The 43,150-nt window shown below is 64.4% G+C and carries 43 protein-coding genes and 1 tRNA gene (1 of these 44 running past the window's edge); 29 read left to right on the top strand and 15 right to left on the bottom strand.

All coding sequences use genetic code 11. The features are described from left to right. Window positions 1-774, top strand: a 774-nt coding sequence (locus tag A3AU_RS0118295) for a 2-oxo acid dehydrogenase subunit E2 (RefSeq protein WP_027054156.1), incomplete at its 5' end; no start/stop codon positions are given. Window positions 775-950: 176 nt separating this feature from the next. Next, the gene (locus A3AU_RS0118290; protein ID WP_027054155.1) at window positions 951-1,319 is read left to right on the top strand and encodes a hypothetical protein; all 369 of its coding nucleotides are present in this window, start codon (window positions 951-953) and stop codon (window positions 1,317-1,319) included. A gap of 20 nt (window positions 1,320-1,339) precedes the next feature. Here the strand turns inward: A3AU_RS0118290 and A3AU_RS0118285 are convergent, their stop codons facing one another. Next, window positions 1,340-2,311: a sugar-binding transcriptional regulator gene (locus A3AU_RS0118285; RefSeq protein ID WP_027054154.1), complete on the bottom strand. Its 972-nt coding sequence runs from the start codon at window positions 2,309-2,311 to the stop codon at window positions 1,340-1,342. 261 nt (window positions 2,312-2,572) lie between these two features. On the opposite strand from A3AU_RS0118285, the gene A3AU_RS0118280 reads away from it, so the two are divergent. The 7 genes from A3AU_RS0118280 (at window position 2,573) to A3AU_RS0118250 (ending at window position 10,737) form a co-directional block, all read left to right on the top strand. Further along, complete coding sequence (locus tag A3AU_RS0118280) at window positions 2,573-3,559, top strand: ABC transporter substrate-binding protein (protein WP_027054153.1); 987 nt, start codon at window positions 2,573-2,575, stop codon at window positions 3,557-3,559. A 65-nt stretch (window positions 3,560-3,624) separates the two neighbouring features. Then, the gene (locus tag A3AU_RS0118275) at window positions 3,625-5,328 is read left to right on the top strand and encodes an ABC transporter permease (RefSeq protein ID WP_027054152.1); all 1,704 of its coding nucleotides are present in this window, start codon (window positions 3,625-3,627) and stop codon (window positions 5,326-5,328) included. Then, window positions 5,316-6,392 (top strand): ABC transporter ATP-binding protein, encoded by a 1,077-nt coding sequence (locus tag A3AU_RS0118270; protein ID WP_027054151.1) that lies wholly within the window; start codon window positions 5,316-5,318, stop codon window positions 6,390-6,392. Before A3AU_RS0118275 ends, A3AU_RS0118270 begins: the two co-directional genes overlap by 13 nt. Beyond that, complete coding sequence (locus tag A3AU_RS0118265; protein WP_032917619.1) at window positions 6,392-7,579, top strand: MBL fold metallo-hydrolase; 1,188 nt, start codon at window positions 6,392-6,394, stop codon at window positions 7,577-7,579. The genes A3AU_RS0118270 and A3AU_RS0118265 overlap by 1 nt, the downstream gene beginning before the upstream one ends. After that, window positions 7,554-8,297, top strand: a complete 744-nt coding sequence (gene surE, locus A3AU_RS0118260) for a 5'/3'-nucleotidase SurE (protein ID WP_027054149.1) — start codon at window positions 7,554-7,556, stop codon at window positions 8,295-8,297. The genes A3AU_RS0118265 and surE overlap by 26 nt, the downstream gene beginning before the upstream one ends. Window positions 8,298-8,390: 93 nt before the next feature. Continuing rightward, window positions 8,391-9,554 (top strand): DUF930 domain-containing protein, encoded by a 1,164-nt coding sequence (locus tag A3AU_RS0118255; protein WP_027054148.1) that lies wholly within the window; start codon window positions 8,391-8,393, stop codon window positions 9,552-9,554. Between the two features lie 97 nt (window positions 9,555-9,651). After that, window positions 9,652-10,737, top strand: a complete 1,086-nt coding sequence (locus A3AU_RS0118250; protein WP_418001070.1) for a DUF930 domain-containing protein — start codon at window positions 9,652-9,654, stop codon at window positions 10,735-10,737. A gap of 11 nt (window positions 10,738-10,748) precedes the next feature. Here A3AU_RS0118250 and A3AU_RS0118245 read toward each other — a convergent pair whose 3' ends face one another. Both A3AU_RS0118245 and A3AU_RS0118240 read right to left on the bottom strand, forming a co-directional pair. Further along, window positions 10,749-11,423, bottom strand: a complete 675-nt coding sequence (locus A3AU_RS0118245; RefSeq protein ID WP_027054146.1) for an HAD family hydrolase — start codon at window positions 11,421-11,423, stop codon at window positions 10,749-10,751. 101 nt (window positions 11,424-11,524) lie between these two features. Beyond that, complete coding sequence (locus tag A3AU_RS0118240; RefSeq protein WP_027054145.1) at window positions 11,525-12,166, bottom strand: hypothetical protein; 642 nt, start codon at window positions 12,164-12,166, stop codon at window positions 11,525-11,527. 192 nt (window positions 12,167-12,358) lie between these two features. Here A3AU_RS0118240 and A3AU_RS0118235 point away from each other — a divergent pair, with 192 nt between their 5' ends. The 5 genes from A3AU_RS0118235 to ptsP all read left to right on the top strand — a co-directional run bounded on the left by A3AU_RS0118235 (window position 12,359) and on the right by ptsP (window position 17,266). Then, window positions 12,359-12,796 (top strand): transcriptional regulator GutM, encoded by a 438-nt coding sequence (locus A3AU_RS0118235; RefSeq protein ID WP_027054144.1) that lies wholly within the window; start codon window positions 12,359-12,361, stop codon window positions 12,794-12,796. A 165-nt stretch (window positions 12,797-12,961) separates the two neighbouring features. After that, window positions 12,962-13,723, top strand: a complete 762-nt coding sequence (gene srlA / locus A3AU_RS0118230) for a PTS glucitol/sorbitol transporter subunit IIC (RefSeq protein WP_027054143.1) — start codon at window positions 12,962-12,964, stop codon at window positions 13,721-13,723. Window positions 13,724-13,739: 16 nt separating this feature from the next. Beyond that, the gene (srlE, locus tag A3AU_RS0118225) at window positions 13,740-14,744 is read left to right on the top strand and encodes a PTS glucitol/sorbitol transporter subunit IIB (protein ID WP_027054142.1); all 1,005 of its coding nucleotides are present in this window, start codon (window positions 13,740-13,742) and stop codon (window positions 14,742-14,744) included. Between the two features lie 27 nt (window positions 14,745-14,771). Beyond that, window positions 14,772-15,152, top strand: a complete 381-nt coding sequence (locus A3AU_RS0118220; protein WP_027054141.1) for a PTS glucitol/sorbitol transporter subunit IIA — start codon at window positions 14,772-14,774, stop codon at window positions 15,150-15,152. Between the two features lie 134 nt (window positions 15,153-15,286). After that, window positions 15,287-17,266 (top strand): phosphoenolpyruvate--protein phosphotransferase, encoded by a 1,980-nt coding sequence (gene ptsP, locus A3AU_RS0118215; RefSeq protein WP_027054140.1) that lies wholly within the window; start codon window positions 15,287-15,289, stop codon window positions 17,264-17,266. Window positions 17,267-17,287: 21 nt separating this feature from the next. Here the strand turns inward: ptsP and A3AU_RS0118210 are convergent, their stop codons facing one another. Next, window positions 17,288-18,088 carry a hypothetical protein gene (locus A3AU_RS0118210; RefSeq protein WP_027054139.1) on the bottom strand — a complete coding sequence of 267 codons (801 nt, stop codon included), beginning with the start codon at window positions 18,086-18,088 and terminating at the stop codon, window positions 17,288-17,290. Window positions 18,089-18,243: 155 nt separating this feature from the next. On the opposite strand from A3AU_RS0118210, the gene A3AU_RS0118205 reads away from it, so the two are divergent. Then, window positions 18,244-19,269, top strand: a complete 1,026-nt coding sequence (locus A3AU_RS0118205) for a sugar-binding transcriptional regulator (RefSeq protein WP_027054138.1) — start codon at window positions 18,244-18,246, stop codon at window positions 19,267-19,269. Here A3AU_RS0118205 and A3AU_RS0118200 read toward each other — a convergent pair. Genes A3AU_RS0118200 through A3AU_RS0118190 form a run of 3 tightly spaced genes read right to left on the bottom strand, consistent with a single transcriptional unit; the run spans window position 19,256 to window position 22,437 of the window. Further along, entirely contained in the window at window positions 19,256-20,107 is an 852-nt protein-coding gene (locus tag A3AU_RS0118200; RefSeq protein WP_027054137.1) for a TIGR01459 family HAD-type hydrolase, read from the bottom strand. The genes A3AU_RS0118205 and A3AU_RS0118200 overlap by 14 nt on opposite strands. Next, window positions 20,104-21,378: an FGGY-family carbohydrate kinase gene (locus A3AU_RS0118195; protein ID WP_027054136.1), complete on the bottom strand. Its 1,275-nt coding sequence runs from the start codon at window positions 21,376-21,378 to the stop codon at window positions 20,104-20,106. The genes A3AU_RS0118200 and A3AU_RS0118195 overlap by 4 nt, the downstream gene beginning before the upstream one ends. Window positions 21,379-21,393: 15 nt before the next feature. Then, a complete protein-coding gene (locus A3AU_RS0118190) occupies window positions 21,394-22,437 on the bottom strand; it encodes a class II aldolase/adducin family protein (RefSeq protein WP_027054135.1) in 1,044 nt (347 codons plus the stop codon). Between the two features lie 181 nt (window positions 22,438-22,618). On the opposite strand from A3AU_RS0118190, the gene A3AU_RS0118185 reads away from it, so the two are divergent. The 9 genes from A3AU_RS0118185 to A3AU_RS0118145 all read left to right on the top strand — a co-directional run bounded on the left by A3AU_RS0118185 (window position 22,619) and on the right by A3AU_RS0118145 (window position 31,827). After that, the gene (locus A3AU_RS0118185) at window positions 22,619-23,401 is read left to right on the top strand and encodes a DeoR/GlpR family DNA-binding transcription regulator (protein WP_027054134.1); all 783 of its coding nucleotides are present in this window, start codon (window positions 22,619-22,621) and stop codon (window positions 23,399-23,401) included. Next, window positions 23,398-24,777, top strand: a complete 1,380-nt coding sequence (locus tag A3AU_RS0118180; protein WP_027054133.1) for an FGGY-family carbohydrate kinase — start codon at window positions 23,398-23,400, stop codon at window positions 24,775-24,777. Before A3AU_RS0118185 ends, A3AU_RS0118180 begins: the two co-directional genes overlap by 4 nt. Next, a complete protein-coding gene (locus A3AU_RS0118175; protein WP_027054132.1) occupies window positions 24,774-26,318 on the top strand; it encodes a sugar ABC transporter ATP-binding protein in 1,545 nt (514 codons plus the stop codon). The genes A3AU_RS0118180 and A3AU_RS0118175 overlap by 4 nt, the downstream gene beginning before the upstream one ends. Next, window positions 26,315-27,307 (top strand): ABC transporter permease subunit, encoded by a 993-nt coding sequence (locus tag A3AU_RS0118170; protein WP_027054131.1) that lies wholly within the window; start codon window positions 26,315-26,317, stop codon window positions 27,305-27,307. Before A3AU_RS0118175 ends, A3AU_RS0118170 begins: the two co-directional genes overlap by 4 nt. Before the next feature lie 80 nt (window positions 27,308-27,387). Continuing rightward, the gene (locus A3AU_RS0118165) at window positions 27,388-28,326 is read left to right on the top strand and encodes an ABC transporter substrate-binding protein (RefSeq protein WP_027054130.1); all 939 of its coding nucleotides are present in this window, start codon (window positions 27,388-27,390) and stop codon (window positions 28,324-28,326) included. A gap of 69 nt (window positions 28,327-28,395) precedes the next feature. After that, entirely contained in the window at window positions 28,396-29,289 is an 894-nt protein-coding gene (locus A3AU_RS0118160; protein WP_027054129.1) for a sugar phosphate isomerase/epimerase family protein, read from the top strand. 105 nt (window positions 29,290-29,394) lie between these two features. Then, entirely contained in the window at window positions 29,395-29,748 is a 354-nt protein-coding gene (locus A3AU_RS0118155) for a cupin domain-containing protein (protein ID WP_027054128.1), read from the top strand. Window positions 29,749-29,877: 129 nt separating this feature from the next. Further along, on the top strand, window positions 29,878-31,386 hold the full coding sequence (locus tag A3AU_RS0118150; RefSeq protein WP_027054127.1) for a multicopper oxidase family protein: 1,509 nt from the start codon (window positions 29,878-29,880) through the stop codon (window positions 31,384-31,386). Window positions 31,387-31,392: 6 nt separating this feature from the next. Then, on the top strand, window positions 31,393-31,827 hold the full coding sequence (locus A3AU_RS0118145) for a YqaA family protein (protein WP_027054126.1): 435 nt from the start codon (window positions 31,393-31,395) through the stop codon (window positions 31,825-31,827). Window positions 31,828-31,838: 11 nt separating this feature from the next. Here A3AU_RS0118145 and A3AU_RS0118140 read toward each other — a convergent pair whose 3' ends face one another. From A3AU_RS0118140 to A3AU_RS0118130, 3 genes are all read right to left on the bottom strand, one after another. Further along, entirely contained in the window at window positions 31,839-32,408 is a 570-nt protein-coding gene (locus tag A3AU_RS0118140) for a cytochrome b (protein WP_245235516.1), read from the bottom strand. Between the two features lie 116 nt (window positions 32,409-32,524). Then, a tRNA-Arg gene (locus A3AU_RS0118135) sits at window positions 32,525-32,601 on the bottom strand. Window positions 32,602-32,686: 85 nt separating this feature from the next. Next, on the bottom strand, window positions 32,687-33,850 hold the full coding sequence (locus tag A3AU_RS0118130) for a M20 aminoacylase family protein (RefSeq protein ID WP_027054124.1): 1,164 nt from the start codon (window positions 33,848-33,850) through the stop codon (window positions 32,687-32,689). 235 nt (window positions 33,851-34,085) lie between these two features. Here A3AU_RS0118130 and A3AU_RS0118125 point away from each other — a divergent pair, with 235 nt between their 5' ends. Then, window positions 34,086-35,252, top strand: coding sequence for a D-alanyl-D-alanine carboxypeptidase family protein (locus tag A3AU_RS0118125; RefSeq protein WP_027054123.1), 1,167 nt, complete (start codon window positions 34,086-34,088; stop codon window positions 35,250-35,252). Between the two features lie 4 nt (window positions 35,253-35,256). Then, window positions 35,257-36,351: a CobW family GTP-binding protein gene (locus A3AU_RS0118120; protein WP_027054122.1), complete on the top strand. Its 1,095-nt coding sequence runs from the start codon at window positions 35,257-35,259 to the stop codon at window positions 36,349-36,351. A gap of 2 nt (window positions 36,352-36,353) precedes the next feature. On the opposite strand, the gene A3AU_RS0118115 is transcribed toward A3AU_RS0118120, so the two are convergent. The 5 genes from A3AU_RS0118115 to A3AU_RS0118095 form a co-directional block, all read right to left on the bottom strand. Then, entirely contained in the window at window positions 36,354-36,596 is a 243-nt protein-coding gene (locus A3AU_RS0118115) for a sulfurtransferase TusA family protein (protein ID WP_027054121.1), read from the bottom strand. Between the two features lie 8 nt (window positions 36,597-36,604). Continuing rightward, a complete protein-coding gene (locus tag A3AU_RS0118110) occupies window positions 36,605-37,936 on the bottom strand; it encodes a L,D-transpeptidase family protein (RefSeq protein WP_027054120.1) in 1,332 nt (443 codons plus the stop codon). Window positions 37,937-38,176: 240 nt separating this feature from the next. Continuing rightward, window positions 38,177-39,127, bottom strand: a complete 951-nt coding sequence (locus A3AU_RS0118105; protein WP_027054119.1) for an acetyl-CoA carboxylase carboxyltransferase subunit alpha — start codon at window positions 39,125-39,127, stop codon at window positions 38,177-38,179. Between the two features lie 98 nt (window positions 39,128-39,225). Further along, the gene (locus tag A3AU_RS0118100; RefSeq protein ID WP_027054118.1) at window positions 39,226-40,143 is read right to left on the bottom strand and encodes a site-specific tyrosine recombinase XerD; all 918 of its coding nucleotides are present in this window, start codon (window positions 40,141-40,143) and stop codon (window positions 39,226-39,228) included. Window positions 40,144-40,170: 27 nt separating this feature from the next. Continuing rightward, window positions 40,171-40,323 (bottom strand): hypothetical protein, encoded by a 153-nt coding sequence (locus A3AU_RS0118095; RefSeq protein WP_015315495.1) that lies wholly within the window; start codon window positions 40,321-40,323, stop codon window positions 40,171-40,173. Between the two features lie 285 nt (window positions 40,324-40,608). Here A3AU_RS0118095 and A3AU_RS0118090 point away from each other — a divergent pair, with 285 nt between their 5' ends. The 3 genes in view from A3AU_RS0118090 to A3AU_RS0118080 are tightly spaced (at most 1 nt apart) and all read left to right on the top strand, a layout consistent with a single transcriptional unit that may run on beyond the window. After that, the gene (locus A3AU_RS0118090; protein ID WP_027054117.1) at window positions 40,609-41,220 is read left to right on the top strand and encodes a shikimate kinase; all 612 of its coding nucleotides are present in this window, start codon (window positions 40,609-40,611) and stop codon (window positions 41,218-41,220) included. Next, entirely contained in the window at window positions 41,217-42,353 is a 1,137-nt protein-coding gene (gene aroB, locus A3AU_RS0118085) for a 3-dehydroquinate synthase (RefSeq protein WP_027054116.1), read from the top strand. Before A3AU_RS0118090 ends, aroB begins: the two co-directional genes overlap by 4 nt. A gap of 1 nt (window position 42,354) precedes the next feature. Beyond that, on the top strand, window positions 42,355-43,150 hold the 5' portion of the coding sequence (locus A3AU_RS0118080) for an HlyC/CorC family transporter (protein ID WP_027054115.1). Its footprint extends 95 nt past the window's final position; only the first 796 of its 891 coding nucleotides appear in the window; it begins with the start codon at window positions 42,355-42,357; its stop codon lies beyond the right edge, outside the window.

Below are 43,150 nucleotides of genomic sequence, written 5' to 3'. Positions count from 1 at the left end.
GCATCCGCCCCTGCCGTGAAGGCGATGTCGGACGACCAGGTGCTGAAGCTGTTCGAGGAGGGTTCCTACGACCTCGTCCCGCACGACAACATGCGCAAGACCATCGCGCGCCGCCTCGTCGAGGCCAAGACCACCATCCCGCATTTCTACCTGACGCTCGACTGCGAGCTCGACGCACTGCTGGCGCTGCGCACGCAGATCAATGCGGCGGCCCCGATGAGGAAGACGGATAAGGGCGACGCACCGGCCTACAAGCTGTCGGTCAACGACATGGTGATCAAGGCGATGGCGATGGCGCTGAAGGCGGTGCCGGATGCCAATGCGTCGTGGACCGAAAGCGCCATGGTCAAGCACAAGCATGCCGATGTCGGCGTTGCCGTGTCGATCCCCGGCGGCCTGATCACGCCGATCATCCGGCATGCGGATGAAAAGACGCTGTCCACCATCTCCAACGAGATGAAGGATCTGGCGAGCCGCGCCCGCAGCCGTAAGCTGAAGCCGGAAGAATATCAGGGCGGCACTACGGCCGTCTCCAATCTCGGCATGTTCGGCATCAAGGACTTCGCCGCCGTCATCAACCCGCCGCATGCGACGATCCTGGCTGTCGGTGCGGGCGAAGAGCGGGCGGTGGTCAAGAACGGCGAGATCAAGATCGCCACCGTCATGTCGGTGACGCTGTCGACCGACCATCGCGCCGTCGACGGTGCCCTCGGCGCCGAACTGCTGGTCGCCTTCAAGCGGCTGATCGAGAACCCGATGGGCATGCTCGTCTAGACGCTTGTCGTAGGCCGATGCCGATGATGCGCCGGCTTACGATGGAAACGACTTGTCAGGCGTCTACCCTTGACCCATGTTCTAAGCTCTTTGCCTTGACGCAATTCCGGACGGAAAACCGCTTCACACTTTTCTTGGAATTGCTCTAGGTGGATTGCGACCAAGGGAGGCCAAAGATGCCCGCATTCGATCCGTCTGATGTCAAAACCCTGTTCGGCAAGGTTATGGGCGCGTCGCCGTCCGACATCAAGCTGGTGGCGCAGCGCCTACACGATCACGCATTCGAGCCGCGCATGTCGGCGGAGGAGACCAGGCAGCTTGTCGTCAGCCTCGGCTATGACAGTCTCGATGCATTCTGTGCCGCCATCGGCCTGCCTGCTCATATTGCCGAGCGCTGGAGCCGTTTTGGCGTTTCCGGCGAAATGAAGCAGGTGTTCACCCTGCTGGCGGCCCAGCGCAAGCGTGTGGCCGAGGCGATCGCCGAATTCGAATCCATGACCCATGTCGGCGTTGAGGATTTTTTGCGCGAGCGCGGCCTCATTTAGCGCCAACCGGCGATCTGGTCTCAGCCACCTTTGGCAAGCAACGCCGTGGCGGTGTCGCCGTCGGTGATCAGCACATTGGTGCTTACGGCCTTCAGTGCGGCCAGGATCGCCGCTACCTTGCGTCTTCCGCCGGCGGCGAGCACGACATTTGGCACTTGGCCAACCATTTCGAGATCAATGGCCATGACGCGGCCGTTGACCTCGTGGTCGACCAGCCTGCCGGCGACATCGACGAAGTAGCACAGCATGTTGGCGACCGCGCCTTTGGCCTTCAATGGCGCGATCAGCGATGACGGGACGATGCCATGCCGGAAGATGGTGGCGTCCGGCGACATGTCGCCGACGGTGAGCAAGGCGATATCGGCGGAAGCTGCCCGCCGGCGCACATCCTGCAGTGTCGGCTGTGCCCACAGGAGATCGCGCAGCGAAGGATCGTCGACCATCACCGGCGCGGTGATCTGGTAGCTGTCGACCTCGAAGACATCGGCGACCTTTGCGGCGACGATCGACGGGTTGATCCATTGCGAATGCGGCAGGCTGCCGACAAGTGCCACCACCGAAGCGCGTTTCAGCTGTCGGCGGGCGAGGAATCCCAGGCTTGCATGCAGCGTCGCGCCGCCGCCGATCGCCAGCGTCATGCCGTCCTGCATCTGCTCGCCGAGATAGGCGGCGACGGCATGGCCGATCGCCTTTTCCAGATGCTCGTGCGCCGAAGGCGTCGGGATGACCACCGCGGCATTGAGGCCCCAGCGCTTTTCCAGTTCCCGTTCGAGCGCCACCTGTTCGGCGGTCGGCGCGTTGATCATGGTGACGACGATGCCTTCGGCCGTGCAGGCAGCCAGGGTGCGCATCACCTTCACCCTGGAGACATCCAGCTTCTCGGCGATCTGTTCCTGGGTGAAGCCCTCTACATAGTAGAGCCAGGCCGTCTTGACGTTGAGATCGGAGGACACCATCGGCAGGCGGGCCGGCGTGGGCTTTTCTGTGGGCATCTGTTCTAGTCCCTCATCAGTCATGGCTGGCCGCGTCGCCCTCATCGGAGAAACGCCGGCCGCATGTCAACCGCATGCCGGTTTCAGCCACGCCGATTGTCGCACATATCTGTTCATTTGTAATTGACATTGTACATATGAACATATTTTGTGGGTTTCACGCGCTGTGTCATCCACCAGTCATATGCGCCGTGCAGGGAGGAAGAGACGGGGAGCCGGCCAGGGCCGGTCCGGTCATGCACAGACAAGACAGGAGGTCTCATGAAGACGCACTTCATCAAGCTGCTGGCCAGCCAGCTGGCGCTCGCGGCAACTTTGTTTGCCGGCGTGGCAAATGCCGAAACACTGACGCTCTACACATCGCAGCCAGAAGCCGACGCGGCCAAGACCGTGGATGCCTTCAAGAAGGCGCAGCCCGGCATCGACGTAACCATCTATCGCTCCGGAACCAGCGATATCCTGACCAAGATGGCGGCTGAGTTCGCCGCCGGCAGTCCGCAGCCCGATGTGCTGTTGATCGCCGACGCGGTCTCGATGGAGCTGTTGAAGAAGGACGACCGGCTGATGGCCTATCCCGAGGCCAAGCTCGACGGCATCGAGGCGGATGCCTATGATGCCGACAAGACCTATTTCGGCAGCAAGCTGATCACCACCGGCATCGTCTACAACACCGCGGCCGCGCAAAAGCCCGAGCATTGGGCCGATCTTGCCAAGCCCGCCTACGCCGATGGCCTGGTCATGCCGAGCCCGCTCTATTCGGGTGCGGCCGCCTACCTGCTTTCAGGCTTTGCCGGCGATACCAACTATGGCTGGGATTTCTTTCAGAAGCTGAAGACCAACAACACCGTCAGCGTGCGCGGCAATGGCGCGGTGCTGAAGTCGGTGGCATCGGGCGAGAAGCCCTATGGCATCCTCGTCGACTTCATGGCGATGAACGCCAAGAAGAAGGGCTCGCCGGTCGAGTTCGTATTCCCCTCGGAAGGCGTGCCGGCGGTGACGGAACCGGTCGCCATCATGAAGACGGCCAAGAATGTCGACGGTGCCAAGAAGTTCGTCGACTTCATTCTGTCGGATGAAGGCCAGAGGCTGGCGCTGTCCATGGGCTATCTGCCGGCCCGTGCCTCGGTCGGCCGCCCCGACTGGCTGCCGGAGGGCGTCAAGGTCAAGGTGATGCCGTTCGACACCAAGGCAATCGTCGCCAAGACCGACGCCGACAAGGCGAAGTTCCAGGAACTGTTCGGCGGCTGAGCCGGCAAATCGCGGTGGGATGCCGATTGGCGGCATCCCACCGCATCGATCCAGGAAACGCAATCATGTCGACACGCATCAGGGAGAGCCGGGGTCAGGAAATGGCCCTGACGGCGGCGGTAGCCGTCGTCATCGTGCTGCTGTCGCTGTTGCCCATGCTGCGCCTCGTCAAGGAGATCGTGGCGCCCGGCGGCACCGTGTCGGATGTCGCCATAAAAGCCGGACTTGCCAGCCCCGCCACCTGGATCGCCACCTGGCATACGCTGGTCGTGGGCATCGGCGGCACCTTGCTTGCCGTGCTGTCGGGAACGCTGGTGGCGGTGCTGGTCTCGCTGACCGACATACGCGGCCGCGGTGCGCTGGTGCTGTGTTACGTCATGCCGCTGATGATCGCGCCGCAGGTGACGGCGCTGGCCTGGCTGCAATTGTTCGGCCCGGCAAGTCCCTTCCTCAAGCTGTTCGGCGCGGCCCCACCGCTCGGGACGAAAAATCCGCTCTATTCGACCTCGGGCATCATCCTTCTGCTCGGCGTCCAATATGGCCCGCTGGTGTTCCTGCTGGTGCGGGCCGGGCTGCGCAAGTTGCCGCGCGAGCTGGTCGAGGCCGCGCGGGCCGGCGGTGCCGGCTGGTTCACCGTGCTCGTCACTATCGTGCTGCCGCTGATGACGCCGTCGATCATGGCGGCCGCGGCGCTGGCCTTCGTCTCCTGCGTCGGCAATTTCGGCATTCCTGCCTTCCTCGGCATCCCCGCCAACTATCTGGTCCTGCCGACGCTCATCTACCAGAAGCTGGCCGGCGGTGGTCCGGCCGTGCTCGGCGAGACGGCGTTCCTGTCGGTGCTGATCGGCGTCATCGCGATGGCCGGCATTCTCGCCCAGGAAGTGATGAGCCGCCGCCGCGACTACCGCATTTCCTCGACATCGCTGCCGGCCGAACCCTATGAGCTCGGCCGCTGGCGTGCGGTTGTACAGGCCGGCATGTGGCTGCTGATCGTGCTGGTGCTGTTCCTGCCGTTGTTCGGGCTGGTGCTGACGTCGCTGGTCCCGGGCTACGGCATTGCGCTGACCGCCAAGACGGCGACGCTCGACAATTACCGTTTCGTGCTGTTCGAGCACGATGCCGCCAACCGCGCCTTCTTCAACAGCTTCTGGCTGTCGATCGCCGCCGCCTTCTTCGCGGTCGTCGTCGCCGTGCCGGTCGGCTATCTCATCGCTTGGGGCAAGCAGCGCTGGGTGCGGCTGCTCAACCTTTCGGTCGAGCTGCCCTATGCCTTGCCCGGCGTGGTGCTGGCGATCGCCTCGCTGCTGCTTTTCCTGCGCCCGATTCCGCTCACCGGCATCCAGCTCTACAACACGGTCTGGATCATCCTTTATGCCTATCTCGCCCGTTTCCTGGTGCTGGCGCTGCGGCCGACCATCAGCGGCTATCATCAGATCGACCGGGCGCTGGAAGAGGCGGCACAGGTGGCGGGCGCGGGCCTGTTCACGCGCCTGCGCACCATCGTCTTTCCGCTGGTGGCGCCGGCGGCGATCGCCGGCGGACTTTTGATCTTCATGACGGCGCTCAGCGAGCTCACCGTCTCGGCGCTGTTGTGGTCGTCGGGCTCGGAAACCATCGGCGTTGTAATGTTTTCCTTCGAGCAGGGCGGCGATTCCAACTACGCGGCGGCGATGTCGGTGATCACGGTCGCCGTCACCTTTGTGCTGATGCTGGTGACCAATCTGCTTGCCCCCTACCTTCCGAGCGGAGTTCTGCCATGGCGCGATTGAGCCTGGACCACGTGACCAAGAGCTTCGCCGATTTCGATGCGGTCAAGGACGTGTCGATCGATGTCGCCGACGGCGAGTTCCTTGCCGTGCTCGGGCCTTCGGGTTGCGGCAAGACGACGTTGTTGCGCCTCGTCGCCGGTTTCGAGAAAGTGACCTCGGGCGAAATCCGCATCGGCAGCGATGTCGTGTCCAACAGCGGCGGCAGCGTCGCGCCGGAAAAGCGGCGCGTCGGCATCGTCTTCCAGAATTACGCTCTGTGGCCGCATATGACGGTGGCCGAGAATATCGGCTATTCGCTGAAGGTGGCGAAGCTCGACAAGGCGGTGGCGCGCCAGAAGGTGGAAGACGCGCTCGCCCTGGTCAATCTGCAGGGGCTGGGTGAGCGCGGGCCTGCCAATCTCTCCGGCGGCCAGCGCCAGCGCGTGGCCCTGGCGCGATGCCTTGTCGCCGCGCCCTCACTGGTGCTGTTCGACGAGCCGCTCGCCAATCTCGATGTCCACCTCAGGGCCTCGATGGAGGATGAATTCTCCGCTTTCCACAAGCGCACCGGCACCACCATCGTCTACATTACCCACGATCAGGCCGAGGCGATGGCGCTGGCCGATCGCATCGCGGTGATGGACCATGGTCGCCTGGCGCAGCTGGCGACGCCGCGCGAACTCTACCATGAGCCGGCAAATGAGATGGTTGCCTCCTTCATCTCGCAAGGGATTTTGCTCCCGGCCGATGTCCTGACCGGCGAAGAAGGCGGCCATTGCAAGGTCAGGGTTCTCGGAACCGAACTGGTGGTCCGCTGCCGGCCCGGTCAGCGACCGCGCGCCGGCGCGAAGATCTGCTGCAGGTCGGCCGATCTCGACGTCTCGCCGGACGGCCCGGGCTTCGACGGGATCGTCAAACGGGTGATTTACCAGGGCGGTGGCGCGCGCATCGAATTCGCCCCTGCGGCTGGTCCTGACCTGACCTTGCATTTCGAACAGCCCGATCCGGTCGTCTTGGACAGCGGAGCCCAGGCGCGGCTGCGCATAAAGTCCGGCTGGCTGATCCCGGCGGGGACGGCATCGTGATGATGCTCGACCTGCTCGGCGGTTTTGGCGAAAAGGGCCGCACCAGTCTCGCCGTCAACAGCGTTAATAACCGTATCCTGCTCGATGTCGGCATCAAGGTCGGCGCCGCCGGGGCGGACTATTATCCGGCGCTCGACGGGCCGGTCGACGACATCGATGCGCTGTTTTTCTCGCACGCGCATGAGGATCATATCGGCGCGCTGAGCTGGCTGTTGTCGCGCGGTTATGCCGGTCCGATATTCATGACGGCCGAGACCCGCGCAGAGGCGCCGGCCACGCTTGCCGCCTATGCCGAACCGGATGATTTCAGGCGCTTTCCGGTTCCGGACCATCGTATCGAGATCTTCGAACCCGGCGACACGCTGCGGACCGGCAATCTCACGGTCAGGACCGGACGGTCTGGGCATGTCGTGGGCGGCGTCTGGTTCGCCGTCGATGATGGGAAAAGCCGCGTCGTCTATACGGCCGACGTGGTGCCGGACAGCAATGTGTTCGTCATGGACACGATCCCGCACTGCGATCTTCTGGTCTTCGATGCGTCCTATGGCGCCGATCCGGTGCCGGGGGCGGCTCGGGCTCGCGAAATTTCCGAATGGGTGGCGAGGCATCCGCAAGGATGTCTGCTACCGACGCCACTGTCGGGGCGGTCGCTCGAATTGATCGCGGCTCTGCCGGGGCCCTTCGCCATCCATGCCGGCATGCGTTCGTCCCTGGAAGCGCAGATTGGCGCTACGGGGGCCTTTCTGCCTGATGTTTCCGAACTCTTGCGTTCCCGCCTGGCAAGTGCCGCCGACTGGACCGATGCCGATCCCTTGCCGCCGCTGCCGTTGCTGGCCGATGACGGCATGGGCGAGGCCGGCCCGTCGTCGCGGCTGTTGCCGCGCGCCGACGAGGCCGGGCTTCCGGTGCTGCTCACCGGTCATCTTCCGGCGGGTTCTCCGGGCGATCTTCTGCACAGGGCCGGCCGGGCGGACTGGGTGCGCATGCCCACCCATCCGACGCTGTCGGGCAATATCGACATCTGGGAGAAGGCAGGGCGGCCCGAAGCGCTGGGACATTCCTGCCCCACCGATCTTCTCGCTGACCTCAAAAACCACATCCCGTCGCTGCGCACGCAATGCCGTACCGGCCAGCGCATCACGGTGCCGCAAGGAAGCAACAATGAGAATCCTGATCTGCAACGATGACGGCATCGAAGCGCCGGGGCTTGCCCGTCTCGTCAACGCGGTCACCGGCCTGAGCGACGATGTCTGGGTGGTGGCGCCCGACGGCAAGCGCACCGCCGCCGGCTCGTCGCTGACGATCGCCAGGCCTTTGACGATGCAGCGCGTCAGGACGAACTGGTATTCGTGCTCCGGCACCCCGGCCGATTGCGTGGTCAGCGCGATGACGTGGCTGTTCGCCGAGGCGAAGAAGCCGGATCTGGTGCTGTCGGGCATCAATGACGGCCGCAACGTCGCCGAGGACCTCGCCTATTCCGGCACGCTCGGCATTGCCCGGGAGGCAACCTTCTGGGGCGTCCCGGCAATCGGGTTCTCGCGTGTGAAGAATCCCGATCTCGGCGATGGCGACGACCAATGGCTCGGCATGCTGATCGCTTCGCTGTGGCAATCGCGCGCCCACTGGGCGACGGAGGGTCATTGGCTCAGCGTCAACCTGCCGACCGCCTTGCCCGCAGAAATTCGCCAGCCGCGCATCGGCCGTGATAAGATCGGCCGCACCGCCAAGGTGATGGAAAGCGACGGCGATCGCACGGTTATCACCGTGCCGCGTGGTCGGGCCCATGCAAGTCAGCCGGGCGACGAAAACGAGGCGATCGATGCCGGCTTCGTCGGCATCAACCGGCTGAACTGGTTTGGCGAAACGCGGCTCGACGAACAGTTTCTGGGTGGGATTTCGCGCTGATCTTCCTGCGATCACCAAGCTGTCAGCGGCGAGTTCGCGCCAGTTGAGTGCTTATGCTTGAAGCTGCCGCTATTTCATTCCACATCGGAAGGGATGAAGGGCGAGACAGGAGAACAGCGTCGGAATCTGTTGTGGGGCATTCCCGCATCGCTGATCCTGCATGCCTTCATCGTGGCGGCCCTCGTCTACGGCCTGGCCAAGCCTCCGCAACAGCAGCAGGAGGAGCAGCCGGTCAATGTCGCGATCGTGCCTCCGCCCGATCAGCCGAAGCCGAAACCTGTTCCGCCGCCGCCGCCAAAAGTAGCCAAAGCCGAAAAGCCGCCGGAACCCAAGGTCGAAAAGCCGCCCGAGCCGCCGCCAAAGCCGGAGAACGCCCCGGTTCTGAAGCGCGTTTTTCAATATGGCGAGAAGGATACCGGGCCTGAGAAATCTCTCGACGGAGGCAGCGCTCAACCCAATGCGCCGTCGCTGGCCAAGGAGGCCGCGAAGCCGCCAGTCGAACCGAAATCCGCCCCGAACCAGTCCGCCCCCGCCGCAAATCCCGAGCAACAGCCAGATTCCGCCAAGGCTCAGGAGAAGCCGGTAACCGCCTCGCCGGACGTCAAGCCCGCGCAAAACGACGAGAAGCAGCCAACGGAGGATGCTGACAAACAGCCGGACCAACAGGAGGTGGCGCCGCAAACCGACGAGAAGCAGGCCGTCGTGGCGCCAAAGCCATTGGCAGCCGAGGCCGGCGACAAGCCAGCACCGCCGCCCTCTGCCGAAAAGGCAAAGCCCAGACCTGCAAAGACGATGAATTTCAAATCCGCGCGGGCCTTCAAGGCCCCAAGCGGCAAGGCAGGGAAGTCAAGTCCCGCGAACACTGCCGCAGCAGGATCGCCGATCTATTCCGGCCTTCCGGGTGTTCGAAAACTTTACTCGCAAGGCGCTACCGGCGATGCGCTGGCCGCAAGCTCCATGGAGAACGTGCCGCGCCCTCAGCGCGTGGCCAACCTTTGCGGCAACGTTTTGAGCCAGGAATTGCAGAGTGCCGACTATGCCATCAAATGGGTGCCAAATAACCCGCTGGACGCAGGCAATGTCCTCAACCCGCCGCAGGCCGCCTTCAGCACCAGAACCCAATGGTATAATCTGAACTTCCGGTGCGAGGTCGACGACAATGCGACGAGGGTCCTGTCCTTCAACTTTCGCGTCGGGTCATTGATTCCGCCCGGCGAATGGGCGGGACGTAAATTAACTCGGTGGCCACTGAATTAGGCCGGGCAGGCCGGGTCCGTACAATTGCCTCCCGGGGTACAACGATCCAAGTCGACAAGCTGTCAGCGGCGAAATTCCGCAAATCCAATGCCCATGCTTGAAGCTGCCGCTATTTCATTCCACATCGGTCGGGATGAAGGACGAGGCACAAGAACGGCGTCGGTATCTGTTGTGGGGCATTCCCGCATCGCTGATCCTGCACGTGCTCGTTGCGGCGCTCCTGGTGTATGGCCTGTCCGTGCCTCCCCAGCAGCCGCAGGAGGAGCAGCCAGTCAATGTCGCGCTCGTGCCTCCGCCCAATCAGCCGAAGCCGAAACCTGTCCCGCCGCCAAAGCCACCAGTGCCGAAGGTTGAAAAACCACCCGAGCAGAAAGTTGAAAAGCAGCCTCCACCGGAAAAGCAGGCGCGGAAGCCGCCGCCAGTCGAGGTCCTGAAACCTGTTTTTCAGTTCGGCGACAAGGATGCCGGTCCGAGGAAATCCCTGGATGGAGCCAGCGCTCAGGACGGTTCGCCGTCGCCGGTCAAGGATGACATTTCGAAGCCGCCCGTCGAGCCGAAGCCGGCAGACGATCAGCCTGTCATGCCGCCAGACAGCGAGCCGCAGGCAGATCCAACCAAGGCCGACGAGAAACCGGTAACCCAGCCGACGGACGCGAAGCCCACACAGGATGCGGACAAGCAGGCGGCGCTTGACGCCGCCAAGCAAGAAGGCGCGGTGCCGGCGCCTTTGGCTGCCGATGGCGAGATCGAGCTTCCCATGTCGGCCGAAGCGCCGAAGCCCAAACCCGCGAATGCGCCGAAGTCTAGCCCCTCGAAGGTCTCGAAGTCCGCATCGCAGCGCGCCCCGGGCATTCGCAAACTTTACTCGCAGGGCGCTATCGGCGATGCGCTGGCCACGACTTCGATGGGCGGTGTGCCTCGCAATGAGCGTGCTTCCCTACTTTGCGCCAGCGAGTTGCAACAGCAACTGGTGGATGGCTCCTATTTTCCTTATCAGTGGCCGAAAGTTCCGCTGAAGGGGGGCAATGTCATCGACGCTCCGGATGTCGCCTTCAGCACGACTACCACATGGTACCATCTAAGCTTCCGGTGCGAGGTCGACACCGATGCGACGAGGGTCTTGTCGTTGAACTTCCGTGTCGGCGCTGAGATTCCACGCAGCGAATGGCCGCGGCCTCTGTAGTTTCCGCCAGCCTACGCCGGTACGCCGAGCGTGGACAATTGCCGGCTGACTTCATGCCAGTCGGCACAGACGAAATCGGCACCGGCCGCCGTCAACCGCGCGGCATGTTCGGCATAGGTGTGGCCGCCGCCGGTATAGCCGATCGCTGTCATGCCGGCGGCAACCGCGCCCTGGATGCCGAAGGGCGAATCCTCGATGACGATGCAGTCGGCCGGGTTTGCGCCCATCCTGGCGGCGGCGAACAGGAAGATGTCCGGCGCCGGCTTGCCGTTCTTGACCATCGAGGAGCTGTAGATCGCATCGCCGAAGAAAGGCGCCAGCCCAGTGACGGCAAGGCTGTGGTTTATGCGTTCGACGGACGATGACGAGGCGACGCAGCGGTCACCCACTAGCGTCTCCAGAAACGCGGCGATCCCTGGCGTCGGCTGCAATTCCTCGGTGAACAGCACCTTGGTCTCGGCCCAGATGTCGCCGTCGGCGGCCGCTGGAAACTGGTGGCCGGTCAATTCCCTGATCCTGACGATGATGTCGGATTGCTTCATGCCGACGCATTGGGCGATGATGCCGCCATGGACGCCGGGCATGCCGTGCTTTTCATAGACGCGCTCATAGGCCCTGGCGGCCAGCGGCTCGCTGTCGACGAGAACGCCGTCGCAGTCGAAAATGACAGGCCTTGGTCGCGCCACGCGCTTCTCCCGGAAAAAATTTCGCACATCGCTATCGGCAAAAAATCAAATGTTCAATAGCGCGATGTGTCGAGAGCGGTTGGACGCGCGGCGGCGCGCGGTCAAAGCTGGCGCAGCGCATCGCTGGCGCGGGAGGATCCCAATGCCCGCTGCATGGCTTGCCGGGACTGTGCGCGGTCCGGCGTGAGCCAGTTCGGTTCCGCACCGAGGAAGCGGTCAAGGAAAGCCACGGCGTAGGCCGGCATTTCGGTGACGTTCTCGCGATAGGACCACCAGGTGCGCAGATCGTCGGCGCATTTGTCGATGCTGGGCGCCGCGCCGAACTCCTGCTCGTAGATCGCTGAAATCACCGAGACGCAGTAGTTGGTGTAGAGGAAGCCTTCCGGCCAGAAGCGGATGATTTCAAGCGTGCCGGCATTCTGGTCTGTCTCGGTTAGCTGGGCCAGGCCGGAGATTTCCCTGGCTGGCGCCTGCTTGATCAGCTCGCGCAACACAAGGCCGGCGGCAAAGACGATGAAGTCGGCGCGGTCTATCGCGGCAAAGCGCTTCTGGGCCTCCATGACTTCGACCCAGTCGAGAAACGCCCTTGTCAGCTTCGCCTCGTCGATCTCGAAACGCACGCCGAATGTGTCCGAGACGACCTTGGCGCTGCCGCGGAAAGTGGCGCGGAACCAGCGCAACTGCCGCAACCGGTGGCGCAGGTCGGGCATAAGGGCCAGTTCATCCCTGAAGGGCAGTTCCATTGCATATATCCCGTTTGGCGACAGGCTAGCACAGCCGTGCCGCCGCCGAAATCGGCCGGCGGCCCTGTGGATGACCGACAGCAACATCAATATCATACATATTGACATTCTCGGAAACAAATGTTCTCACTTTGCTGTTGTCGCGTGCCGGTCCAAGGTGGGCTTCAACGAAGGCTTCGGGAGGAGAACCGAATGGCGATTTGGCAGTGGGGACTGCTTCTGCTGGTTATTGTCTGGGCGCTGCAGTCGCTCGGCGTCTGGCTGCAGATGCGGCACTATTCGGACGTCTTCCGCGGCGTCACCGACCAGTACAAGGATGGCTTCGTCGGAGCCGGGAATTTTCGCGGCCGGCTGGCCAAGGGCACCATCGCGCTCGTCGTGGTGACGCCTGACCTGATCGTGCGCCGCGTTATGGTGATGAGCGGCCGTTCCGTCTTCACCAAGTTCAAGAGACATGAAGAATTCGAGGGTGTTCCCCTCGATCGACTCCGGTCCAACCCTGCGATCATGGGGGAGGGGGAACCCGGTGTGGCCGAGGCCGTGAAGCGGGCGATCGAACAGATCGACAAAGCACGGTCGGAGCCGGGGAAGAAGCCGGGTCTATCCGGTTTGAACGTAGCAAGGGCCTAGAGTCGGATGATTTCAGATCAAATTAATCTGAAATCTGAATCCGCCTCTAAATCAAAGGGTTAGAGCATGATGTCGCCCGAAAACCGTTTCACACTTTTCGGCATCATGCTCTAGAGGACGCCGCGCACCGACTGGGATAACCGGCGGGCGGCATAAGGAGGAGAAATGTCTGTATTTTCGTTGTTGGCGCAGCATGCCGACATGGCCGTGCACAATCTGCATGTCGCAGGTGCCATGGTCTCGGATGCTGCTTTGCATGGCAAGCTCGCCGTCGAGCATGCTTCCGATCATCTCGTTGTCCTTGCGCAAGCTGACAGCGGACCCATCACCGTCGATCAATTCAAGGAGAAGCTGAAGGACGTCCAGCAGGAAGAGCAGCTCGGCTGGCTGACCGCTATCGGCAAGTACTTCATCGGCATCTTCCAGAAGGGCGGCGAAGTGTTCGCCGGCTTCGTCACCGGCATCATTCCCACGCTTGTGGTGCTGATGACCGCCTTCTACGCGGTCACCGAACTGGTCGGCGAAGAGCGCGTGCATGGCCTTGCGCGCGGCGCCGGCAGGATTGCCTTGACCCGCTATACGCTGCTGCCGCTGCTGGCAGTGTTCTTCCTCACCAATCCGATGGCCTATACGTTCGGATCGTTCCTGGAAGAAAAGCACAAGCCGGCCTTCTATGACGCGGCCGTGTCCTACGTGCATCCGCCGCTTGGCCTGTTCCCGCACATCAATCCCGGCGAATATTTCGTCTGGGGCGGCATTCTCGTGGCTCTGCTCGAGCTAGAGAAGAAGGGTGTCGTCGTCGCCGGTTACCACGTCAAGGTGGCGATCTGGTACGCCATTGTCGGCCTCGTCGTCATCCTGCTCAAGGGCATGCTGACCGAGCGCATCACCACCATCATGGCACGCCGCCAGGGCGTCGAGCTGTAAGGGCGGGGAGGACATCATGGCCAAGACATTCAAAGCCGTAAAAATCTCCCGGGGCAACACAGGCTGGGGCGGCCCGCTCGTCATCGAGCCGACCGCGCAGCGCGACAAGGTCGTCTCCGTCACCGGCGGCGGCATCCATCCAGTCGCCCAGCTCATCGCCGACATGACCGGCGCGACGGCCGTCGACGGCTTCAAGGCGCCGCCGGTCGAAGGCGAGATGGCGGTGGTCGTCGTCGACTGCGGCGGCACCGCACGCTGCGGCGTCTATCCGCGCAAGCGCATTCCGACCGTCAATCTGACGCCGGTCGGCCAGGCTGGGCCGCTCGCCCAGTTCATCACCGAGGACATCTACGTTTCGGGCGTGAAGCCGGCCAACGTCACAATGGCGGACGGATCCGAGGCGGTCACCACTGCGGGGGGAGCAGCATCGATGAGTTCAAGCAACAACAATGCAACCGCGGCGCCACAGCCGCTGCCGAGCGAAGGCGGGCTCATCGGCCTGATCAGCTCGATCGGCCGCGTCATGGGCCGGGTGGTCGGTATCTTCTTCAATTCCGGCCGCCGCACGATCGACCAGGTGGTGCGCAACGTGCTGCCGTTCATGGCCTTCGTGACCATGCTCATCGGCCTGATCCTCTACACCGGTATCGGCGACGTGCTTGCCCAGCCGATGGGTCCGCTGGCCAACAACATCGTCGGCCTGCTCATCATCTCGGCCATCTGCGGCCTGCCGTTCCTGTCGCCTATCCTGGGACCAGGCGCCGTCATCGCGCAGGTCATCGGCGTCGCCATCATCGGCCCGCAGATCGCCAACGGCACGATTTCGCCGGCGATGGCCCTGCCGGCGCTGTTTGCCTACAATACCCAGGTGGGCTGCGACTTCGTGCCGGTCGGCCTGGCGCTTGGCGAAGCCAAGCCGAAGACGATCGAAATCGGTGTCCCGGCGGTGCTCATCAGCCGCCAGATCATGGGCCCGGTCTCAGTGCTGATCGCCTGGGTCGTCAGCCTGATCGTGTTTTAAAACACCAACAACAACGAGGTTCGCCATATGTCGGTTCTTCTCAAGACACGGGTCACTGCAATCGGACCCGAAGTGGCGGACCTTGCCGAAGGGGGCGTGGTCATCCTGTTCGCGGATGGCTCGCCGCCCGAGCTTGCCGAAGTCTCCGTGCTGCACAGGACGGAGCAGGGACCAAGTGACGGAGCGCCCGCCAGGGGCGCTTCGATCACCATCGGCCCGGTTTCAGCCGTCATAACGGCGGTCGGCTCCAGCGCCTGGAGCAAGGTGCTCGAAATGGGCCATGTCGTCATTTCGTTCAACGGCGCTCCCGAGGCCGAGAGGCCGGGTGAAATCTGCGCATCGCAAGTCGATGCCCAGGCGCTGGTATCCGCCCTCAAGACAGACGTGATCATCACCATCGCCGCCTGACAGCACAAATGGATGTCGCCCAAAAGTGCGTAGCGGTTTTGGGGTAACGACATCCAAACAAAGAACTTGAAGCGCAACGCGCCCAGCGCCGCGACCCATCTGGTCTTGGCGCCTAAAAAAGCAGAGTATTTGCCATGGAACGCTCGACCATCGTCAGAGTGCATGAAGGTTTGCACGCCCGTCCCGCCACGCGCTTCGTCAAGCTCGCCAAGGGCTTCGAATCCGATGTCGAACTGGTCAAGGACGGCAAGGCGGTCAGCGCCAAGAGCTCCGTCAAGCTGATGCTGCTGGCTGTCAAGGAAAACCAGGAAGTCACCGTGAGGGCCAACGGCGCCGATGCCATCGAGGCGATCGAAGCGCTGATAGGCTATCTCGAGAATCCCAAGGCGGGCCTCGACGACGAAGCCGAGCCACAAAACCCGGCGAACGATGCCGGGCAGGAAGCGGCGCCCGCATCAGTGCTCCAGTCACCGCCTGCCGGCGAAGCAAATGGCCTGCGCGGCGTCGCGGCCAGCGAAGGCGTGGCCATCGGGCCCGCCTTCGCGCATTTCCCGCCCGAGATCGCCGGACAGGGTCGCTTGCTGCAGGCTGACGAGATCGCCGGCGAGATCGACAGGTTCCGTGCCGCCGTCGCCGCCGTCCAGGCGCGCATGGACCGGGCCCTGGCGCAAGACAGCCTATCGGCCGGGGACCGCGGCATCGTCGCCGCGCTCAGGGATATCGCCGCTGACGACAGCCTGACCGGCGAGGCCGAAAAGGCAATCAAGGGCGGCAATGACGCGGTTTCGGCCGTCATCACCGCCGCCTCCACCATCGCCGCCGATTTCAGCGCCGTGGACGATCATTACCTCAATGCGCGGGCGGACGACGTCCATGCCGTCGGACGGCAGATCTGCCTGGTGCTGCTGGGCCAGGATGACGTCAGCCTCGAAAACATCCCCGAAGGCGCCATCCTCATCGCCGACGATATCGGCGCCTGGGATCTGGCGCGCGCGCCGCTGAAACGCATCGGCGGCGTGATTTGCGGCCATGGCGGCGCCACTTCGCACATCGCCATCATCGCCCGCTCGCACGGCATCCCGGCGGTGCTGGGCCTCGGCGACCAGGTCAATGCCTTGCGCACGGCGCGCGACGTCGCGCTCGACGGCAATACCGGCCATGTGATCATCGACCCCGACGCGGCGACGCGCGCCGACTACGCCGGGCGTGTCGAGGCGGCGGCGAAGGAGCGTGCCGGCCTGACCGCCTTCAAGACGGTGACACCGAAGCGAGCCGACGGCAAGGTGATCGAGGTCGCCGCCAATATCGGCTCGCTGGAGGAAATCGAGGCGGCGCAGGAGGCTGGCGCAATGGGTGTCGGCCTGTTCCGCACCGAGCTTCTGTTCATGCGACACATGCATCTTCCATCGGAGGACATGCAGGCCGAGACCTATGCGGCGTTGGCCAAGGCCTTCGCGCCCTACCCGGTCATCGTGCGCACGCTCGACATCGGCGGTGACAAGCCGATTGCCGGCATCGAGTTCCCCGACGAGGAGAACCCCTTCCTTGGCTGGCGCGGCATTCGCATGTGTCTCGACCGGCCCGATATCTTCAAGCGTCAGCTCAGGGCGCTGCTGAGGGCGGCCGTGCACGGCAACATCAAGGTGATGCTGCCCATGGTGTCCGATATTTCCGAAGTCACGCGGACCCGCGCGCTGGTCGATGAATGCGCCGCCGAACTCAAGGCCGAAGGCATGCCTTACGCCACGTTCGATCTCGGCGTGATGATCGAAACCCCGGCCGCCGTGCTGATTGCCCCGGCACTGGCCAAGGAGGTGGCCTTCTTCTCGATCGGCACCAACGATCTGACCCAGTACATCATGGCCGCGGACCGGCTCAATCCGACCGTGGCCAAGCTCAACGACGTCACCAATCCGGCTGTCATGTCGGCTATCGAGTTGACGGCCAAAGCCGGCGTCGCCGCCGGCATCATGGTCGGCATGTGCGGTGAGGCGGCGGGCCGTCCGGATCTGATTGCGAGGTTCATCGAGATGGGCCTGACCGAGCTATCGATGAGCCCGGCCTCGATCCAGCGCGCCAAGAAGACGATCATGGCCATGGCAGCCGGGGACTAGAACCCGGCGAGTTGCTGGAACTTACGGCAAATGCGCGAGCAAGGTGGCGAAGACCGGTGTCAGTTCAGCGACCGGGCTCGCCTTTGCGCAGGCCTGCGCGATGCGGTCGTGGCGGATATCGGCAGCCAGGATCGCTATCTCCAGCATGTCTGGTTCCGGCGCGCCGTCGCGGCCGGTGGTCGCCAGCCCGCAGGCCAGAACCACCGGCGCCAGACAGCTCATGTCGGGTGCTCGGCCCCCACCGGCCGTCGTTTCCGCCGCGGCGTCGCCAAAGCGGACCGGACGCTGGTTGAGCAACGCGACCAGCAGCGCCGCGCAGGTCGCCGCTATCGCCTGCAGGCCGGCGCCCGGTGCGGTCAACGCAGCCAGGAGATCGCCATGGCGCTTGCGCATCGTGGCATGAGCGGCGGCAAAATCGGCCTCGTGGATGCGGGCATTGTCGATCTTCAGCCCGGCAAGCACGGCCTTGGTCAGATAGTACATGTCGCGCCGGAACAGGCGCTCGGCGCTCAGCTGCCGCTCTTCGTCACCGGCCGGGAAATAGGTGCCGAGGCCTTTTACGGTCGTGCCGTCCACCTTGATCGGGCGCTCATGGGGAACAAAGGATTCGGCGATCGACAGCGCTTCGTCGACGGCGCTGGCGGCATGGCTGAGCAGGCCTTCGATGCCCTTGCCCGGAAACGGCGGCAGGTGGCTGGTCGCTTCGCGCAAAATGCTGGCGTCGCCGCTGCCGTCATGGCGGCTCTGGCGAATGATGTCTCGGACTTCCCGCAACCGGTCCTTCAGGTTGACGCGGACGTCTTCGGAGATTTGTCGGAGCATCGCGGATCGCCTCGAAAGTACCGTGGAGGCCGCCGGCAAGCGGCCGGCCACCGACTCTACATTGTTCCTATCGGTTGGTAGATCAATAGGCGATATTAGACCAGCATGCAGAATCGGCGACGGCACGCTCGTCCGCCGCCGCGGGGGAGGATGATTTGGCCAAGCGACGACAAACCGGAGAGGGGCGGGCCGACGAAGGGCGGGCAGGGTCCGAAGCGACCGAACAGGTCGTCAATGAGAGTCGCACGGATCGTCTCAGGATCCGCGCCGCCTGGATGTATTTCGTCGAGCAGATGACCCAGAACGAGATCGCCGACGTGCTCGGCGTCGGCCGCGTCACTATCGTGCGCATGCTGGCGGAAGCGCGTTCGCGCAACGAGGTGAAGATCACCATCGAGAGCGAGCTCCTGGAGATCGTGCGGCTCGAGCGCGCGCTCGAAAGGACCTTCGGCCTGCAGCAGGCGCTGGTGGCGCCGCTTACCGCCGCCAATGCCGATCCGATCCCGGCGATCGCAGCCAAGACCGGCATGTACTTGTCCGACGCGATGAAATCCGGCATGCGGGTGGGCGTCGGCTGGGGCGTGACGCTGTTCCACACTTTGCCGTACATCAGCGCCAAGTCGCTGGCCGACTTCAGTGTGATCTCGCTGCTTGGCGGTGTCGGCGTCGCGCGCCGGGTCAATCCAGCCGAGTTCGCCTGGCGCTTCGCGCAGATCTTCCAGGGTGACGGCTATCTGATGCCGACGCCGGCCGTCGTCGACAGCGTCGAAACCAAGATCGCCCTGGTCGAGCGTTGCGGCCTGCAGGAGATATTTGAAATGGCCGACGCGCTTGATGCCGTACTGCTCAGCGTCGGCGGTATCGCTTCAGCCACCACTTTCTCGCGCGGCGGCTTTCTCAAGGAGGCGGATCGCGAGGCCCTGCTTGCGCGTGGCGCCGTCGGCGACCTTCTGTTCCATTTCTTCGACCGCAATGGCGATCTGGTCGATCATCCCGTCAACAGCCATGTGATGTCGGTGGATGTCGACCGCCTGCGCAAGGCACCGATCCGCATTCTCACTTCTGGCGGCGAGGAGAAGACGGAGGCGCTGCTCGGAGCCATGAACCTGATCGCGCCGACGATCCTGATCACCGACGAGGAAAGTGCCAGGCGCATGCTCGAGGCGGTCAGCGGAAGCTGAACGAACCCGTGATGTAATCGGGCCAGGCCTGCTGCTCGTCGAAGACGGCGGCGAGATCCGGTGTCTCAGCCAATATCCCGCTGAGAACCAGCGCCGTGGCGATGCCGGCGACGTTTCCGCCTGCTATGTCATGTTCGACGCTGTCGCCGACGCAGACCACGCTGCCGCGGTCCGGCTTGCCGGCGAGCGCAAGCGCCGCCTCGAAGATCGCCGGATAAGGTTTGCCGATGCGGGTGACGCCGCCGCCGAGGTCTTCGTAAAGATCGGCGATCTCGCCGGCGCCGAAGCGGGGTCCGACCGCCGTCAGCATGATCCTGTCAGGATTGGTGCAGAAGCACGGCAACTTTCGCGCCGCAGCCGGGGCAAGCAGCCGACGATAGTGGTCGAGATCGTAACGGTCGCCCTCGCTGGCCGAGATCAGCACCAGTTCGGCGTCGTCGCCGGCTTCCGTCAGCACGAAGGGCAAGCCTTCGATCGCCGTGCGGTCGCCGTCGCGGCTGATCAGCAGGCATTTTGTCCCTGGACTGAGCTTTCCCGATGCCGCCATGTCATTGAAGGATTGCCACGCCACCTCGCCGGAGGAGACAAAATGGTCCCAACTGCCGGCGGCGAAGCCGAGTTTCAGCAGGCGATCCTCGTTGGGCTTGGCGCGCTTGCCGGAATTTGAGATCAGCACCACCGTCTTGCCGGCGCGCTTCAGCGCCGACAATGCCTCCACCGCTCCGGGATAGGGAGCCTGGCCGTCATGCAGCACGCCGAACTGGTCGAGCAGGAAGACCTGGTAGCGCTCGGCCAGCGGCCCGATGCCGTCGAGGCGCTCTATGGCTTTCGCAGTCATGGCAGTCCCGCTTTGTTTGCGCCCTTCAGCGCCAGCCGCGCCGTGCCGGCGGCCGCCTCGTCGGAAAGTGTGGGCAGGAAATCGACGCCGAGCTTGCGCCGCCGGATTGCGGTCCAGGCGGCATTCGCCGCGCCGCCGCCGACGCTCCTGACCGATGTAAGCGCCGGCGCGCCGAGCTCCGCCAGCCTGCGGTAGCCGAGCGCTTCGATCGCCGCCATGCCTTCGAGCATCGCCTTGAGGTAGTCGGCGTCGCCAGCCGGCCTCGGTGTAAGGCGCGGCGGCAGGGTCGGATCGGCGATCGGAAAGCGCTCGCCAGCCGCGCCCAGCGGATAATAGTCGAGCCCGGTTTCGGTCGTGGGATCGATCATGGCGCTGAGTTCGATGATCCGCGCCAGCGGAAAGTGCTGAGCCAGCACTTTCCCGCCGGAATTCGACGCGCCGCCCGCCAGCCAGGCGTCGCCAAGGCGATGGCTGTAGATGCCGAAGCGCGGCGCCGAGATCGGCCGGTCAGACAGGATCTTGATGGTGAGCGAGGATCCAAGCGCCGTGACGCCGTCGCCGGCGGCCGTGGCACCGGTCGCCAGGAACGAGGCGCAGCCATCGGTGGTGCCGGCGACGACGGCCACATCGCGCGGCAGGCCAAACAGTTGCGCGGCGGCCGCGGTGAGCCTGCCGGTGACATCGCCCGGCTCGACGACATCGGGAAGCAGGTCCATGTGCATGCCGGAGGCCGCGATCCAGTCCGGCCAGCGGCGGGCCTCGACGTCATAGCCCGTCTTCAGCGCATTGTTCTCGTCGCTGACGTCGAAACGACCGGACAGGTTTGCGGCGATCCAGTCGGCCTGGTGCAGCACGGCGGCGATATCGGGCAGGTGCTGGAACCGCAGGGCCTTGGCAAGGCCGGAAGTCGCGCCGTGAGCGGCGCTCGCTTTCGGCGCCTCGCGCGCGATGGCGGCCAGGATGTCGGTGTCCGCCACCTTGTCGTTGTACATCAGCGGTTCGGCCAGGGGCCGCCCGGCGGCGTCGACCGGCAGCAGCGTTCCGGACGTGCCGTCGACCGCGATGGCGCGGACCGCCGCGCTGTCGATGCTGGAAAGCAGCTCCGTCAGAGCCGCCTGGACCGTCAGCCACCAGACCGATGGGTCGCGGGGATTCCGGCCGAATCTGTCGAGGCGGACCGCGGCCTGGCCGGCGATCGAAAAGTCCGGGCGCATGGCGACGGCGCGCGCCCCGGACGTACCGATGTCGATGCCGATGACAAGGGGCATCATGTGTTGCGTCCTTTGCTAGCCGCCCTTGGCATTGAGCTTCTGGCGATACTGCTCGGCGTCCCAATTGACCAGTTCGTCATTTTCGGCCGCGGTGAGATAGTTCAATCGGGCCGCGACATCGACGCGCGCGGTCACGTCGGCGAGGCAGCGCTGCATGGCGTCGGCGCCGGCATTGGCGTCGCCGCGCATCAGCACGCCGGCGCCGGGGAACAGGATCGCGGCCGGCGCCGCGCCTAGCCGCGCGGTGACGGCGGTCGCATCCTCGCCCGGCCTCGCCACGACGGAACCCTGGCCGAGGAAGATGACATGGTCCGGATAGAGGCTGCCGGCCTCGGCCACGCGGCGGCTTTCGGGATCGAGCGCCACCGCATGGGCTTCGACATCGGCCGGCAACCGGTAGACGCTGTCGCCGGCAAGCGCCGTCAAGGCAGCGATGTCGGGCGCGGCGGTGAGGCGCGCCGGCCGGGCCAGCAGCGAGCGGACGCGGCGGAGCAGGCGGTCGGCCTCCGCGACGGTTTCGGCGGCAACGACCAGCCCGTGATTGCCGAGGATCAAAACGTCGACACCAGGCCGTAGTTTTTCGGCAATGCCACGGGCAAGCGGCAGGCCCGGCCGGAAATACGGCACATAGGCCCATTCGATGCCGCCGAGCCGCCTGGCGGCCTCGGCCTCGCCATCCGCCTGTACGGCAAGCGAGATCGTATCGACGCAATGGACATGCAAGACCACGCGCTGCGGCATCAAGGCATGCACCGTGGTCTCGATCGACGGACGCAGGCCGCGCGGGTTGAGTTCATCGATGGCAAAGGCCTGCGGCTTGTCGGCGGCCGGATCGCGCCGTTCGACCGCGTCGAGCAGCGGCGCCATCGCCACCGGCACCATGATGTCGTCGGTGAGCGCATCCTTCAGCCAGGTGCCCGACGCCTTGATCCACAGCGTGTCGCCGGCCTTGAGCGAGGTGTTGCCGCCCGCCGCCTGCGTCATATGCGGGTCGCCGCCAATGGCCGCCGAAAGCGCCTGCAAGGCTGCCAGTTCCTGCGCGTCAGCTTGGGTTGCCATGGCGCCTTTCCTTCCACGCTGCACGAAATCCCGTCGCACGGGCCGCCGTTGGCGATGATATCGCAGATACGATCGACTTACGTCAACAGTGATCTACTATCATCAAAACTGGCTTGCAATCTGACTAATGTTGAGTAAGTTGCGCCAATTGCCATGGGAAAATGGCATAGGGAGGAAGAAGTTGAGCGACTCCGGCCGCCAGCGTCAGATCGTCGAACTGTTGCGGGACCGCCCGTTCGCCTCGGTGCGCGAGTTGCAGGAGCGGCTTGGCGTTTCAGCCGCGACGGTGCGGCGCGATATCGACCGGATCGACGAGGCCGGCGAGGCGCGCAAGGTCTATGGCGGCATCTCGGCGCTCGACGGCGCTTCCCATGCGGGCGTGGCTTATGCCCGGCCCTATGACGAAAACCGTGACCTCGCGGTCGAGGCCAAGCGGCAGATCGCGGCCTTCGCGGCAACCATGGTGCGCGATGGCGACGCGGTCATCGTCCATGGCGGATCGACCTGCTTCCACCTCGGCGTCAAGCTCGCCGAGCGCAACATCCGGCTCTACACCAACTCGATGCCGCTCGCGGCCTATCTCAGCGACCATGGCCATTGCAGCCTGACGGTTGCCGGTGGCGACCTGCATCGCGAGCCCGGCATCATCCACTCGCCGACCCAAGCGACGCCGTTCTATGCGTCGAAATTCTTTCTCGGCGCGCAAGGGCTCAACCAGGAGGGGGTGCTGGAATCGCATCCATTGCTCGTGCGTTCCATCGTCGACCTCAGCCTCTGCGCCGATCAGATCGTAGTGCTGGCCGACAGCCGCAAACTGTCGATTCACGCGCGCAATGTCGCGCTGCCGCTGTCGCGCATCGGCACGCTGGTGACCGACGACGGCCTTTCCGACACCGATGCGCGCATGCTGGAGGACGCTGGCGTCATGGTGCGGATCGCGTCCATTCCGGGAGCGGTTCCGTGAAAGTCGCGGTGCTCGATTTCGGTAAGACGAATTCGAAGCTGTTCGTCTTCGGCCAGGACGGACGCATCCTCGACGAGCGCCGGACCCAGCCGCAATGGACGCGCCAGAACGGGTTCAGCGTGCTCGACGAGGCTGCCCTTCATGATTGGGCGCTGGATGCCGTCGCCAATGCAGTCGAAGACCATGGCGTGGAAGGCGTCATGGTATCTGGCCATGGTTGCACCGTCGCTCTCGTGAATGAGACGGCGCTGACGCATCCGATCCTCGACTACGAGCAGGAACCGCCAGCCGAAATCGCGGCGCGGATCGACCGCCTCATTCCGGATTTCGCCGAGACGTTCTCGCCCCGCCTGCCGCTCGGCTTCAACTATGGCCGTCACATGCTGTGGCTGCAGGAGGTCGATCCCGACGCGTTCGCGGCCGCGACATCGATCCTCGGCTATCCCCAGTACTGGAGCTGGCGCCTCGGCGGCAGGCCGGTCAGCGAAGTGTCCTATCTCGGCTGCCATTCGCATTTGTGGGCGCCGCGCGCACGAGACTTTTCCTCCTTGGTCGACGCTCAAGGTTGGCGTGGCCAGATGCCGGCCTTCGCGCGCGCCGGCGCCGTGGTCGGCGAACGGCAGCTTGGCGGCGTGGCGCGGCCGATCGCCATCCATAACGGCGTCCACGATTCGAATGCGGCGCTGCATGCCTATCGCCGCCAGGCGCTTGGCCCGCTGACGGTGGTGTCGACCGGCACCTGGGTCATCGTGCTCAATCCCGACTGCCCGCTGGAGGCGCTCGATCGCGAGCGCGACATGCTGGTCAATGTCGACGTCGACGGAGGCCCGGTGCCGACCATCCGCTTCATGGGCGGACGCGAATTCGCTGATATCAGCGGCGGCTGGCAAGGCGCGATCGCTCCTGGCTCGATACAGCAGGCGATCGACGCCGGTTTCATGGCGCTGCCGAGCTTTGCGCCGGGAGGGCCGATGTCAGGCCACCGCGGCGAAATCATCGGCGGCACGCCGAGCGCGGGGGAGCGTGCGGCGATGGCACTGCTTTACGTCGCGCTGATGGTCGATCTCTGCCTCGACCTGATCCATTCGCAAAACACCGTGATCGTCGATGGCGGGCTGAACGCTGGCGGCTTGCTCGCCGGGTTGTTGGCTGAGCTGCGTCCCGCCCAGGCCTTTCTGCAAGGCGCCACGCTGGAGGGCAGCGCCACGGGCGCCGCGGCGCTCGCCTTCGAGAGCGTCGGGCGCGAATTCGCCGCCGAGGCGCCGGAGCCGGTGCGGGCGACGCGCTTTACCGGCCTTGCCGGCTACCGCGACGCCTGGCGCGATCGTGTTGCCGGGCAGGGTGGCGGCGTCAAAGCGGCGGGTGGCGCACGATGAGCGCGACGGCACAGATGTCAGCGATCCGCCAGCCGGTGCTGGAGATGCGTCATATCTCCAAGACCTTCGGCGCGGTCCGCGCCCTGCACGATGTCTCGCTCAGCGTCCACGCCGGCGAGCTGCACGCGCTGATGGGCGAGAATGGTGCAGGCAAGTCGACGCTGATGAAGGTACTGTCGGGCGCCTATCGGCCGGATGCCGGCGGCGAAATCCTGATCGATGGCGCGCCCGCAATGACCGGCGATCCGATCAAGGCGCGCGCCGCGGGCATCGCGGTGATCTATCAAGAGCTTTCGCTGGCGCCCAATCTGACGGTGGCGCAGAACATCTTCCTCGGCAACGAGCCGCGGCGCTTCGGCATCGTCGACCGCGAGCAATGCAGCCGGCGCGCCAGCGAGATCGTCGGCCGGCTCGGCGTCTCCTTCTCGGCGCGGGCCCTGGTCTCAAGCCTGTCGCTCGGTGAGCGCCAGCTGGTCGAGATCGCGCGTGCGCTGTCGACCAATGCGCGCATCATCGTCATGGACGAGCCGACGACGTCGCTGACGTCACGCGAGACCGACCGGCTGTTCGAGGTGATCGCGACGCTTAAGGCGCAAGGTATCGCCATCATCTACATCAGCCATCGCATGGAAGAGGTCTATCAGCTCGCCGACCGCGTCAGCGTGCTGCGCGACAGCGGCTATGTCGGCACGCTGGAGCGCGCCGACCTCAACGCGTCGCGGCTGGTGTCGATGATGGTCGGCCGCGACCTCTCCGCCTTCTACAAGAAGGATCATCGCCCGCCGGACGGGAAGCGCACGGTCGCGCTCTCGGTGCGCGGCATGTCCGACGGGCGCCTGCTGAAGAACTGTTCGTTCGACCTCTATCATGGCGAAGTGCTGGCCCTGGCGGGCCTCGTCGGTTCAGGCCGCACCGAACTCGCCAGGCTGATCTTCGGCGCCGACAGGCGCAGCGCCGGCACGCTGGAACTCGACGGCAAACCGATCTCGATCGGGTCGCCGCGCGAGGCGCTCGATGCGGGCATCGCCTACCTCACCGAGGACCGCAAGGAACTCGGTCTGTTCCTCGATATGTCGATTTCCGACAACATCAGCATGGGTGTGCTGGGCAGGGATGCGCGGACCGGCGGATTTCGCGATTTCACCATCGCCGACAAGCGCGCGGCGAAAGCCATCGCCGATCTATCGATCCGCACCGGCTCGGCGCAGGCCAATGCCGGTTCGCTGTCGGGCGGCAACCAGCAGAAGGTGCTGCTCGCCCGGCTGCTCGAGACCAAACCGAAGGTCGTCATCCTCGACGAGCCGACGCGCGGCGTCGATGTCGGCGCCAAGTCGGAAATCTACCGGCTGATCGACAATCTCGCCAACAGCGGCATCGCCATCCTGATGATCTCCAGCGAGCTGCCCGAGGTGATCGGTGTCGCCGACCGCGTTCTGGTGATGCGCGACGGCGCCATAGCCGGTGAGGTGACGGCGTCCGGGGGCGACCCGCTGCGTCAGGAAGCGATCATGGAACTTGCGACGGGAGCGGCCCAGGGATGACCGACAAAACGACGACGAGCGTGGATCAGGCGACGGTCAGGAGCCGGCGGCTGCGTACCGCCTTCGCGGCGCTCGGCATGCTGCCGGTGCTGGTGCTGCTGGCGGCCGGCTTCCAGTTCATCAATCCGCGCTTCCTCACCGAGACCAACCTGCTCATCGTCACCCAGCAATCGTCGATCAACATCGTGCTCGCCGCCGGCATGACCTTCGTCATCCTGACCGGCGGCATCGACCTGTCGGTCGGCTCCATCCTCGCCGCCTCGGCGATGGTGGCGGTGATCGTGTCGCTGGTGCCCGACTGGGGCCTGCTCGGCGTGCCGGCGGCGATCCTGGTCGGCCTTGGCTTCGGGCTCATCAACGGGCTGCTCGTCGCCTATATCAGGCTACCGCCCTTCATCGTCACGCTCGGTTCGCTGACGGCCGTGCGCGGCATTGCCCGCCTGCTCGGGCAGGATACGACGGTGTTCAATTCGGACCTTCCGTTCGACTTCATCGGCAATGGCTCGCTGTTCGGCATTCCGTGGCTGGTCATCATCGCGCTGTCGGTGGTCGTCTTGTCCTGGCTGGTGCTCAAGCGCAGCGTGCTCGGCACCTGGATCTATGCCGTCGGCGGCAATGCCGAAGCGGCGCGGCTGACCGGCATAAAGGTGCCGCTGGTGCTGCTCTTCGTCTATGGCGTTTCCGGCCTGCTTGCAGGCCTCGGCGGCGCCATGTCGGCGGCAAGGCTTTACGCGGCCAACGGCCTGCAACTCGGCCAGTCCTACGAGCTCGACGCCATCGCCGCCGTCATCCTCGGCGGCACCAGCTTCGTCGGCGGCGTCGGCTCGATCTGGGGCACGCTGATCGGCGGCCTGATCATCGCGGTGCTGTCCAACGGGCTCATCTTGGCCGGCGTCTCGGACATCTGGCAGTACATCATCAAGGGATTGGTCATCATCGTGGCGGTCGCCCTCGACCGCTACCGGCTCCAGGCCGGAGCAAGAACGTGAGTGACCTGGTCGCCGGCATCAACGACCGGCTTGTGTAACGCACCGTGAGAGGCGCGGGGCAATTGGAGGAAGTAAGCGTAATGAAGACCATCACCAAACTGCTCTGCGGCGCCGCGTTGGCGGCCGTCGCCATCGCGCCGGCATCGGCCAAAGACCTCAACAAGGTCGGCATCTCGGTTGGCCTGCTTGGCAACCCCTTCTTCGTCGCCACCATCAAGGGCATCGAGGACGCGGCCAAGAAGATCAATCCGAAGGTCGAGGTGACGTCTGTGTCGGCCGACTATGACCTCAACAAGCAGGTGTCGCAGGTCGATTCCTTCATCGCCGCCGGCGTCGACGTGATCATGCTCAACGCGGTCGACGCCAAGGCGATCGCGCCGGCGGTGAAGAAGGCCCAGGCCGCCGGCATCATCGTCGCCGCCTTCGACGTCTCGGCCCCGGGCGCCGACGTCACCGTGATGACCAACAACGTCAAGGCCGGCGAAGAGGCCTGCCAGTACCTGGTCGACCACACCGGCGGCAAGGGCGACTACGTCATCCTCAACGGCCCGGCATCGTCGTCGATCCTGGAGCGGGTCAAGGGTTGCAAGAACGTGCTTGCGCAGCATCCCGATATCAAGATCCTCTCCGACGACCAGAACGCCGAAGGCTCGCGCGATGGCGGCCTGAAGGTGTTCCAGTCGCTGCTGACCCGCTTCGACAAGATCGACGCGGTGTTCGCCATCAACGATCCGACGGCGATCGGCGCGCAACTCGCCGCCAAGCAGCTCAACCGTTCGGAGTTCATCTTCACCGCCGTGGACGGCGCGCCCGACATCGAGAAGGAACTGTCGTCCGGCAAATCGATGATCAAGGCCTCGGCCTCGCAGGATCCCTATGTGATGGCAGGGCAGTCGCTGACGATGGCGGCCGAATTGCTGGCCGGCAAGAAGCCGGCCGAGGCGACCGTGCTGCTCGATCCCAAGCTGATCACCGCCGAGAACCTGAAGGACTACAAGGGCTGGACCGCGGCCCGGTGATCCGACACAGGCGCGGCCGGTCCACCCGGCCGCGCCTATCTTTTCCTCTTCCGTAAACCGGAGACGATCATGTCGCGCATCGGAATCCATTCTTTCGTCTGGTCGGCGAGTTCGGCGCAAAGCGAGCTCGAACGCACGCTGGCCAACACCAGGGAGGCCGGATTCGACCTGATCGAATTCTCCTATCTCGACCCCGCCAATGTCGATATTGGCGGGCTTGCCAAACGCATAGCCGATCTCGGCCTTGGCGTGGCGATCAGCATCGGACTGCCCGCGGATGGCGACATATCGAGCGCCGACAAGGCGATCGCGGCGCGCGGCGTCGATATCCTCAACCAGACCATCGCGCTGACGCGCGACCTGGGCGGCCAGAAAGTCGGTGGCATCCTGTCGACCAGTCATGGCCTGCAGACCGAGGCGCCGACGCGCGATCAATGGAGCCGCAGCGCTGCCACGCTGGCCAAGGTCGCCGAGACGGCCAAGGCGGCCGGCGTCACGCTCAATCTCGAGATCGTCAACCGCTTCGAAAGCAATCTGCTCAACACATCAGCGCAAGGGCTGGCCTTCATCGAGGACACAGGCTCGGACAACATCTTCCTGCATCTCGACACGTTTCACATGAACATCGAGGAGGCCGATGTCGGGCTGGCCATCCGCCATGCCGCGGGCAAGATCGGCTATGTCCATATCGGCGAGAGCCATCGCGGCTTCCTAGGTACCGGCAATATCGATTTCGCCGCGATATTCGATGCGCTGACGGCCATCGGTTATGACGACGACCTGAGCTTCGAATCCTTTTCGTCGGAGATCGTCGACGAGAACCTGTCGAAGAAGACCGCCATCTGGCGCAATCTGTGGACCGACAACATGGCGCTCGCCAAGCACGCGCGCGCCTTCATCGGCCTCGGGCTGGAGACGGCGCGGCGCAAGGCCGAACTCGTCTCGGCGCGCCACAAGCAGTAGACCCGACGCGGGCAAACGTTGCGGGTTCTCATCGCACATGCATTGCTCCCGTCATGCGTATCGGCTATCCGACCTCCGCGACACATGAAGCAGAAGGAGCCCGGCATGACCAACAAGACGATCCTCAAATTTGGCGCGGTCGAGCACGCGGAAGCCGGCGACCTGCCTGGCTGGATCGTGGTCGAGGGCCATCCGACCATGCAAACCGCCGTCCAGCACACGACCGAGGATGGCAAGGTGATGTCCGGCACCTGGCGGGCGTCCCCCGGCACCTATCACGCGACCTATACCGACTATGAGTTCGTGCACATGATCGCCGGCCGCATCATCATCACCCCCGACGGCGGCACACCTGTCGAAGTGGGTCCCGGTGACGCCTTCGTGGTCGAAGCCGATTTCAAGGGAACCTGGAAGATCATCGAGCCGGTGACCAAGCATTTTGTGGTCCGGGTGGCCTGACGCCCCGGCCTCGATCACGCCAGGCAGGCAGGTCGCCAGGCGGGCCTAAACGCCGCATTGACCTGGTCGGGCATCGGCAGTCTCCTTAGGATCGCCTTGGCGTTCAACGGCTGAACGAGGAGACGACAGATGCATCGGCGTGGCTTTCTGGCGGCAGGTCTTGCCACCGTTCTTGTGAGCGAGCGTGCCGTCGCCCAGATGAAGATGGACGGCATGCCGGGCATGGATATGGGCGCTCACGCAGGCCATGACATGGGCGCGGCGCCGCAAGGCGTGGCCGTTTTGCCCGAAGGCGAGGCGTTGCGCGAATTGCCCCTGCTGGCGAACGAAGCCAGTGTGCCCGGCCTGTTCAAGGCGACGCTGACCGCCGGACCCGCCACGGTGCGTTTTGCCGAAGGACTGGACACGCCGATCCTCGGTTACAACGGCACCAGCCCCGGGCCGCTGATCGAGGCGGTCGAGGGCGACCGCGTCGAGATCACCTTTGCCAACCGGATTGCGGACGAGGCAAGCACCGTCCACTGGCACGGCATGCCAGTGCCGGCCGACCAGGACGGCAACCCGATGGACCCGGTCCCGACCGGCACCGATCGCATCTACAGTTTCGACCTGCCGGCAGGCAGCGCCGGCTCTTACTGGTATCACCCGCATCCGCACGGCAAGACGGCCGAGCAGGTCTATCGAGGCCTTGCCGGCGCGTTCGTGGTCAAGCCGAAGGCCGATCCGATCCCGACCGCCTATGGCGATACCGTGCTGGTGTTAACCGACCTGCGCCTTGCGCCCGATGGTAGCTTGCCGGACAACACGATGACGGACCTGATGAACGGGCGCGTCGGCGACCATGTGCTTGTCAACGGACAGAAGAATCCGACACTGACGGTCCCGCTTGGCACGAAGCGGCGCTTCCGATTCTACAATGCGACCAATGCGCGCTTTTTGAGGCTCTCCTTTGGCGCCGCGGCGATGACGATCATCGGAACGGACGGCGGCCTGCTCGAGGTCCCAGTCGCGGCCGGAGACATCCTGCTCAGCCCGGCGGAACGGATTGAGCTGGTCGTCTCTTTCGAGAGGCCCGGCGCGGCGACGCTCACCACGCTCGACTATGACCGCGGCTGGATGGGTCCAGGACGGCCCGCCGATGCCGGGATGACATTGCTGACGGTCAATGTCCAGCAGACCGAGGCGGATCCCGTTCCGCCACTGCCCGAAAGGCTGCGATCGATCGCGCAGCTGGGCGCTCCTGCCGTCAGCCGGCGCTTCGTCTTCACCGAAACCATGACCATGAACGCCAGCGGCATGGAGATGGGGTTCCTGATCAACGGCGCCGCATTCGACATGAACCGCATAGACGTCATTGCCAAGGCTGGACAGGTCGAACTTTGGGAGATCGTCAACCAGGCGGACATGGATCATCCATTCCATGTGCATGGGACGCAGTTCCAGGTGATCGAGCACGAACGCGGCGGCATGGTATCGAAGCCGGCCTATCGCGCCTGGAAAGACACCGTCAATGTCGCGCACGGAGAGACGGTGCGCCTGCTGTTGCGGCAGGACCGGCCGGGGCCGAGGATGTATCACTGCCACATCCTCGAGCATGAGCAGCTTGGCATGATGGGCATTGTCGACGTGCAGGCATAGTTCGGCGTGGTGCCGCTCTATGGCGCGTTGTTCATCAACGCATTCCTCGCCGCAACCATCCTGCCGGTCTCATCGGAGGCGGTGTTGGCCGGTCTTGTCGTCTCGGGCCGTGGTGATCCAGCTCTGCTGCTTGCTGTTGCCACGATCGGCAACACGCTCGGCTCCGTGGTTAACTGGGTTCTGGGGCGTGGCATCGACAGCTTTCGGAACAAGCGCTGGTTTCCTGTCACATCCGATCGCTATGAGCAGGCATGCCGGACTTTCAGGTGCTTTGGCGAATGGATCCTTCTGTTCGCCTGGCTGCCCGTTGTCGGAGATGCTCTCACCCTTGCGGCGGGCGCCGCACGCGTGAACCTCGGCGTGTTCGTCGCTCTGGTCGCAATAGGCAAGGCCGCACGCTATGCGGTGATCATTGCGGGAGGGTTGTGGGCGACGGCGTGACCAGCCGCTCATCATCCAGACTGGTCCCGAGAGGCCGTGTTCGACCGACCGAAGACCATGCTTTGCATGACACCATCGCGCAGCAGCACGAAATGCGCCAGGGCAGCCAGGACGTGAACACCGGCAAGCCCAAGCAGGATCCAGACCAGCTTTGCATGGATGAGCGCGAAGCCTCTTGCCGACAGCGCGCCGACGGATGGCGCCAACGGCACGGGCAAGTCTCCGAAAAGCCGTGCGGGCGGCATGAATGGCATCGGCCGGTAGCCCAGCCATCCCGTTGTCAGGACGGCGAGGATCGTGGCGTAGAGAAGTATATGGAAGAAAGCCGTCGCAAACCGCATGAACCGTGAGGTCGGCCTGACAGGGGCCTGCGTGAAGATGCGCCAGCAAAGCCTGAGGACAATGATGGCCAGGATGGTCACACCGATCGACATGTGAAGCGGAAGCCAGTTCATCATTGCCATGCCCGGCCCCCTCATCGGGCCGAAGGCAATGGCGATCTGCGCCGCGAGCGCGATCACGGTGAGCCAATGCAGCAGACGAATGCTGAACTGCCAATGCCGGCGAGGTTTCTCGCTCACCTCCGCAGCCCGACGGTCATCAACGGTGCGCATGAGGGCGTGATGTCTTCGTCCTCTTCAACGAAACTGATTTCGCAAAAGGTACAGTACTTCCTCGCCAAGCTCTTGAAAATGCGTGGTGATCCCGACAGGAATCGAACCTGTGACCTACAGATTAGGAATCTGCCGCTCTATCCTACTGAGCTACGGGACCACGCGGCCCGACACATAGCCGCTTCGGATCGTTTCGCCAAGAGGCCGGCCGCAGGCAAATCGGCCGACCCTTTGCGCTTCTGGCGTCAGGCGGCCAGCGCGGTTTCGGCCAGTTTCACCCAATAGCTCATGCCGTGCGGGATGGCCTCGTCGTTGAAATCATAGGCCGGGTTGTGCAGACCGGCAGTGTCGCCATTGCCGATGAAGATGAAGGCGCCGGGGCGGGCTTCCAGCATGTAGGAGAAGTCCTCGCCGCCCATCACCGGCTGGATGCCGCGGTGGACATGGGCGTCACCGGCGACATTGGCCGCGACGTCGCTGGCAAAGACCGTCTCGTCCGCATGATTGAAGGTCACGGGGTAATTGGCCTGGTAGTCGACCTCGATCCTGGCGCCGAAGGCGATTGCCAGCCCGTCGCAGATGGTGCGGATGCGCTCTTCGGATTTCTTGGCGATCTCCTTGCGCAAGGTGCGCACGGTGCCGGCGATCTCGGCCGATTCGGGAATGATGTTGTAGGCGTCGCCGGCATGGAACTTGGTCACGGAGACCACCACGGCCTCGACCGGATCGGTGCTGCGCGAGGCGATTGTCTGCAAAGCGCCGACCAACTGGCTGGTGATGACGATGGGGTCGATCGTGCCGTGCGGCATCGCGGCATGACCGCCCCTGCCTTTCACGGTGATGGTGAACTCGGCCGTCGCCGCCATGATCGGGCCCGGGCGGATGGCGAACTGGCCGACAGGCAGGCCAGGCATGTTGTGCATGCCGAACACTTTTGAGATGTCGAAGCGTTCCATCATGCCGTCCTTGACCATCTCGTTGCCGCCGCCGCCGCCTTCCTCCGCCGGCTGGAAGATCACAGCCACGGAGCCCGCGAAATTGCGCGTCTCGGCGAGGTATTTCGCGGCACCCAGCAGCATCGCCGTGTGGCCGTCATGGCCGCAGGCATGCATCTTGCCGGGAACGGTCGACGCATAGGGCTTGCCGGTGATCTCGTTGAGCGGCAGAGCATCCATGTCGGCGCGCAGGCCGATGGTGGCGCCTTGCCCCTGGCGGCCGCGGATGATGCCGACGACGCCGGTCTTGCCGAGGCCGGTGACCACGTCATCGCAACCGAACTCTTTCAGCTTTTCGGTGACGAAAGCCGCCGTCTTGAAGACATCGAAGTTCAGCTCCGGCGTCTGGTGCAGATGTTGGCGCCAGCCGGCAACTTCGTCCTGCATTTCAGCGGCGCGGTTCAGGATTGGCATGATGGTTCCATTTCGTGGTTGGAGCAGCCGGCTTCAGCCTGGTGTTTTGCAATTATGGCCGGTCTTTTGCGATTGTGATTGTCAGGCACTTTGCCATGTTGGCGTCACATAGGGTAAATAGCACCGCATCGATGCGGTCCGTTTTTGAGGGTCGGACTCATTATGCTGGCGGTCACGTAACAAAATCTTACGGAGCCAGAGGCGACTACGGCAAGAGGCGATTTCGGATTTGATCATGCGGCACAGGCATTTCCTCAAACTATTACCCGCTGGCGCAATCATGCTGTCGGTGCTGGCCGGGTCGGCGCTGGCCAATCCGGTGATTGTCTTCGACCTGAAGAACGGCCAGATCCTGCAGCATCAGGATGCCTTCAAGCGCTGGTATCCGGCCTCGCTCAGCAAGCTGATGACCGCCTATGTGACCTTCCGGGCGATCGCGGCCGGTGAAGTCCAGCTCGATTCGCCGATCAAGGTGACCAAGCATTCCGCCGGCGAGCCGCCAAGCAAGATGGGTTTCAAGCCGGGCTCGGTGATGCGGCTCGACAATGCGCTGAAGATGATGCTGGTCAAATCGGCCAATGACATCGCCATGGCTGTCGGCGAGAATGTCGGCGGCTCGCAAGCCGCCTTCGCCGAAAGGATGAACGCCGAGGCGGCGCGGCTGGGCATGAATGGCACCCATTTCGTCAATCCGAACGGCCTCTATTCGCCGGACCAGTACACGACGGCGCGCGACCTTTCGGTCCTGGTGATGGCGATCCGCGGCGAATTCCCGCAATATGCGCCCTGGTTCTCGATCGAAGGGCTTGCGGTCGGCAAGAAGGCCATCCCCAACTACAATCTCCTCATTGGCCGCTATCCCGGCGCCGACGGCATGAAGACGGGCTTCGTCTGCCCTTCCGGTTTCAACATGATCGGTTCGGCGACGCGCAACGGCCGCACTCTCGTCGCGGTCGTGCTCGGCGAGAAGTCGGCGGTCAGCCGTGCCGAGACCGCGGCAAAGCTGCTCGACCAGGGATTCGACACGCCCGCCGCCGGCCCGGCCACCGTCGCGACGCTGGCGCCCTATGGCGATACGATCTCGCCCAACGACATGCATGACGAGGTCTGCAAGAAGAAGACGCCGGAGGAGCAGTCCGAGGCGCCACCGGCGGCCGCCGCCAAGGACGTGCCGAAATCGCCCTATCGGGAGAAGCTCGACCATGTGCCGACGCTGATTGCCGTCGGCCTCGGCGGCGCCACCGGCCCGGCGCCGAAGGCAATGCTCGACCAGGGCGGCCAGGAATATGCCGACGTGCCGATCCCGAGCTGGCGGCCGGATCGGCCGGCGCCGACCGGCGCCGGTCCGGCCGTTGCCGGTTCCACCGCGCAAGGCGATCAGCCGGTCAAGGTCGCGAACTAACCTGATGAGCGGCTTCCCGATCCCTGTCTCGGTGCTGACTGGCTTCCTCGGCGCCGGCAAGACGACACTGCTCAACCGGCTGCTGAAGGACCCCGCGCTGGCCGATACGGCTGTCATTATCAACGAGTTCGGCGAGGTGGCGATCGACCATCTGCTGGTCGAGCAGGCCTCCGACGGCATCATCCAGCTTTCGGACGGCTGCCTGTGCTGCACGGTGCGCGGCGAACTGGTCGATACGCTGGCCGACCTGGTCGACCGGCTGCAGACGGGCCGTATCGCCCGGCTTGCCCGCGTCGTCGTCGAGACCACCGGGCTGGCCGACCCGGCGCCGGTGCTGCAGTCGATCATGGCGCATCCGGCACTTGTCCAGGCATTCCGGCTCGACGGCGTCATCACGCTTGTCGACGCGGTCAATGGCAACGCCACGCTCGACACTCATGTCGAGGCGGTCAAGCAGGCCGCGGTCGCCGACCGCATCGTGCTGAGCAAGGCCGACATGGTCACCGATGCCGGCGATCTCGAAACGCTGCGGGCCCGCCTGCGGCAGATCAATCCGGGTGCCGAACTGCTCGATGCCGGCAGCTCCAGGACAGGCGTAGCGGCGCTTTTCGATTGCGGCCTCTACAATCCCGCCACCAAGTCCGCCGACGTGCGGCGCTGGCTCGGCGAGGCGGCGCATGATCACCACCATCACCATGACGGTCATGAGCACGGGCATAACCATGGCCACGATCAGCGCGTGCGCTCCTATTCGCTGGTCCATGACGGCCCGGTGCCGTTTTCAGCCATAGAAATGTTTCTCGATCTGCTGCGTTCGACGCATGGCGAGCACCTGCTGCGCATGAAGGGCGTGATCGAACTTCGGGAAGATCCATCACGCCCGCTGGTCATCCACGGCGTGCAGAAGATCCTGCATCCGCCGGCGAGGCTGCCGGCATGGCCGGACGGCCAGCGCGGCACGCGGCTGGTGCTGATCACGCTCGATATGCCCGAGGGCTATGTGCGCCGGCTGTTCGCCGCCTTCACCAACCGGCCGTCCGTCGATACGCCCGACCGGGCGGCGCTGGAAAACAATCCGCTGGCGATCGCCGGGCGATAGTCTTACGACCCTTGTCCACCGCGTTCGACCAGGAAGCGATGGCCACCTGACATCGCCGCCGTTTCAATGAGCTGGTGGCCGGCGTCCGCGCAGAAGGCGGGAATATCGATGACAGCCAGAGGATCGGTGGTCTCGAGCCACAGCCGGCTGCCCGGCTTCATCCCGGCCAGGCGCTTTTTCGCCTTCAGCACGGGAAGCGGGCAGTTCAGGCCCTTGAGGTCGTAAATAGCGGTGTCCGCAGCCAAGATTGGGATCAGCCGCCGAACATGCCGAGCAGCTTGTTCTTCAGCTTGGTCACCCGGCTCTCATCGGCGCTAGCCGCCTGCGTTTCGGCCTCCGGTGTGGCCTCGCTGGGAGCGGCGATGGTGGCGGTGGCGACCGGGGCTTCCTTGGCGGCCTTGGCCGCTTCCTTCGCAGCCACCGCTTGCGCCTTCGCGGCCTCCTTTTCGGCCAGCGCCTGTGCCTTAGCGGCTTCCTTGGCTTGCTTGGCGGCCTCTATGGCGGCCAGCCTCTGCTCCTCGGCCTTCTGCTTGGCGGCTTTCTCGGCGTCGAGTGCAGCCATCTTGCGCCCAGCCGGCGAATCGATGCGGCCCATGCGCGCCGTCTCGGTCACCGAGCCATCATTGTTGAGCGACGGCGGCTCGATCGGTACCCGCTCGCCGCGCGCCCGGCGCTTCGACCAGTCGGAAACGATGCTGGCTTCCTTGATGCCCGCAATGGTCGGCTTGGGCGGCGGCACGCTGGCCTTGAGCGCGCTGTTGAAGGCGGCATCATAGGTGCTCTGATAGGCGTTGTAGGCGCTCTTCAGCGAATCCGGCTGCGTGGTCGCCGGGCAGGGGCCGGTCGGATCGAAGGTCTGGCCGTCGGCGGCGACCTGGTTGAAGACGTAGCGCTTCTCGCAGACATCGACCTTCGGCGGTACCTTGGTGACCTCGAAATTGTCGTAGCCGACCTTCAGCATCTTCCAGAACTCGTAGTTCGGGTCGTTGCGGTAGCGCGCCATGTTGGCGGCGGTCATGCGGAACGGAAAGGCCTCGACCTGGAACTCGGTCTGACCGCCCTGGAAGGCGTCGCGGCCGAAGGCATAGATCTGTTCGATCTGCGCGTCGGTCATCGAATAGCAACCCGAGGACGAACAGGCTCCATGCACCATCAGGTTCTGGCCGGTGCGGCCGTTGGCACGGTCATAGGCGTTGGGAAAGCCGATGTTGAAGGACAGATGGTAATTCGAGCGCGGATTCATCTGCGCCGGACGGACCGTGTAGAACCCCTCGGGCGCCTGGCGGTCGCCTTCGGTGTATTTGGGGCCCAGCTTGCCCGACCATTTGCAGATGTCGTAGCTCGCCACCATATCGTAGCGGCCATTGGTCTTGGCCTTCCAGATTTCGAGCTTGCCCTCTTCCTTGAAGATGCGCGCCATCACCGACGAGGTGCGCACCATCCCCTTGGCTCTCATGTCGGCGAGGATCTTGTCCGGCAGCGGCTTGTTGGCCTCCGGGGCAAAGTCCTTCATCGACGAATCATTGCAGCCGGCGATCGCTATCGAGGCGACGAGGGTTCCGGTGCGGGCAAGCTTGGCAAACATGGATACGGCTATGTCTCTTCTTTCGGGCCAATGGCTTCGAAACAGCCGAACCCGCATGCTGAACATCCACGGACCGTAAGCCCGTTAACCTTGAAAATTCCTTACCGCAAGCCTCGGCCAGCGCCTTCAGCCAATTTCATTGAGCCGAATGCGACGGCATTTTTGTGGCGAAATTACTCATTGCCGCCATCTTGCCGTGGGCGTGGTCCTCTGACGGCTCTGTTCCGCCGCAGGAGAAGTTCAGAGGCTGCGGCCCATCGCCAGATATTTCTCGCGGCGCTGTTCGCGGAAATCGGTGTTGGCGCCGGCGAAATCCTTCATCGTCTTGGCGATGAGGTCGCCGGTTGCGGCAATCACCGTTTCGGGGGCGCGCTGGGCGCCGCCCATCGGCTCGGGGATGATGGCGTCGATGACCTTCAGTTCGAGAAGATCCTGCGCGGTGATCTTCATGTTGGTCGCCGCGTCCTTGGAGCGCGTGGTGTCGCGCCACAGGATCGAGGCCGCACCTTCCGGCGAGATCACCGAATAGATGGCGTGTTCGAGCATATAGACGCGGTTGGCGGTGGCGATCGCGATGGCGCCACCTGAACCGCCTTCGCCGATGACCACCGAGATCGACGGCACTTTCAGTGCAAGGCAGGCCGAGGTCGAGCGGGCAATGGCTTCGGCCTGGCCGCGCTCCTCGGCGCCGACGCCGGGATAGGCGCCCGCCGTGTCGACCAGTGTCAGCAGCGGGATCTTGAAGCGGTCGGCAAGCTCCATCAGCCGCACGGCCTTGCGGTAGCCCTCGGGGCGCACCGAGCCGAAATTGTGCTTCAGGCGGCTCGCCGTGTCCGAGCCCTTTTCCTGGCCGAGGATCGCCACCGGCTCGCCGCGGAAGCGGGCGAAACCGCCGACGATCGCCTGATCCTCGCCGAAATTGCGGTCGCCGGCGAGCGGTGTGAAGTCGCTGAACAGGCCCTTGATGTAGTCGACGCAGTGCGGCCTGTCGGAGTGGCGCGCCACCTGTACCTTCTGCCAGGGCGTCAGCGCCTTGTAGAGATCGCGCAGCGCGTCCCGCGACCGCTTTTCGAGCCGGGTGATCTCATCGGCGACGTCGACCGCCTCGCCGTTCTCGGCAAGCTTCTTGAGCTCGAGGATCTTGAGCTCGAGATCCTGCACCGGCTTTTCGAAATCGAGGTAATTATACATGCTTGAGCGGACCGATACGTCGGAAGGCAAGGACTTCGGAACCATTGAATCCAAGGCTCCGGGCGGTGAAATGTCGTCCTCACATAGCGATATGAGGCCTAGTCGGCAAGCGGATGATGATCGTTGACCAGCCGCACCAGCCGCTCCTCCAGCACATGGGTGTAAATCTGTGTCGTCGATATGTCGGCATGGCCAAGCAACTGCTGCACCGCCCTGAGATCGGCGCCGTTCTGCAGCAGGTGGCTCGCGAAAGCATGGCGCAGCACATGCGGCGATATCTTCGCCGAGGCGATGCCGGCCCGTGCCGCCAGCCCTTTCAGGTCACGGGCGAAGACCTGGCGCGAGAGATAGCCGCTGTCCGACGCCGCGGGAAACAGAAACGGACTGTCCGCGAAGGCGGGCACTCCGGCCCTGGCGGCAAGCCAGGCGCGCATTGCCGTGCGCGCCTTGGCCGACAGCGGCACCATGCGCTCCTTGTCGCCCTTGCCGCGCACCATGAAGAAACGGTCGTCGCGCTGCGCCACCTTTACCGGCAGCCCGACCAGTTCGGAAACGCGCAGGCCGGTGGCGTAGAGCACCTCGACCAGCGCATGCAGGCGAAGAGCGGCCAGTCTGTCGTCGTGACCAAGCCCGGCATCGCCGGCTTCCCGCGCGGCGCGGTCGATCAGTCGGCCGGTGTCGGCCTCGCTCATCGTCTTGGGCAAGGGGCGGCCCTTTTTCGGGCTGTCCAGAGTGCCGGTCGGGTCGTCGGCGCGCAGGCCCTCGGCGTAGAGGAATTTGAAGAACTGGCGGATCGCCGACAATTTGCGCGCCTGCGAGGTCGGCGCGAAGCCACGCGCGGCGATGTCATCGAGATAGGCGCGAATATCGCCGGCGGCCGCACCGGCCAGCCCGCCCGCGATCCCGATCGAAGCGTCTTCGAGGTCGCGGCGATAGGAGGAAAGCGTGTTTTCGGCAGCACCGCGCTCGGCGCTCATCATTTCCAGGAAGGCTTCGATGCGGGCGGCGCTGTTCATTGCCTATCGGTCAGTTTTCCTGAGGATTCAGTTTTTCTTGGGATTCAGCTTTTCGGGCGGGATGCGCACGCTCATCTCGGCTTTCTTCGGCTCGACGAACATCACCAGCGCGAACATCGTACCATAGGCAATGCCGGCCAGAATCGCGAGGGTGACGACAAAGCGAAACAGTGTCGGCATCAATTTTCGCCCGTCTTCTTGTTCTGCGTTTCCAAACCCTGTCCCCTTATGGGACGCCAATTCGGCCAATTCAAGGAAGAAGCGGAGGCCTGTTAGCAACTTCTGATGCAGGCGTATCTCGGCCGAGATAGGCTTGCCTGTGCTCGGCGCGCTTGACGCAAACCGGCTTTTCATGTCGATACGCCGGCAAAGGGGGCCAAGGGCGGCTTATCGTTTCAAGGGACGCTGAACCGCTCTATCTCTCTGGTTTTTACACTTTTCCTGGAATTGCTCTAGAAACAGCTGATGAACGCGCACCAGGCAAATCCTCCAGGCGAGACCCACGCCGCGCTGCTTGGCCGGCTGGGCAGCCGGTCCATCGTCTTTGTCGGCCTGATGGGCGCTGGCAAGACGGCAATCGGCCGCAAGGTGGCGACCATGCTGTCGCTGCCCTTCGTCGACAGCGACCAGGAGATCGAGAGCGTCTCGCGCATGACCGTGCCGGAGCTGTTCGAGCGCTATGGCGAGACCGAGTTCAGGGCGCTGGAACAACGCGTCATCCTGCGCGTGCTGGAAAATGGCCCGCAAGTGCTGTCGACCGGCGGCGGCGCCTTCATGAACGCGCAGACGCGGGAGGCCATCGCCGCGCACGGCGTCTCGGTGTGGCTGAAGGCCGAGCTCGACCTTCTCATGGACCGGGTTTCCAAGAAGCAGAACCGGCCGCTGCTGAAGAGCGCCGACCCCCGCGCCGTGCTGGAGCGGCTGATGGGCGAGCGTTATCCGGTCTATGCGACATCGGATGTCACCGTGCCGACCCGCGACGACCGCAAGGAGGTCATCGCCGCCGAGGTGCTCGACGCGCTGTGCCGGCATTTCGGCATCGATGAAATCGCAGCGACGGGCGAGGTTGAATCGTGAGCACGGATCAGCCCGTCACCGTCGAGGTCGGCCTTGGCGACCGCGCCTACGACATATTGATCGGTTCCGGCCTGCTGTTGCGCGCGGGTGAGGAGATTTCACGCCGGCTGCCCGGTACGCGCGCCGCTGTCGTCACCGACGAGAATGTCGCCGCCGCGCATCTCGATACGTTGAAGGCCGGGCTCGAGAAGGGTGGCATCCAGCCTACCGTCATCACTATGCCGCCGGGCGAGAAGACCAAGAGCTTTGCCCATCTCGAGGCGGTGGTGGATGGCATTCTGGCGGCCAGGCTGGAGCGCGGCGACGTCGTCATCGCGCTTGGCGGCGGCGTCATCGGCGATCTCACCGGTTTTGCCGCCGGCATCGTGCGGCGCGGCATGAATTTCGTGCAGATCCCGACCTCGCTGCTGGCGCAGGTCGATTCCTCGGTCGGCGGCAAGACCGGCATCAACAGCCCGCGCGGCAAGAATCTGGTCGGTGTCTTCCTGCAGCCCAAGCTGGTGTTGGCCGACACGGAAGTGCTCGACACGCTGCCGGTCCGCGAATTCCGCGCCGGCTATGCCGAACTCGCCAAATACGGGCTGATCGACCGGCTGGACTTGTTCACCTGGCTGGAAGCGAACTGGGAAAAGGTGTTCGCCGGCGGGCCGGAGAGGGCACAGGCGATCGCCGAAGCCTGCCGCGCCAAGGCCGATGTCGTTGCGCGCGATGAGTTCGAGACCGGCGACCGCGCGCTGCTCAATCTCGGCCACACATTCGGTCATGCTCTCGAAGCCGCCACGCAGTATGACGGCGCCCGGCTCGTCCATGGCGAAGGCGTCGCCATAGGCATGGCGCTGGCGCATCGTTTCTCCTCGCGGCTCAATCTGGCCAGTCCCGACGACGCGGCGCGGGTCGAGGCGCATCTCAGCGCCGTAGGCCTGCCATGGCGGATGTCCGATATTCCGGGCGACTTGCCCGATGCCGAAGCGCTGCTTGCCTTCATCACCCAGGACAAGAAGGTATCGCGCGGCGCGCTGACCTTCATCCTGACGCGTGGCGTCGGCCAAGCCTTCATCGCCAAGGACGTTCCGGCTTCAGAAGTGCTGTCGTTCCTCAGGGAGAGCCATCCAGTCAGCCGGAAAGCCGGCTGAGATGGACAACGAGATGGGCTGGATCGTCGTTGCCGTCCTTGCCATCCTCATACTGCTCGTCGTTGCGGTGCGCACGCGCCTTCTCGCCATATTCGGCTACGAGCTGTCGCGCATCGAGCCGCAGCGCTCGAGCCAGGACGAACTGCGCGGCGCCGTCGACGATTTCCGCCGCGACGGCCAGGTGGTGCGCGAGGACCGCGACCGCATCGGCGGCCTGTTCGATCTCGAAGAGCTCGAAGTCTCCGATATCATGGTCCACCGCACCAACATGCGCTCGGTCAATGCCGACAACGCGCCGGAAGCGGTGGTGCGCGAGATACTGCAGAGCCCGCACACACGCATGCCGCTGTGGAAGGGCTCGCTCGACAACATCGTCGGCGTGCTGCACGCCAAGGATCTGCTGCGGGCGCTGAACGAAGTCGGCAACGACTTTTCCAGGATCGACGTGATGAAGATCGCCTCGAAACCCTGGTTCGTACCCGACACCACGACCTTGCAGGAACAGCTCAACGCCTTCCTGCGCCGCAAGACGCATTTCGCCATCGTCGTCGACGAGTATGGCGAGGTCGAGGGGCTGGTGACGCTGGAGGACATCATCGAGGAGATCGTCGGCGAAATCGCCGACGAGCACGATATCGACATCCAGGGCGTCAAGCAGGAAGCCGACGGCTCCGTCGTCGTCGACGGCAACGTGCCGATCCGCGACCTCAACCGGGCGCTCGACTGGAACCTGCCGGACGAGGAAGCGACCACCATCGCCGGCCTCGTCATCCACGAGGCACAGTCGATCCCCGATG

The organism is Mesorhizobium erdmanii USDA 3471 (assembly GCF_000472705.1).
In the GTDB taxonomy this organism is placed as follows: Bacteria; Pseudomonadota; Alphaproteobacteria; order Rhizobiales; family Rhizobiaceae; genus Mesorhizobium; species Mesorhizobium erdmanii.
Note: the sequence above shows the minus strand (reverse complement) of the source record. Positions and strands in the feature narration are given on the sequence as shown.

What these genes read in the sequence shown, in the direction of transcription:
- A3AU_RS0118290 (WP_027054155.1), top strand. Translation starts at nt 951, where the DNA reads ATGCCCGCATTCGATCCGTCTGATGTCAAAACCCTGTTCGGCAAGGTT.
- A3AU_RS0118285 (WP_027054154.1), bottom strand. Translation starts at nt 2,311, where the DNA reads ATGCCCACAGAAAAGCCCACGCCGGCCCGCCTGCCGATGGTGTCCTCC.
- A3AU_RS0118280 (WP_027054153.1), top strand. Translation starts at nt 2,573, where the DNA reads ATGAAGACGCACTTCATCAAGCTGCTGGCCAGCCAGCTGGCGCTCGCG.
- A3AU_RS0118275 (WP_027054152.1), top strand. Translation starts at nt 3,625, where the DNA reads ATGTCGACACGCATCAGGGAGAGCCGGGGTCAGGAAATGGCCCTGACG.
- A3AU_RS0118270 (WP_027054151.1), top strand. Translation starts at nt 5,316, where the DNA reads ATGGCGCGATTGAGCCTGGACCACGTGACCAAGAGCTTCGCCGATTTC.
- A3AU_RS0118265 (WP_032917619.1), top strand. Translation starts at nt 6,392, where the DNA reads ATGATGCTCGACCTGCTCGGCGGTTTTGGCGAAAAGGGCCGCACCAGT.
- surE (WP_027054149.1), top strand. Translation starts at nt 7,554, where the DNA reads ATGAGAATCCTGATCTGCAACGATGACGGCATCGAAGCGCCGGGGCTT.
- A3AU_RS0118255 (WP_027054148.1), top strand. Translation starts at nt 8,391, where the DNA reads ATGAAGGGCGAGACAGGAGAACAGCGTCGGAATCTGTTGTGGGGCATT.
- A3AU_RS0118240 (WP_027054145.1), bottom strand. Translation starts at nt 12,166, where the DNA reads ATGGAACTGCCCTTCAGGGATGAACTGGCCCTTATGCCCGACCTGCGC.
- A3AU_RS0118235 (WP_027054144.1), top strand. Translation starts at nt 12,359, where the DNA reads ATGGCGATTTGGCAGTGGGGACTGCTTCTGCTGGTTATTGTCTGGGCG.
- srlA (WP_027054143.1), top strand. Translation starts at nt 12,962, where the DNA reads ATGTCTGTATTTTCGTTGTTGGCGCAGCATGCCGACATGGCCGTGCAC.
- srlE (WP_027054142.1), top strand. Translation starts at nt 13,740, where the DNA reads ATGGCCAAGACATTCAAAGCCGTAAAAATCTCCCGGGGCAACACAGGC.
- A3AU_RS0118220 (WP_027054141.1), top strand. Translation starts at nt 14,772, where the DNA reads ATGTCGGTTCTTCTCAAGACACGGGTCACTGCAATCGGACCCGAAGTG.
- ptsP (WP_027054140.1), top strand. Translation starts at nt 15,287, where the DNA reads ATGGAACGCTCGACCATCGTCAGAGTGCATGAAGGTTTGCACGCCCGT.
- A3AU_RS0118210 (WP_027054139.1), bottom strand. Translation starts at nt 18,088, where the DNA reads ATGCTCCGACAAATCTCCGAAGACGTCCGCGTCAACCTGAAGGACCGG.
- A3AU_RS0118200 (WP_027054137.1), bottom strand. Translation starts at nt 20,107, where the DNA reads ATGACTGCGAAAGCCATAGAGCGCCTCGACGGCATCGGGCCGCTGGCC.
- A3AU_RS0118195 (WP_027054136.1), bottom strand. Translation starts at nt 21,378, where the DNA reads ATGATGCCCCTTGTCATCGGCATCGACATCGGTACGTCCGGGGCGCGC.
- A3AU_RS0118190 (WP_027054135.1), bottom strand. Translation starts at nt 22,437, where the DNA reads ATGGCAACCCAAGCTGACGCGCAGGAACTGGCAGCCTTGCAGGCGCTT.
- A3AU_RS0118175 (WP_027054132.1), top strand. Translation starts at nt 24,774, where the DNA reads ATGAGCGCGACGGCACAGATGTCAGCGATCCGCCAGCCGGTGCTGGAG.
- A3AU_RS0118170 (WP_027054131.1), top strand. Translation starts at nt 26,315, where the DNA reads ATGACCGACAAAACGACGACGAGCGTGGATCAGGCGACGGTCAGGAGC.
- A3AU_RS0118165 (WP_027054130.1), top strand. Translation starts at nt 27,388, where the DNA reads ATGAAGACCATCACCAAACTGCTCTGCGGCGCCGCGTTGGCGGCCGTC.
- A3AU_RS0118160 (WP_027054129.1), top strand. Translation starts at nt 28,396, where the DNA reads ATGTCGCGCATCGGAATCCATTCTTTCGTCTGGTCGGCGAGTTCGGCG.
- A3AU_RS0118155 (WP_027054128.1), top strand. Translation starts at nt 29,395, where the DNA reads ATGACCAACAAGACGATCCTCAAATTTGGCGCGGTCGAGCACGCGGAA.
- A3AU_RS0118150 (WP_027054127.1), top strand. Translation starts at nt 29,878, where the DNA reads ATGCATCGGCGTGGCTTTCTGGCGGCAGGTCTTGCCACCGTTCTTGTG.
- A3AU_RS0118130 (WP_027054124.1), bottom strand. Translation starts at nt 33,850, where the DNA reads ATGCCAATCCTGAACCGCGCCGCTGAAATGCAGGACGAAGTTGCCGGC.
- A3AU_RS0118125 (WP_027054123.1), top strand. Translation starts at nt 34,086, where the DNA reads ATGCGGCACAGGCATTTCCTCAAACTATTACCCGCTGGCGCAATCATG.
- A3AU_RS0118120 (WP_027054122.1), top strand. Translation starts at nt 35,257, where the DNA reads ATGAGCGGCTTCCCGATCCCTGTCTCGGTGCTGACTGGCTTCCTCGGC.
- A3AU_RS0118110 (WP_027054120.1), bottom strand. Translation starts at nt 37,936, where the DNA reads ATGTTTGCCAAGCTTGCCCGCACCGGAACCCTCGTCGCCTCGATAGCG.
- A3AU_RS0118105 (WP_027054119.1), bottom strand. Translation starts at nt 39,127, where the DNA reads ATGTATAATTACCTCGATTTCGAAAAGCCGGTGCAGGATCTCGAGCTC.
- A3AU_RS0118100 (WP_027054118.1), bottom strand. Translation starts at nt 40,143, where the DNA reads ATGAACAGCGCCGCCCGCATCGAAGCCTTCCTGGAAATGATGAGCGCC.
- A3AU_RS0118095 (WP_015315495.1), bottom strand. Translation starts at nt 40,323, where the DNA reads ATGCCGACACTGTTTCGCTTTGTCGTCACCCTCGCGATTCTGGCCGGC.
- A3AU_RS0118090 (WP_027054117.1), top strand. Translation starts at nt 40,609, where the DNA reads ATGAACGCGCACCAGGCAAATCCTCCAGGCGAGACCCACGCCGCGCTG.